The organism is Agromyces aerolatus, from assembly GCF_031432255.1.
In the GTDB taxonomy this organism is placed as follows: domain Bacteria; phylum Actinomycetota; class Actinomycetes; order Actinomycetales; family Microbacteriaceae; genus Agromyces.
Map to the genome: position 1 here is coordinate 1 of NZ_JAVKGQ010000010.1, position 57,671 is coordinate 57,671.

A 57,671-nucleotide genomic window follows, 5' to 3' on the forward strand; every position below is an offset into this window, starting at 1 on the left:
ACGCGCCGCCGGTCGCGGCTTCGATCAACCGGACCGGGCTGGCATGCCCGTGCTGTTTCGCCAACCCGCCCGCACCGAACTCCGGCACCGACCGCCGAGCCACCTCGGCACTGGCATGCGCGAGGAACGCATCCACCATCCGCTTGACCTGCCCCGCCCGCTCGATCACCCGCACCAACCCCGGACCACTCAACTCCTCGAACCCCAGACCCCCACCACTCCCACCCGCGCCGGCCACACCAACGGCGTCAACGCGCACACCACCGACCGCCGCACCACCAGCTGCCGCATCGAACGCGGGCAGCGCCGCCGCCCACTCGGCGGCGAGCTCAGCCACCTTGGCATGAAGCCGGTCGAGCGGGGAGGTCGTCATGCGCACCAGTATCCACGCACCCACCGACATCGCGTCGTTCGCGCCCGCGGTGCCGGCGGGATCGATGAAGCCCGGCTACTACGACGTCCGCCCCACGGTCACGTTCGAGGCGGCCTACCGGTTCGACGGCTCCGGCTGGACCACCGTGGGCGAGCTCGACGTCGCCGCCGCCCCGACCCGGGTCCGCGTCGTCACCGTCGAGACCCGCCTCACCCGCGGCTCATGCCTCGACTACCCCGACGACCCCGGCTGCCGTTGACCCGACCATCGACGAACCGACCATCGACGAACCGACCACCGACAAACCGATCATCGAGAGAGTTCCGGCACCCGATGTCCGCGCGCTACTTCTTCGCGTCCTTCTTCTCGACGTCGCCCGAGAGCGCCGCGATGAACGCCTCCTGGGGCACCTCGACGCGGCCGACCATCTTCATGCGCTTCTTGCCCTCTTTCTGCTTCTCGAGGAGCTTGCGCTTGCGGGTGATGTCGCCGCCGTAGCACTTCGCGAGCACGTCCTTGCGGATCGCGCGGATCGACTCGCGCGCGATGATGCGCGCGCCGATCGCGGCCTGGATCGGCACCTCGAACTGCTGGCGCGGGATGAGCTCGCGGAGCCGGCCGGTCATGAGCACGCCGTAGGCGTAGGCCTTGTCGCGGTGCACGATGGCGCTGAACGCGTCGACCTGCTCGCCCTGAAGCAGGATGTCGACCTTCACGAGGTCGGCGGCCTGGTCGCCGACGGGCTCGTAGTCGAGCGACGCATACCCCGCCGTCTTCGACTTCAGCTGGTCGAAGAAGTCGAACACGATCTCGCCGAGCGGGATCTGGTACCGGATCTCGACCCGGTCCTCACCGAGGTAGTCCATGCCCATGAGGCTGCCGCGGCGTGACTGGCAGAGCTCCATGATGGTGCCCACGTAGTCCTTCGGCGCGAGGATCGCGGCCTTCACCATGGGCTCGCGCACCTCGGCGATCTTCGCGCCCGTCGGGAACTCGCTCGGGTTGGTCACCGTCACGGTCTTCTTGTCTTCGGTCGTGACCTCGTAGACGACGGACGGCGCGGTCGCGATGATGTCGAGCCCGAACTCGCGGCGCAGCCGCTCGGTCACGATCTCGAGGTGCAGCAGCCCGAGGAATCCGGCCCGGAAGCCGAAGCCGAGCGCGACCGAGGTCTCAGGCTCGTAGACGAGCGCCGCGTCGGAGAGCTTCAGCTTGTCGAGCGCCTCGCGGAGGATCGGGTAGTCGCTGCCGTCGATCGGGTACAGGCCCGAGAACACCATCGGCAGCGGCTCGGTGTAGCCGGCCAGCGGTTCCGTCGCCGACTTCACCGCGGTGGTCACGGTGTCGCCGACCTTCGACTGGCGCACATCCTTCACGCCCGTGATGAGGTAGCCGACCTCGCCGACGCCGAGCCCCTTCGTGGGCGTCGGCTCGGGCGCGCTCACACCGATCTCGAGGATCTCGTGCGTCGCCTTCGTCGACATCATCTGGATCCGCTCGCGCGGGTTCAGCTGCCCGTCGACCATGCGGACGTATGTCACCACGCCGCGGTAGCTGTCGTACACGGAGTCGAAGATCATGGCCCGCGCCGGAGCATCCGCATCGCCCACCGGAGCCGGGATGCGCTCGACGACGCGATCAAGCAGGTCCTCGACGCCGAGCCCCGTCTTGCCCGAGACCTTCAGCACGTCGTCGGGCGACCCGCCGATGAGGTCGGCGAGCTCGCGCGCGTACTTGTCGGGGTCCGCGGCCGGCAGGTCGATCTTGTTCAGCACGGGGATGATCTCGAGGTCGTTCTCGAGCGCGAGATACAGGTTCGCGAGCGTCTGCGCCTCGATGCCCTGCGCCGCGTCGACGAGCAGGATCGCGCCCTCGCACGCCGCGAGGGAGCGCGACACCTCGTAGCTGAAGTCCACGTGGCCCGGCGTGTCGATCATGTTCAGCGCGAACGACCGGTCGCCCGCCTGCCACGGCATGCGCACCGCCTGGCTCTTGATCGTGATGCCGCGCTCACGCTCGATATCCATGCGATCGAGGTACTGGGCGCGCATGTCGCGGTCGGCGACCACGCCTGTGATCTGCAGCATGCGGTCGGCGAGCGTCGACTTGCCGTGGTCGATGTGCGCGATGATGCAGAAGTTGCGGATCAGCGCGGGATCGGTGGCGGCGGGCACCGGCGGGTTGGCGGCTCTCGGAGACATCCTGACGATTCTCCCATGATCGGGCGCACCCGCCCGACTGGTCGCGCGGGTCGCGCGAGCCGCGCGACGGCGTGACGCGAACGGATGCCTCCGCGCCCGCGCGATTCCGCCGTTCGATGGATGCCCCGGTCAGGGGCCGGGGCTACGCTGTGGAGCACCATGACCGTGCTCGAGGCCCCGGCCGGTGCCGTCGCACCCTCCGCACTGCGGCCGGTGTTCACCGCCCTCCGTGCCGGCCTCCACCTGCTCGTCGTCGGGCTCGCGCTGTTCGTCGTGGTGCGGGCGCTCCTCGCCGACGGACCGGTCGAGGTGCCGGTCACCGTGCTGACCCTCCTCTTCCTGGTCTGGTACGGCGCCGGGATCGCGGCCTCGCACCGGCACTTCCCCACCTGGCCGCGCGTGCTCTGGCTCGTCGGCCTGCTCGTGCTCTGGATCGCGCTCAGCGCGCTCACCCCGGACGCGGCGTTCCTCGCCTTCCCGCTGTTCTTCCTCGAGCTGCACATCCTGCCGCCCGCGATCGCGGTGCCGCTCGTCGTGATCACGTTCGGCCTGTCGGTGTGGGGAACGACCGTGCACCTCGGATTCGAGGTCGGCAGCGTGCTCGGGCCGCTCATCGCCGCCGGGGTCGCGATCGTGATCGGGCTCGGCTACCACCAGATGGCGCGCGAGACACGGGAACGGCAGGCGCTGATCCTCGACCTGCTGACGACGCGCGAGGAGCTCGCCGCGGCGAGCCGCGAGGCCGGATCGCTCGCCGAGCGCGAGCGGCTCGCGCGAGAGATCCACGACACCGTCGCGCAGGGGCTGTCGAGCATCCAGATGCTTCTGCACGCCGCCGAACGCGAGGTCGACGACGCCCGCACCCGCGACCGGCTCCAGTTGGCCCGCGAGACCGCGGCCGAGAACCTCGCCGAGGCCCGGCGGTTCATCCGGGAGCTCACGCCGCCCGCGCTCGAGGACCGCACGCTCGCCGCCGCGCTCAGCCGGCTCGCGGCGGCGACGTCCGAGCAGGCCGCGCAGTCCGGCCGGGCGACCGACGTGCACTTCACCGTGAGCGGCGAGGCCACCTCACTGCCCATGGCGCTCGAATCGACACTGTTGCGCGTCGCGCAGGCCTCGCTCGCCAACGTCGTCCAGCATGCGGATGCGTCACGGGCCGACCTCACGCTCACCTACCTCGGCGACGAGGTCGCGCTCGACGTGGTCGACGACGGTCGCGGGTACACGCCTGGGCCCGGAACCGGTTTCGGGTTGACGGCGATCCGGCAGCGCGTCGAGCGGCTCGGCGGGCGTGCGATCGTCGAGTCGACGCCCGGCGACGGCACGGCGGTCTCGGTTCGACTTCCCACGGAAGGGCTCGCATGATGCGCGGGATGCTGACATGATCCGGGTCCTCCTCGCCGACGACCATCCCGTCGTCCGCGCCGGCATCCGGGCCCTGCTCGACGCCGAACCCGACCTGCTCGTCGCCGAGGAGGCCGGCACCGCGGCCGAGGCCGTGGAGCTCGCCGTCACGCGCGACGTCGACCTCGTGCTCATGGATCTGCAGTTCCCCGGCGAGCTGCAGGGCGCCGAGGCCACACGCCGCATCCGGGCGAGCGTGGGCGCGCCGCAGGTGCTCGTGCTCACGAACTACGACACCGACGCCGACATCCTGGGCGCGATCGAGGCCGGCGCGAGCGGGTACCTGCTGAAGGATGCCCCGCCCACCGAGCTCGTCGCCGCCGTGCGCGCCGCGGCCGCCGGTGAGACCGCGCTCGCGCCGACGGTCTCGTCCCGGCTGAGCGCCGCGCGAAGCGCGGACCACCAACTCACCGTGCGTGAGGCCGAGGTGCTCACCCTGGTCGCCGCGGGCCGTTCGAATCGGGACATCGGCCGCAGCCTGTTCCTCAGCGAGGCCACGGTGAAGTCGCATCTCGTGCACATCTTCGCGAAGCTCCGCGTGGGCTCGCGGACCGCTGCGGTCGCGAGGGCCCGCGAGCTCGGCCAGATCCGAGGAGCGTGAGCATGCCCAGGGCCCGCGTCGTACTGCTGCACGGCATCCGCACATCGGCCACGATGTGGCGGAACCAGTTGCTGCCGCTCGCCGCACACGACGTCGAGGTGCACGCGGTCGACCTGCCGGCGCACGGCGCCCGCATCGGCGAGCCGTTCTCGCTCGAAGCGACGTTCGACGCGATCGAGTCGGCGCTCAACCCCGGCGGCGGGTCGCCCGAGGACCCGCCCCGGCTGCTGGTCGGGTTGAGCCTCGGCGGCTACCTCGCGATCGAATACGCCGCGCGGCGCCCGCAGAGCCTCGACGGCCTCGTGGCGGCGTCGTGCAGCACGCGCCCGCGGGGCGTGGCGCTTCGTGGGTACCAGCGGCTCGCGGCCGCGATCGCGCATCTCCCCGACCGCGGCCGGGGCCTGAACGACACGATGGCGAGATGGTTCCTCTCCGCCAGCGCGGTGGAGGATGTCATCGCGGGCGGCGTCGCACTCGATGTCATGGCGCCCGCGGTCGGGGCGGTCGGCGAGCTCGACATCGAGGCGGCCCTGGGCCGCATCGAGTGCCCGGTCTGGCTCGTCAACGGGCGGTTCGACCACTTCAGGCTCGAAGAGCGACGGATGCTCCGGGCCGCCCGCGACGCGCGACTGATCGTGATCCCGGGCGCCACGCACCTGGTCAGCCTGTCGCAGCCCGAGGCGTTCACCGCGGCCGTGCTCGGCGCCGTCGCCGAGCTCGACCACCGCCGCGCCGTCAGGCGGCGCGAGCTCCGCCGTGCCTGACCACGGTTCGCCGCCGGCCCGCCGCCCCGCCCGCTCGCGCATTGGAACCGACCTCGCGAAACTGGTATCGTTCTTTGTTGGCTTGCGCGCGGGTCCCACCCCGCGCGATCGTCGGCCACGAGCCCCTCTACTCGTGACGGCATTCACTCACCCGCACCGAAACGAAAGAACACCACGTGGCAAACATCAAGTCGCAGATCAAGCGCATCCGCACCAACCGCAAGGCCGAGGAGCGCAACAAGGCCGTCAAGAGCGAGCTGAAGACCGTCGTCCGCGCCGCCCGCGAGGCGATCGCCGCCGGCGACAAGGACAAGGCCACCGCCGCCGTGCGGGTCGCGTCGCGCAAGCTCGACAAGGCCGTCTCCAAGGGCGTCATCCACCAGAACCAGGCCGCGAACCGCAAGTCGGCCATCGCGAAGCAGGCCGCCGCGCTCTGACGCACGGCACCGCCTGAACGGCCCCGGAACCCGCCCAGCGGGTCCGGGGCCGTTCTGCATTCCCGGGCGCGACCGCGCGCCTGGGCGTTCGCGCCCCCGGTGTGCCGGTGTGCGGCTGAGGACCGTGTGCGTGAGGGGCGACCCCTGGTGAGCCGCGACCGTGCTGCAGGCCACTGGTGTGTTGGAGGTCGATTTGTGTGTTGGAGGTCGGTTCTTCCCGCACTCCAACACACAAATGGACCTCCAACGCGAGAAACAGCAGCGCGGCAGCGCGGGAGCGGCAGCGCGGCGGCGCGCGGGCGAGCGGCGGGTCAGCGCGAGAGCACGGCGGCGCGCGGGTGAGCCGCGAGGGGACGAGAGACGACCGACGCGCGGGCGACCCCTGAGTGTGTTGGAGGTCGGTTTGTGTGTTGGAGGTCGGTTCTTCCCGCACTCCAACACACAAATGGACCTCCAACGCGAAGGCGCGGCGGGTAGGAGGGGCGCGGGAGCGCGGGGTACTGCAGGGCGCCCGGGGCGGGCGGTGCGGAGCGGGCGGTGCAGGGCGCGGCGTCGTCGGCGGCGGGGGTCCTCAGCGACCGCGGTCGGCGATGAGCACGACGAGGCGTTCGAGCGCGAAGACCGGGTCGCGCTCGGCGCCCTTGACGGCGGCGTCGGTCGCGGCGAGGGCCTCGATCACCCTGGCGAGGCCGGCGTCCTCCCAGCCGGCGAGGTCGCGGCGCGCGCGGTCCACCTGCCAGGGCGCGAGGCCGAGGCTCGAGGCGAGCTGGCCCGACGAGCCGCGGGCGCCGGAGACCTTCGCCATCGTGCGGATCTTCACCGCGAACGCGCCCACCATGGGAACGGGGTCGGCGCCCGACTCGAGCGCCTGCCGGAGGGCGATCAGTGCTTCGCCCTGACGGCCGGCGATCGCCGCGTCGGCGACCGCGAACGCGGTGGTCTCGACGCGCCCCCCGTAGTACTTCGCGACCGTGCGCTCGTCGATGTCGCCCGGCGCGTCGGCGATCAGCTGGCGGCACGCGGCCGAGAGCTCGGCGAGGTCGTCGCTGAACGCGGCGACGAGCGCGCGAAGTGCGGCGGGCGCGATGCGCCGGCCGGCCGCGCGGAACTCGGCGGCTGCGAAGTCCTGCTTCTCGGAGTCCTTCTTCAGCTCGGCGCAGACGATCTCGATGGCGTCTCCCCCGCCGGCGCGGATCGCCTCGAGCAGCTTCTTGCCGCGCACACCGCCACGATGGCGCAGCACGAGCGTGGTCGACTCGGCGGTGGCCTCCAGATAGTCCAGCGCGTCGAGCAGGAAGTCATCACTGGACTTCTCGACCGCCGAGACCCTGATGAGCCGGGGCTCGCCGAACAGCGAGGGGCTCGCGAGCGTGAGCAGCTCGCCCCGGCGGTACCCGTCGGCTTCGAGGTCGCTCACCTCGAGCGCGGGGTCTTCGGAGCGAAGGAAGTCACGGAGCATCGTGATCGCGCGCTCCGCCAGCACCTGCTCGGGCCCGGACACGAGCACGACGGGCGCAGGCCGCACCTGGTTCCAGCCGAGCTGCGGGATCGCCGCCTTGCGCTTCGCCGTCGCGCCGCCCCCGCGTGCTGCCACTGCTGCCTCCGTTCGCCGAGGCTCAAGTCTACGGTCGACCCCTGACGTGCCATCGCGCCCGCGCGGGCTATCCGCGGCCCGTCGCGGTGTCAAGGGCCCCCGGCCGATTCGAGACGCCCCGCACGCGCCGGATAGGACTGAAGAGCACCACCGCACGACGGGCCGTGAGGCCAGGAACGGAGCCACCATGACGACGAGTGCCGACACGATCAACGTGACCACGATCCCGCAGGTGCCCGACCTCGGTGCGTGGGATCACCCGAGCCTCGGCCGCGCCCGCGGGGCGACCATCGAGGCGGTCCGCGCCGACACCTACCGGATCACGCTCGGCGACTCGGTCATGGGCTACGTGCGACACACGAGCGAGGGGTGGGCGCGCGCGACCGAACCCGGCCGGGGGCCGTCGCGCGACACCGCTTCGGGCTCCAGGTCCGGAACCCACGCAGCGCGCAGCTTCGCCGGAGTCGTGCGCGACCTCGTCGCCGATCGCGAGACTCGGCGCACGGCCGCCTGACCGCGGGCCCGCGCGGGGAGCGCACGGACGGCGCTCCGAGCGCCCGCGCCTCCGGCGGAGCCGCTCCCGCCCCCGCGCCTCCGGCGGAGCCCGCTCCGTCCAGACCCGGAACCCGGCGTCCTCGACCGGGGCACGATCGACCGGCCCCTCGTCCAACGGGGCCTCCTCCACCGAGAGCACGGCCGTGCCCGAGTCATCCGTGCGCACCACCGCCGTGTGCTGCGCCGCGAGCATGTCGAGCAGGGAGCCGGTCGGATGCCCGTAGCCGTTGCCCGCCCCGACGCCGATGATGCCGACGGTCGCGCCGAGCTCCGCGTAGAGCGCGGCGCTCTGATCCGCAGACCCGTGGTGGGCGACCTTCACAAGGTCGACCCGCCCCGGGCGGGCATCGGCCAGCACGTGAGCCTGCGCGGCTTCGCCGAGGTCTCCGAGAAACACGCCACGGAACTCGGCTGCCTGAAGGTCGAGCACGACGCTCGCGTCGTTGCCGGGAGCCTGACCGGCGGGCGGCCACATCACGTCCCATTCCGCTTCGCCGAGCCGCCCACGCACCCCCTCGACCACCTCGTGCGCCACCGCACCGCCGTCGGCGAGGAGCCGCAGCGGGCCCGCTGAGCGGTCGCCGTCGAGCGGTCCGTGGATGACCGTGGCGACCCGACCGGCCACCGCGGCCACCGCGGCCACGTGATCGGCATCCCAGTGCGTGAGCACGAGGAGGTCGATGTGCTCGACCCCCACGAGTCCGAGGCAGCGCTCGAGCGCGGCCTCGTCGGGCCCCGTGTCGATGAGCGCCACCGCATCACCGTCGCGCACGAGCACCGCATCGCCCTGACCGACGTCGCACGCGACCACGATCCAGTCGCCCGGGAGCCCGGCACGGCGGAGCGCAGGCCCGCCGACGGATAGGCCCAGGGGCACCGCGATCGACACCACCAGGGCGCCGGCCACACCGCGGACGATCCAACGCGGACGCCGCCGTGCGAGGACCAGCCACACGCCCGCCGCCGTGCCCGCCGCGAGCAGCAGCGCGCCGCTCGCACCGGCGAGCCACGGGAGTCGCGCCGCAGGCAGTGCGGCGACGCCGTGCGCGACGAGCGCGATCCAGGTGGCCGGCACCGCCGCGAGCTGAACCGCGGCCGCGCCGACCGACGGCAGCAGCGGGAGCAGCAGGCAGCCCGCGAGTCCGACCATGGTCGCGACCGGCGCGGCCGGTCCGGCGAGCAGGTTCGCCACGACCCCGTAGGTCGCGATCGCCGGATCGAGCAGGATCAGCACGGGCTGGCACGCCAGCTGCGCGGCCGACGGCACCGCGATCGCGAGCGCGAGCCACCGGGGCATGATGCGCGCGAGCCGCGCACCGATGGGCGCCGCGAGCAGCAGCAGCCCGGCCGTCGCACACACCGAGAGCGCGAACCCGTAGTCCCGCGCGTACCAGGGATCGATGGTCAGGAGCACGATGACGGCGAGCGAGAGGGCCGCGACTCCCCGGCACGCACGACGCTCGATTCGGGCGTGACGAGCAGTACGAACCCGCCGAGCGCCGCGAGCGCGGCGAGCACGCGGACGGTCCGCGGCGCGCCGCACGCCGCGGCGAGGGCGAAGGCGAGCGCGGTCACGATGGCGCAGTTGGCGCCGGACACCGCCGTGAGGTGCGTGAGCGACGCGATCTTCAGGTCGGCGTCCAGCTGGGCGCCGACCGCGCTGGTGTCGCCGATCGCGAGCCCGGGCACGAGCGCACCGCCGTCGCCGCCGAGGCGGGCCGCAGCGGTCGCGAATCCCGCGCGAAGGTCCGCGGCCCACGCGAACGGACCGGCGGGCGGGGTCACCGTGACCTCACCCGCGGGGCGGAGCCGGTACGCCGCGGCCTCAGCGGCGGGTGCCGCATCGACGCGGGCCGAGAACGCCGCACTCGCGCCGAACACGAGTCCGGGATGCGCAGGGCCCACCACGCTCACGGGAACCCTCGTCGCGTGCTCGCCGTCCACCCCGACGAGGCTCGCGCGGTACCTGACGAGCGGCCGGCCGGCTGCCGCCCAGTGTGCGGCCGCGTTCGCGGCGAGTTCGCGTGGCGCACTCGTCAGCTCGACGACCACGTCGGCCTCACGCGCGGATGCAGCCGCTGCACGCAGCGGTGAGGCCGCACGTGCGTCGGCGGCCACCGCAGCCGACTGCGCCACGAGCGCGGCGGCCGCAGCGGCGAGCAGCGCGGCGGCGACGAGCTCGCGCCCGAGCGGCCACCGCGCATCCCAGTGTGCACCCCGCTGGGCACCCCACCGATCACCCCGCCGCGCACTCGAGTGTGCACCCCGCCCGAGCGACACGACCGCCACGAGCGCCACCGCGAGTCCGGCCGCGACCGCCCACGCGACCAGCGCCGGAACCCACGCCGGGATCCCGATGTCGGGTGCGGCCACCGCCGTCCACGCGGCGACCCACGTGATGCACGCGGGCGCGAGCAGCCGCAGGTCTTTCACCCGCGTCATCCGACGATCACCCGGCCGGCGAGCCCGGCGAACGTGGCGTCACCGATGCCCGCGCCCTCGCACAGCTGGGCAACGCACGCGGGCGCGCGCAGCCGCACGTCCTTCGCCCGCGTCATCCGACGGTCACCAGATCGGCGAGCCCGGCGAACGCGGCGTCGCCCATGCCCGCGACCTCGCGCAGCTGGTCGACGCACGCAGGCGCGCGCAGCCGCACGTCCTTCGCCCGCGTCATCCGACCGTCACCCGATCGGCGAGCCCGGCGAACGCGGCGTCGCCCATGCCCGCGACCTCGCGCAACTGGGCAACGCACGCGGGCGCGCGCAGCCGCAGGTCTTTCGCCCGCGTCATCCGACGGTCACCAGATCGGCGAGCCCGGCGAACGTAGCGTCGCCGATGCCCGCGACCTCGCGCAGCTGGTCGACGCTCGTGAACGGGCCGTTCGCCTCACGCCAGTCGAGAATCCGCTGGGCGAGCGCGGGACCGATGCGCGGCAGCGTGTCGAGGTCCTCGAGCGTCGCCGCGTTCAGGCGTATGAGTCCGTCGGCGGCCGCTCCCCCTCCACCGCCGGTCGCGCCCGCGCCCGCGCCGTCGGGCGCGGCCGGCGCCTCGCCCACAGCCGGGACCGTGAGCTGTTCACCGTCGGCGACCGTCCGTGCCAGGTTCACACCCGAGGGATTGGCGCCTGCGGCGAGCCCGCCGGCCGCTGCGATCGCGTCGACGACCCGCGCCCCCTCGGACAACTCGACGAGGCCTGGTTTCGCGACGGCGCCGAGCACGTGGACGAGCAGGCCGCCGCGCGAGGCATCCGGACCTGTCGTGGCGCCGGGCGAGCCCGGCTCGGCCCGGGCCGACGGAGCGCCGATCAGCCGGCCCTGCTCGCCGCCCGTGGAGGAGAGCACCGCCGCGACCGCGACGGCGATCAGGAAGCACACGATCGCCGCGCCGACCGCGACCCGTGTGCCGCGCGGCGCCCGACGCGCCGCCGGGCTCAGCTGCTCCAGCGGATCGGTCTCGTCATCGTGCATGCCGGGACCGTAGCCCCGGCGCGGGCCGGCCCGAGCACGTCGCGGTCGTCCTGTGGATCGATCACGGCACGGCTCCGCCTGTCGAGGGCGAGTGGCCGCGCCGCAGCCGGGCCCCCAGTCCCCCGATCAGGCGCCCGGGGACGGCGCCGGCGTGCAGAATGGCATCGTGAATATCGAGGTGCCATGATCGCCATCCCGGGCGGGATCCTGCGCATCGGATCCGACGAGTACTACCCCGAGGAGGGACCCGTCACCGAGCGCATGATCGACGCGTTCGAGCTCGACGAGCGACCCGTGACCAACACCGACTTCGCGCGGTTCGTCGAGGCGACCGGCTATCTGACCGTGGCCGAGCGCCCACTCGGTCCGGCCGACTATCCCGGCCTCGACGCGACGCTCCTCGCCCCCGGCGGGCTCGTGTTCACGCCGACCGCCGGCCCGGTCGACCTGCGTGAGTGGCGGCAGTGGTGGCGGTGGCAGCCCGGAGCCTCCTGGCGGACGCCGTTCGGACCGGGCTCGACGATCGAGGACCGCCCGGAGCATCCGGTCGTCCAGGTCGCGTTCGAGGATGCGACCGCCTACGCCGCATGGGCCGGGAAACGGCTGCCGACCGAGGCGGAATGGGAGTGGGCCGCGCGCGGCGGGCTCGTCGGCGCGCGCTACGCCTGGGGCGACGAGCTGCATCCCGACGGCCGCCTGATGGCGAACACCTGGCAGGGCGCGTTCCCCTATCGCAACGACGGCGCCGAGGGCTGGGCGGGCACGAGCCCGGTCGGCTCATTCCCGCCGAACGGGTACGGGCTGTCCGACATGATCGGCAACGTCTGGGAGTGGACGTCCGACCTCTGGACCCCTCGGCACACGACCGGACCGGGGCTCGACGCCGGAGCCCGCCCGAACCTCCTCACACCCGCGCAGGCCTCACCCGCGACCGCACGGCGAACCACGAAGGGCGGATCGCACCTGTGCGCGCCCGAGTACTGCGTGCGCTATCGCCCGGCCGCGCGCAGCTCGCAGACCGAGGACTCGGCGACCACGCACCTCGGCTTCCGCTGCGCGCGCTGACCGGCACCGCTCAGCCCCGCACAGCGCGCACCGCTCAGCGCCGCGCACCGCTCAGCCCCGCACAGCGCGCACCGCCCAGCCCCGCGCAACCGCTCAGCCCCGCGTGGCGATGTTCACGAGCTTCGGCGCACGCACGATCACGTTCACGATCTCGCGCTCGCCCACCGCGCGCGCGACGCCCGCCGACGCCCGCGCCAGCTGCTCGAGCTCGTCGGTGCCGATCTTCGGCGACACCACGAGCCGGTCGCGCACCTTGCCGTCGACCTGCACGATCGCCGTGACCTGCTCCTCGACGAGGAGCGCACGGTCGGCCTTCCGCCAGGGCACGAGCGCCACGGTCGGCTCGTACCCGAGCCGCTGCCACATGTCCTCGGCGGTGTACGGCGCGAACAGGTCGAGGATGACCGCGGTCACCTCTGCGGCCTCGCGCACCGCCGCGTCGCCGGCACCCGGGCCGGAGTCGATCGCCTTGCGCGTCGCGTTCACGAGCTCCATGAGGCGCGCGACCACGACATTGAACTTGTAGGACTCGACCAGCCCCGGGGCATCCGCCAGCAGCCGGTGCGTGACGCGCCGGAGCGCCTGATCGCCCGTCTTCCACTCGACGTCGGGCGAGGACGTCACCTCACCCGAGATGCGCCAGGCACGCGCCAGGAACTTCGCGGCGCCGACCGGCGAGACATCCGCCCAGTCGATGTCGTCTTCGGGCGGGCCCGCGAAGGCCATGGTGACCCGGAGCGCGTCGGCGCCGTGCGCCGTCAGCTCGCTCGCGAACTCGACCAGGTTGCCCTTGGACTTCGACATCTTCGCGCCGTCCATGATGACCATGCCCTGGTTCAGCAGCGACGTGAACGGCTCGGTGAAGCTCAGGTAGCCGAGGTCGAACAGCACCTTCGTCACGAACCGGGCGTACAGCAGGTGCAGGATCGCGTGCTCGACGCCGCCGACGTACTGGTCGACGGGCATCCACTTCTCGGCTTCGGCGACGTCGAACGGCTTGTCGTCGTCGGTCGGGTTCAGGAACCGCAGCGGGTACCACGAGCTGTCGACGAACGTGTCCATGGTGTCGGAGTCGCGCTTGGCCGCGCCGCCGCAGTTCGGGCAGGCGACGTTCACCCAGTCCTCGGCCGCACCCAGCGGGCTCGCGCCCTTCGGCTTGAGGTCGAGGCCGGCCGCGTCGGGCAGCCGCACGGGCAGCTCCGACTCGGGCACGGGCACCTCGCCGCACTCGGCGCAGTGGATGATCGGGATCGGCGTGCCCCAGTAGCGCTGCCTGGAGATCAGCCAGTCGCGCAGCCGGAAATTCTTCGCCGCGCGGCCGAGCCCGCGCTCCTCGAGCACCTCGATGGCCCGGCGGATCGCGTTCGACTTCGAGAGCCCGTCGAGCGGGCCGGAGTTGATGAGGCGGCCCTCGCCGGTGAGCGCGTGCCCGGTCGAGGCGGGGTCGAGCGGCGGCAGGTCCTCCGGAAGCATGGGCTCGCCGTGCTCGTCGAGCGGGATCACGGGGATCACGCCAGTGACGGGCTGGTTGGTGTCGACGACGACGCGCACGGGCAGCCCGAACGCGCGTGCGAAGTCGAGGTCGCGCTGGTCGTGCGCGGGCACGGCCATGATCGCGCCGTGGCCGTAGTCGGCGAGCACGTAGTCGGCGGCCCAGATCGGCAGTCGCTCGCCATTGATCGGGTTGATCGCGTAGCGCTCGAGGAAGATGCCGGTCTTCGGCCGCTCGGTCGAGAGCCGGTCGATGTCGCTTTCGGCGCGCACCGACGCGAGGTAGTCCTCGAACCGTGCCTGCACCTCGGACGAGGCGCCGGCGACGAGCTCGGCAGCCAGCTCGGAGTCGGGCGCGACGACCATGAACGTCGCGCCGTAGAGCGTGTCGGGTCGCGTCGTGAACACGGGCACGGATGCCTCGCGCCCCTCGATCGCGAACTCGACGTCGGCGCCCGCTGAACGGCCGATCCAGTTGCGCTGCATGGTCACGACCTTCGTCGGCCACGCGCCCTCGAGCTGCTTGAGGTCGTCGAGCAGGCGGTCGGCGTAGTCGGTCACGCGGAAGTACCACTGCGTGAGCGCCTTCTTCGTCACGACCGCGCCGCAGCGCTCGCAGTGCCCGTCGATGACCTGCTCGTTCGCGAGCACGGTCTGGTCGACGGGGCACCAGTTCACCTGGCCGTCCTTGCGGTACGCGATGCCCTGCTCGTACATCTTCAGGAACAGCCACTGGTTCCACTTGTAGTACTCGGGGTCGCTCGTGTGCAGCTCGCGGCTCCAGTCGAAGCTCGGCGCGTACTGCCGGAACGAGCGCTTCTGCTGCTCGATGTTCGCGTAGGTCCACTCGCGCGGGTCGATGCCGCGCTTGATGGCCGCGTTCTCAGCGGGCAGGCCGAAGGAGTCCCAGCCGACGGGGTGCAGCACGTCGAAGCCCTGGTGGCGCCAGTAGCGCGCGACGGTGTCGCCGTACCCGAACGCCTCGGCGTGGCCCATGTGCAGGTCGCCCGACGGGTACGGGAACATGTCGAGGATGTACTTGCGCGGCTTCGTGTCGCCCGGCCTGCCGGCCTTGAACGGCTCGAGCTCGTCCCACACCGGAAGCCACTTCGCCTGGATGGCGGCGAAGTCGTAAGCGCCCGGGTCGGCGTGCTGCGCGGAATCCTGCTGATCGGCCACGTGACTCACAATCGTGTGTTCGCTGCTCGGCCGGGAAGGGGGCACCGGCCGTGAATCGTGGGCACGCCGAAGACGTGGGACGCACCCGAGCCCCAAGCCTATGCGATCTGGAGGGGCCGCCCGCCACTCAGGCGGGCGGGGCCAGGACCGCGAGCAGGGCGCGTGCCTTGATCCGCGTCTCTTCGATCTCGTCGTCGATGTCGGACAGCGCCGTGATCCCGCCGCCGGTCCCGACCGACGCGCCGCGCGGCGTGAGCACGATCGAGCGGATCACCATGGCGAGGTCGGCGCTGCCGTCGACCGCGAGACTGCCGAACACGCCCGAGTAGACGCCTCGCGGCCCCCGCTCCAGGTCGTGCAGGATCCGCATGGCGCTCTCCTTCGGCGCGCCGGTCATCGACCCGGCGGGGAAGGCGGCCGCCAGCGCGTCGACCGCGGTGAGGCCCGCTCGCAGTCGTGCGGCGACGGTCGACACGAGCTGGTGCACGTGCGGGTACGACTCGGTGACGAGCAGATCCGGCACGTGGACGCTGCCGAGCTCCGCGATGCGCGAGACGTCGTTGCGCATGAGGTCGACGATCATGAGGTTCTCGGCGCGCTCCTTCTCACTCGCCTCGAGCTCGCGGCGGAGGCGTTCGTCGTCCGCCGGCGTCGCGCCGCGCGGTCGGGTGCCCTTCATCGGCCGGGTCGACACCCGCCCGTCGGGCTCGACGAGCAGGAACTGCTCGGGCGACGCCGAGAGCAGCGCCGTGTCGCCGAACCGCAGATAGCCGCCGTGGTGGGTCGGGCTCGACCTGCGGAGTCGCAGGTAGGTCTCGAGCGGGTCCGGGTGCGCGCCGACATCGACCCGGTTCGTGAGGCACAGCTGGTACGCGTCGCCCCGCGCGATCGCGGCCTGGCAGGCCGCGATCATCGATGCGTACGCGTCAGGGCCGTGTCGCCATCGTGGCGCGGGCGGGTCGGCGGCGACGGATGCCTCGGCGGCAGTCGGCCCGACGGCGGATGCCTCGTCAACGGATGCCTCGGCGGCACGCGCTTCGCCGCGGATCGGGTCTCCGGATGCCTCGTCGAGTGCCTCGATCGCCGCTGCCGTCTGCACCGCCCACGCGTCGCCGTCCTGCGAGCCGAGCCACTCCAACCGGACCGTCCGTCGTGCATGATCGAACACGATCCCCCGGTCCGCGAAGAGCCAGGCCGCCTCCGGCGTGCCATCCGTGGCGACGGGCACGCCGAGCCGTCGGGCCCCGAACTCGTACCCGAACCACCCCAGCCACCCGAGCATGGTCGTGTGTGCGGCCTCGCCGGACTCGCCCCGGACGCCGTCTCCGAAATGTCGGACGTCTCGCGCGACACGCCGGTCCCCGGCCTGTTCTGACGGCGTGTCGTGCGAGGCATCCGACATTCGGGACGTGGCCGTCTCGCGGCGCAGCGCGTCGCGGAGCTCGCCGAGGACGGCGTCGGGGTCGTCGTCCGAGCCGGCGACGACGATCCGGCTCGTGTCGTGCGCGATCGCGATGACGCTCCGGCCGGACGTCGCGTCGATGCCGCCGTCGAGCCAGACGGCGGTCGTGGCCTCGGTCGCGAGCGCGATGAACACCCGCTCGGGGTCGTGCCAGCCGTCGAGCACGCGAACGGCGACGTGGCGAGGCATCCTCTCAGCGTAGAGCCCGCGCCCCGCGCCTCTCCGCTGGTCGAATAGCGAGCGAGGAACGAGCACGCGTATCGAGACCCGGTGACCCGGCCTCGAGAGCGGCTCACCAGGGTCTCGATACGCGTCGCCACTCCGTGTCGGCGCTACTCGACCAACGGGCGGCCTCGCCACCCCGTGTCGGCGCTATCCGAGCGACCGTGCGGACGTCGATGGTTCTCGCGAGACCGCCGGGAGGTCGATGACGCGGTCGATGCCGGGCGGCGGCTGCTCGGTGTGCATGATGAGCAGCACCGCGCGGTCGCCAGCGGCGGCGAGCAGGTCGTCGAGGAGGCGACCGGCGGTCGCCGGGTCGACGTTTGCGGTCGGCTCGTCGAGCACGATCACCGGGAAGTCGGCGAGCATGGCCCGCGCGAGCGCGATCCGCTGCGCCTGGCCGCCCGAGACGAGCGTGCCGCGCTCCCCGACGCGCACGTCGAGCCCGCCGCGCTCGCGCACCCACTCGGCGAGGCCGACCCGGTCGAGCACCGCGAGCAGTTCGTCGTCGGTCGCGGTGTCGCGTGCGAACAGCAGGTTCTGCCGGACGTCCTCGTCGAACAGCCATGGCCGCTGTTCGACGAGCCCGACCGCGCGACGCACGGCCGACGGGTCGAGCTCACGCACCTCCACCCCGCCGAGGCGGTACGAGCCCTCATACTCGAGGAACCGTACGAGCGCGTGCGCGAGCGTCGTCTTGCCGGACCCGGACGGCCCGCGGAGCAGCACCCGCTCCCCCGGCGCCAGGTCGAGATCCACCGGGTGCTCGAGACCGGCCGGCTCGGGCTGCCCCGGCACCACTGGCCAGTGCGCACGCACACCGCGCAATTCGATCGCGAGGCGGTCGCCGTCCGACGGCGGCGGGCCGCCCCGACCACCCGGAGCCGGTGCCGTGTCGCCCCGGCCGAGGTCGCGCGCGCCGGACGTGACTACCGGGCGGGCGCCGCGTCGCCCCTGAGCCGCCGCCGCCGTCGCATCGTCGAGACGATGCGCGGCCGACGCGGGCTGCGGCACGCCCGCGGGTGGCGTCTCGGGCACGGCGGTCGCGATGCGCTCGGCGCTCACGCGGGCGGTACGCCAGGCGCCGACGGCGACGGGCAGCGCGGCGGCGACCTCGGCGATCGCGAGCGGCACGAGGCAGAGCACGGCGAACGCCGGGCCGTCGATCGACCCGTCGGTCAGGCGCGGGAGGCCGCCGCCGATGCTCGCGAGGGCGGCCAATCCGCCGAGTGCGGCCATGATCGCCGCTGACGCGCCGGCCGCTGCGGCCTGCACCCGGGTCGCGCGCGCGAGCCGGGCGCCGAGCCGCTCGATGCGGGCCCGGCTCGCGGCGGCGGCGTCGAAGGCCACGAGCGTGTCGAGCGCGGCGACGTGTTCGACGATCGCGGCCTGCAGCTCTCCGCGGAGCGGCGCGATGAGGCGGATGCCTCGGGCCGATGCCGCACGTTCGGCGAGGACGGCCGCGGTGACGCCGACGACCAGGCACCCGAGCAGGGCGAAGCCCGACCCCGGTGCGAGCCACATGACGCCGGCGACGGCCGCGATCAGCACGAGCACGGCACTGACCGCGGGCTGCACGGCCCTGAGCGTCACGAACTGCAGATCGTCGACGTCGCCCACGAAGCGCGACAGCAGATCGCCGCGCCGCAGCACGCCGAGTCCGTCGGGAGCCGACGGCAGCATCCGCTCGTAGATCCCCGTGCGAATCGCGCCGAGCTGCCGGAATGCGGCGTCGTGCCCCGTGAGCCGTTCGAGATACCGGAACGTCGCACGGCTGAGCGCGAACGCGCGAACGCCGACGACCGCCATCGACAGGAACAGGATCGGCGGCTGCTCGGCCGCGCGCGTGATGAGCCACGCCGAGGCCGCGAGCAGCGCGACGCTCGAGCCGGCCGAACCGATGCCCAGCAGGATCGCCGGCCACAGCCGTCGCACCGGCGGGATCGCCTCCCGCAGCACCCGCCGCGTCTGCCCGGCTGCCGGGCGCGGCTCGGGGCCAACCGAGCGGCGCTCGCCGACCCCGCGGCCGGGATCGCCGGGAGTGTCGGCCCGCGCGGCGCTTCGGTGGTCAGACATCGACCGTCACCTCCGCCCCGATCGGGACGACGCGGTCGGCGGCGCTCACGAACGCCGGACGGTGGGTGGCGACGAGCACGGCACGGCCGGCGTCGGCGAGCTCGCGAAGCCCTTCGGCGAGCTCTGCCTCGCGGCCGGCGTCGAGCGCCGAGCTCGGTTCATCGAGCACGAGCAGGGTGAGGTCGCGCGCGAGCACGCGGTGGATGGCTCGGGCGACGGCGACGCGCTGGGTCTGGCCACCCGACAGGCCGCTCCCTCCCGCGCCGAGCGCCGTGCCGGGGTCGACGTCGAGGGCGGCGAGCCGCAGGGCCTCGGTGAGCAGGCCCGCGGGCGCGTGCTCGTCACCCAGCCGCACGTTCTCGGCGACCGTTCCGGCCACGAGCGCCGGCGACTGCGCCGACCAGCCGAGCGCGCGGTGCCCGGCACGATCCACGCCGTCGAGCTCGATGCTCCCGGTGGCCTCGGCGAATCCGAGGAGTGCCGCGAACACGGTCGACTTCCCCGCTCCGCTCGGCCCCACGAGCGCAATGACCTCACCCGGTTCGACCCGGAACGACAGCCCGTCGACGACCGGTCGATCGCCGCGCCGGACCGAGAGCCCGTCGACGACGAGCCCCGTCCGCGGACGTGCGGCCACGCCCGAGGCATCCGCCCGCCCGTCGCCACGCGACCCGCCCGAGACATCCGCCCGCCCATCGCCGCGCGACCCGCCCGAGACATCCGCCTGCCCATCGCCGCGCCATCTCTCGCGACCGCCCCCGGTCGCGGCCAGCAGATCGAGCGCGTCGCCCGACGCGGTCACACCGCCGGCCGCCGAGTGGAACGCGGCGCCTACATTGCGCAGCGGCACGAAGACCTCGGGCGCGAGAATGAGCACGAACAGGCCGATCGCGAGCGTGAGCCCGCCCTCGACGAGCCTGAGCCCGATCGACACCGCCACGAGCGCGACCGACAGGCTCGCCGCGAGCTCGAGCGCGAAGCCCGACAGGAACGTCACGCGCAGCACCTTCATGGTCTGCCGCCGGTAGTCGTCGGTCACGGCGCGGATGCGCGCGGACTGCCGCCGCTCCCGTCCGAACACCATGAGCGTCGAGAGCCCGCCGAGCAGTTCGAGGAACGCCTTCGAGAGCGCCGTGAGGCTGTTCCATTGCCGGCGCTGCACGGCCTGGGTCGCGAGCCCGATGAGGATCATGAAGATCGGGATCAGCGGCAGCACGATGACGAACGTGATGCCCGACAGCCAGTCGGCGCGCCACGCCGCGAAGATCAGCAGCGGCGTCGCGATGCCCGTGAGCACGAGCTGCGGCAGGTACCGGCCGAAGTACTCGTCGAGCGCGTCGAGCCCAGGGCCGAGCAGGGTCGCGATGCGCGCCGACGGGAAGCCGGCCACCCCGCCCGGCCGGCGCTCGAGGGCGGCGAGCAGATCCGCGCGGAACTCGTGCTTCACGCGCTGCGCCCCGGCCGAGGACGCGGCGTCCCACGCCCACGCCGCGGCGCCGCGTACGACCACGGCCGCGGCGACGAGCCCCGCGTTCGCGGCCGCCGTCGACACCTCGCCCGCGACGAGCCCGGCGACCAGCGACGCGAGCCCCCACGCGAACGCGATCGTTGCGAGCGACTGCACGAGCGCGAGCGCCGCGCCGATGCCGAGGAACATCCGGGCGCCGCTGGAGCGCCGGACGAGCCTCGGATCGAGCGGTTTCACTTCACGACACCCACGTCAGTGGGCCGCGGCTTCGATCGAACGGCGCGTCACACGCTTGCGGAACACCCAGTACGTCCATCCCTGATAGGCCAGCACGAGCGGCAGGAAGATGAGCGCGGTCCAGCTCATCACCGTCAGCGTATAGGCCGAGCTCGACGCGTTGGCGATGGTGAGGCTGTTGGCGGGGTCGTTCGAGGCCGGCATGACCTCGGGGAAGAGCGCCGTGAACAGCGCGAGCACGGTGGTCGCGATCGTCACCGCGAGCAGGCTGAATGCGATGCCCTCGCGGCCGCGGGTGTTCGCGAGCCAGCCGCCGATGAGCGCGACCGCCGCGACCGCGGCGAGCGCCCAGAACCAGACGGTGCCGTTCGCGAGACCGGTCCAGACCAGGAACAGCGCGGCGACGACGATCGTGATCGCGCCAGCCTTGGTCGCGAGCCGTCGCGCACGCTCGCGCAGGTCGCCCTCGGTCTTGAGCGAGACGAACACCACCCCGTGCGTGAAGAACACGAGCAGTGTCGTAAGGCCGCCGAGCAGCGCGTACGGGTTCAGCAGGTCGAACAGCGTGCCCGTGTAGTTGTGCCCCTCGTCGAGCGGCACGCCCTGCACGATGTTCGCGAACGCGACGCCCCAGAGGAACGCGGGCACCGCGGAGCCGACGACGATCATGCGGTCGAACCGGCGCTTCCACTCGGTCTCGGGCCGCTGATGCCGGTACTCGAACGAGACGCCGCGCGCGATGAGCGCGAGCAGGATGAGCAGCAGCGCGAGGTAGAAGCCCGAGAACAGCGTCGCGTACCACTCGGGGAACGCCGCGAACAGCGCCGCGCCCGCGACGATCACCCAGGTCTCGTTGAGGTCCCACACGGGGCCGATGGTGTTGATCAGGACGCGCCGGTCGGTGTCGTCCTTGCCGAGGAACGGCAGCGACATGCCGACGCCGAAGTCGAAGCCGTCGAGCACGAAGTAGCCGACGAACAGTGCTGCGACGATCCAGAACCAGAGTGTGGCGAGATCCATGGCCGGGCCCTCCTAGTAGACCGTCGTGGCCGGCTCGACGCGGCCGGTTTCCGGATCGGGCTCGCCCACCTCGGGCGGGCCCTTCTTGATGGCACGGACGACGAGCTTGAGCTCGACGACCGCGAGCGCGCCGTACACGAGCGTGAAGGCGACGAGCGAGATGAGCACGTCGAGGCCCGTGATGTTGGGCGACACGGCCGACTCGGTGGGCAGCAGGCTGAACACGATCCACGGCTGCCGGCCCATCTCGGTGAACACCCAGCCGACGATCATCGCCATGAGCGAGAGCGGGAAGCTCCAGACGGCGATCTTCCAGATCCACCGCTGGCGGGGCATCCGGCCCTTGCGCGTGAGCCACAGGCCCGCGACCGCGACGAGCACGTGCGCCATGCCGAGGCCGATCATCCAGCGGAACGACCAGTAGGTGACCCAGATGATGGGCGTGTAGTCGCCGGGGCCGTAGAGCTCCTGGTACTCGGCCTGCAGGTCGTTGATGCCCTCGACGCAGCCGTCGAACGAGTGGGTCGAGAGGAACGAGAGCAGATACGGGATGCGGATCGAGAACAGCTCGCTCGACCCGTCGGGCGTGCCGAGGGTGAAGACCGAGAACGAGGCGGCGGCACCGCAGACGGTGTCGTAGGTCGCCTCCGCCGCGGCCATCTTCATGGGCTGCGTGGCGACCATGGCGAGGCTCAGCTGGTCGCCCGACAGCACCGTGGCCGCTCCCGCCACGACCATGGTCCAGAGGCCGAACTTCAGCGCGGGGCGCATCGTGTCGAGGTGCTGGTTGCGGGCGAGGTGCCAGGCCGCAGCGGCGATGATGAGCCCGGCGGTGACCATGAACGCGGCGGCGATGGTGTGCGGGAACGCCGCGAGCGCGACCGGGTTGGTGAGCAGTTCCCAGATGTCGGTGAGCTCGGCGCGGCCCTTCTCCTCGTTCATCTGGAACGCGACCGGGTTCTGCATGAACGCGTTGGCCGCGATGATGAAGTACGCCGAGAGCACGCTGCCGACTGCGGTCGCCCAGATCGTGGCGAGGTGGAGCCCGCGTGGCAGCTTGTCCCAGCCGAAGATCCAGAGGCCGATGAAGGTGGCCTCGAAGAAGAACGCGAGCAGGCCCTCGAGCGCGAGCGGCGCACCGAACACGTCGCCCACGAACCGCGAGTACTCGGACCAGTTCATGCCGAACTGGAACTCCTGCACGATGCCGGTCACGACGCCCATGGCGAAGTTGATGAGGAAGATCTGGCCGAAGAACCGCGTGATCCGCAGGTACTCGGCCTTCCCCGTGCGGTACCACGCGGTCTGGAAGATCGCAGCCGTCGCGGCCAGGCCGATCGTGAGCGGGACGAAGAGGAAGTGGTAGATGGTCGTGAGACCGAACTGCCAACGAGAGAGGAGCAGCGGGTCGAGCAGCTCGTTCACGTCAGGCCCCTTTCAGCGGCGCGTGCGTTATTTCTACTCATCGTAGAACTTTGTTCTACCGGCGGTAGAAAATGCTTCGAAGTCGAGGTATCGTTGGCACATGGCCAACCTCGGGGACCTGGAGCGCTCAGTCATGGAGCAGCTGTGGGCGAGCGACACCACGCTCACCGCGAATGAGCTGCGTGATCGTCTGACCCTCGTCGGCGATGCCGGCGACCGGTCGCCCGCGACGACCACCGTGCTCACGGTGCTCGCCCGTCTCGAACGCAAGGGATTCGTCTCGCGCACGCGCGATGTGCGCCCGCACCGCTACCGCGCGCTGCTCTCCCGCGAGGAGCACACCGCCGAGCTCATGCACGAGGTGCTCGACCGTTCGAGCGACCGCGACGCCGCGCTCGCGCGCTTCGTCGGCACCGCGACCGCGCACGAGACCGCGACCCTGCGGCGCCTGCTCGACGAGCTCGCGCGACGCTGACCGTGAGCGCCGTCGCCGCGCTGCTCGGCGTGCTGGCCGTCGCGCTCGCGTGGCCGGTTCCCGTCGTGCTCTCGCGCGCGGCCTGGCCCGCGCGCGCACCGGGACTCGCGCTCGCGCTCTGGCAGGCGGTCGCGCTCGGCGGCGCGCTCTCGATGATCGGATGCCTCGTGGTGATCGGCACCGTGCCCGACGGGTCGATCACCGGGGCCGCCACCGCGCTGCTCCCCCACCTCGTCACGGGGCCGCTCCCGCCCGAGTTCAGCGTCATCGACCTCGCAGCGCTCACCCTCGCCGCGGGCCTCGCCGTGCACCTGCTGCTGAACGTGGCCGCCACCGCGGTGCGCGCCGAACGCGAACGGCGTCGTCAGCACCAGCTGATCCAGATGCTGAGCGACCCGATGCCGGGCGAGCCGGGCACCCGGGTCCTCGCGCACCCCGTGCCGCTCGCGTACTGCGTGCCCGGCCTGCGCACGGCAACCGTCCTCACCGAGGGACTCGTCGCCGCGCTCACGCCTGACGAGCTGCGAGCGGTCGTCGTGCACGAGCGCACTCACCTGGATCAGTTCCACCACCTGGTCCTGCTCTCCTTCCGCGCCTGGCACGCCGCGCTGCCCTGGTTCCCGATCGCGAACCGCGCCGAACGCTCGGTGACCGTGCTCACCGAGATGCTCGCCGACGACGGCGCCCGGCGTGCGACCGGAGCCGTGCCGCTCGCGGGCGCGCTCACCCGTCTCGGCAGCAGCGCCGAACCCGGCGCCTACGCCGACACCGGCGGCATCGCGCCCGATCGCGCCATGCTGGTCGACCGGCTCACCCGGCTCGAGTCCACCATCCGCCCGCTCGGCGGCTGGACCCGGGCCGCCATCGTCGCCGCGGCCGTCCTGCTCATCGCGGTGCCGCTCGGCTCGATGCTCACGATCCTCCGCTGAGCGCGTCCGGCTCAGCGCTGCGCGCAGCCGGGCCGCTGCTGCACGCATCCCGCCGCTCCCACCGGGTGAGCTGACGATCATCCGGGAGACCGACGTTTCGCTCAGCTGCGCGCCCTAGGCTCGACGTTGTGAACGACGTGCTGGACTGGATCCTCGACACGGTGCAATCCGTGGACCCCGTTCTGCGCACGATCCTCGCCGGCGTCGCGATCATGCTCGAGACCTCGGTCTTGATCGGGCTCATCGTGCCCGGCGATACCGTCGTCATCGTCGCGTCCACCGCGATCGGCGGACCGATCGAATGGCTCGCGCTCGCGCTCACGGTGATCGCCGGCGCGGTCGCGGGCGAGTCGATCGGCTTCATGCTCGGTCGCTGGTTCGGCCCGCGGATCGTCTCGTCACGCCTCGGACGCCGGATCGGGGAGGAGAACTGGGCACGCGCGCAGCGTTACCTCGACCGGCGCGGCGGCCCGGCCGTGTTCATCTCACGATTCCTGCCCGTGCTGCACTCGCTCGTGCCGCTGCTCGTCGGCATGAGCACCATGCGCTACCGGCGCTTCATCGCGTGGACGCTGCCCGCATGCGTCATCTGGGCGTTCGCGTATGCGACGGTCGGCTGGCTCGCCGCGGGCAGCTACCGCGAGCTCAGCCGCGAACTGCACTGGGCCGGGTACGTGTTCGTCGGGATCATCGCCGTGTTCCTGCTCGTCGTGTGGGGCATCAAGAAGCTCCTGGTCCGCCTCGAGGCACGGCACATGGCGCTCGAGGAGCCCGTCCCCGCGAGCACGACGGAGGGGCCGGATGCCGAGGCATCCGACCCCTCGATCGACGCGACCGCGCGCGACCCGCGCAACGGCCGGCCCGACGGCGCGCGCTAAGCCTGCGCCTGCACGGACCCGGCCGTGAGCACCGCGCCGGTGCCGGTGCCGGTGGGAACCGCGCCGGTCAGAACAGCGCCTGCTCGCTCAGCCAGTCGGCGGCGATGTCCTGCGCGGAGCGCTCATCGTTCACGCTCTCGGCGTTCATCGCGACGAGGTCCTGCGCCGTCAAGGCCGCGCTGACCTCATCGATGACCGCGGCGATGTCGTCGGTGACCTTCTCACTCGCGACCGGCACGACGTTCGACGCCAGGAAGAGCCCCTCGGGGTCCTCGAGCGTCACCAGGTCGTTCGTCGCGATGTTCGGGTCGGCGCTGTAGATGTTCACCATCTGCACCTGGTCGTCGACGAGCGCCTTGACCGTGAGCGCGCCACCGCTGTCCTCGATCGCGGTGAAGCCCACGTCGACGCCGTAGGCCGACTTCAGCCCCTCGGGGCCGTAGGGGCGGGTCTCGAGCTCGGCATTGCCGCCGAGGGTGATCGGCTCGGGGACGCCCGCGAGATCGGCGAGGCTCGTGACGCCGAACTCCTCGGAGAACGCCGCCGTCACGTTGTACGAGTCCTGATCGGTCGCTGGCGCCTGATCGAGCACGCGCAGCCCGTCGGGAAGCGCGCCCTCGAGCTCCGAGTAGACCTCGTCGCTCGTGCGCGCCTCGGTGTCGGGCTCGTAGTACTGCAACAGGTTGCCCGTGTACTCGGGGAACAGATCGATCTCACCGGCCTCGATCTCGGGCAGGTACACCTCCCGCTGACCGATCCGGAACTGACGGTCGACCTCGAAACCGTTCTCCTCGAGCGCCTGCGCGTAGATCTCGGCGATGATCTCGTTCGAGTAGTAGTCCTGCGAGCCGATCACGATCGGTCCACCACTCGCCGCCGTCTCGCCGCCCGAGCCCTCGTCGAGCGGATCGCCGGATGCACACCCTGCCAGGGCCACTGTCGCCCCGACCGCGACCGCCGCCAGAGCGACGAGCCGGCCTTTTCCTGCTGTGAACATGTGCGTTTCCCTTCAATTGGTGGGATCACCCCACACTCGTTCGCGGCCGGGATGGCCGGGAACGAAGCGATGCGGGCCCGCGTCCGACGCGAACCCCCTCAGGAACACCAAGGCGCTGGACCAGGGCGAACATTCCATCGAGGACCAGCGCGAGCGCGATGATGAGGATCGACGCGCCGAGCATGACCGTGTAGTCGCGGGTCTTCAAGCCCAGGAAGATGTAGGTGCCGAGCCCGCCCAGGCCGATGTACGACGCGAGCGTCGCGGTCGCGATGACCTGGAGCACCGCGGCCCTGATGCCGCCGATGATGGTCGGCAGGCCGAGCGGGAGCTCGACCCGAAGGGCGATCTGCAGCTCGGTCATGCCCATGGCGCGAGCCGCGTCGACCGTGGAGCGCGAGACCCCGCCGACGCCCGCATACGCGCCGGCGAGCACCGACGGCACCGCGAGCACCATCAGCGCGAGGTACGGCGCACCGATGACCAGGCCGAGCCAGAGCGCGAGCAGGGTGAGCAGACCGAGCGTCGGCAGCGCGCGGAGCGCACCGGAGACCACGACCGCCGGCTCGCGGCCACGGCCCGTGTGGCCGATGACGACCCCGATGGGCACGGCGATGACGATCGAGCCCGCGACGACGGCGAGGCTGAACACGACGTGGAAGACGAGCCGCGCGCCGATGCCGTCGGGGCCCTCCCAGTTGGCCGGGTCGGTGAGCCACGCGAACGCGTCGAGGAAGAGGTTCACGCCGCCACCTCCGGCTGCGCGCCGCCTGGGCGGCGTCGCATGCGGCGGGGGCCGCGGGCGCGCAGGTTCCACGGCAGGAGCCAGCGGCCCAGGAGGACGACGACCCAATCGAGCGCGATCGCGAGCAGCATCGTGGCGATGACGCCCGCCCAGATCTCACCGGCGATGCCGCGCTGGAAGCCGTCGGTGAACAGGCTGCCGAGGCTCTGCACGCCGATGAGCGCGCTGATCGTCGCGAGGCTCATGGTGCTGACGATGACGACCCGGAGCCCCGCGAGGAGCCCCGGCCCGGCCAACGGCAGCTCGACCCCCGCGAAACGCCGCCACGGCGAATACCCGATCGCGGTGGCCGACAGCCGGATGTCGGCGTCGACGTCGGCGAACGCGTCGGCGGCCGTGCGCACCATGAGCGCCATGCCGTAGAGCGTGAGCGCGACCACGAGGTTCACGGGCGAGCGGAGGGACACCCCGATCAGGCCCGGCAAGGCGATCAGCAGCGGCAGCGACGGGATCGCGTAGAGGATGCCGCACAGGCTGAGCAGCACCCCGCGCGACCACCTGAACCGCCACGCGAGCCAGCCGATGGGCACCGAGAGCACGAAGCTCAGCGTGATCGCCGGAACCGACAGTGCGAGATGGACGAGCACGAGCTCGCCGATCCGATCGAGGTTCGACCAGATCCAGTTCACGACGCGAGAACCCCCGCCGGACGACCGTCGTCGTCCACGACGATGCGACGTCCGTCCACCTCGGCGACGCGCAGCAGACGCCGGCCGCGGTCGGCCCCGATGAACCCGGCCACGAACTCGTCGGCGGGACTCGCGAGGATCTCGGCCGGTGCGCCCTGCTGCACGACGTGTCCGCCCTCACGAAGGATGACCACGTGATCGCCGAGCCGGAACGCCTCGTCGATGTCGTGTGTGACGAACACGATGGTCTTGCCGAGCTCGCGCTGCAGCCTGAGCAGCTCGTCTTGCAGCTCGGTCCGCACGAGCGGGTCGACCGCGCCGAACGGCTCGTCCATCAGCAGGATGTTCGGGTCGACCGCGAGCCCGCGCGCGACGCCGACGCGCTGTTGCTGGCCGCCGGACAACTGCGCCGGGTATTTGTCGGCGAGCGAGCGGTCGAGCCCGACCGTGTCCATGAGCTCGAGCGCCCGCGCGCGGGCCGCACGCTTCGACTCGCCGCGCAGCACGGGCACCGTCGCGATGTTGTCGATCACCGTGCGGTGCGGCAGCAGCCCGCTGTTCTGCATGACGTAGCCGATCGAGCGGCGCAGCCGCACGGGATCGACCGTCGCGACGTCGGCACCGTCGATGAGCACCGCACCGTCCGACGGGTCCACCATGCGATTGATCATGCGGAGCAGGGTGGTCTTGCCCGAACCCGATGAGCCGACCAGGACCGTCGTACGGTGCGGCCGCATCTGCAGATCGACCCGTTCGACCGCGACGGTGCCGTCGGGGAACTGCTTGCGCACACCACGGAACTCGATCATGCCGTCCACCCTCCGCGGGTGGGGATGCCCGCAGGACAAGCCAAACACGCACCGCCGACACGTTCAATGCTCGCGTCGGCGTGGCCCGGATGTGCTAGGCCGCGGAGTGCCCGTCGAGCGTTGCACCGGCCGCGATCGCGGGATCGAGATGCTCTTCGAGGTACCGGCGGACGACGACCTTGGCCTCGTCGATGTACCGCGAGTCGCCCTGCGGGTCGCGTGAGTGGGCGCGGTACACCAGCGCTTCCACGAGCTCCATGGCCACGCCGAAGCGGAAGCGCAGCTCGGCGGTGTCGGCGATGCCGCGGAACTCGGCTGCGAGCACGCGCACCATCCGGCTGGCGAACTCGGGCTCTTCGCCGTCGTCGGAGAGCTCGCGGTCGGCCGCGTGGACGACCGTGAAGCCCGGCTCCTCGCGGTAGAGCGCGTCGAGCGCGTCGACGGCGGTCTCGACGAGCTCCCACCAGGTCGTCAGATCGGCCGCGGCGAGCCGTTCGGCCACACGCGCCCGGTAGCGGTCGATCGACCGCTCACGAAGTCCGTGGAGGACGGCGACCCGGTCGGGGAAGTACCGGTAGACCGTGCCGATCGAGGCACCCGCGCGCTCGGCGACCATCTGCGTCGTGAGCCGTTCGAAGCCCACCTCGTCGACGAGCTCGGCCGCGGCGTCGAGGAGCGCGTCGAGCCGTTGGGTGCTGCGTCGCTGGGTCGGCTCGGTTCGCACCGTGCTGATGCGACCATGATCGGCCCCCAGGATCAGGTCGATGTTGGACACGGAACCTCCAGTCGATAACGCCGACTATATTACCGGGCATATAGCTGGCCGCCGTACCGGCCCCGCCGCGCGCGGCCCGGTCCGGCCCGGCCCGCGGGCACGTGCAGCCCGGCGGACATGACAGACTGGAGGGATGCCGGAGACCTCCCCCTCCCCGGTCGGATCCCGTGAGCGCACGACTCGGCACGGCGCTGCGCGGTTCGAAGACTGGCTGCACGACGTCCGCGAACGGTTCGCGAGACGTCGTGGGCATGTGCCCACCGTGGTGCCCTACACGGGCTACGGCTCGACCGAGTGGGTCAGGGTGCTGTGCCGGGTGCTGTTGTCGAAGCCCGTCACGGGCGGCTCCGGCACCAAACGCGGCCGGACCCGTGAGCAGAGCATCCGCGGCTGGCGCAGCTTCACGAGCGTGCCCGTCGGGGACATCCCCGTGATCATCGAGGTCGGCGGCCAGCGGCTCGAGGTGCTGGCCGATCGCGGCGGCGTCGTCGACACCAAGGTCCCCGTCCGGCTCGAACCCGGCTGGCACCGCGCGCGGTTGTACACCGAAGGCTCCGAACCCGTGTCCGCGCCCGTGCACGTCATCGACCCCGGGGCGCGGTTCGGCCTCATCTCCGACGTGGACGACACGGTCATGGTGACCGCGCTGCCCCGCCCGCTGGTCGCCGCCTGGAACACGTTCGTGCTCGACGAGCACGCGCGCATCCCGACCCCCGGCATGGCCGTGCTGTTCGAGCGACTGGTCAGAGAGCACCCCGGCGCGCCGGTCATCTATCTGTCGACCGGCGCCTGGAACGTCGCACCGACGCTGACCCGCTTCCTCGACCGCAATCTCTACCCCGCCGGCCCGCTGCTGCTCACCGACTGGGGCCCCACGCACGACCGGTGGTTCCGCAGCGGGCGCGCGCACAAGGAGGAGAACCTCAGGCGGCTCGCCGAGGAGTTCCCCGATGTGCGGTGGCTGCTCGTGGGCGACGACGGCCAGCACGACGAGGAGCTCTACGCGCGCTTCGCAGCCGACCACCCCGGCCGGGTCGCCGCGGTCGCGATCCGGCGGCTCTCCACCGGCGAGGCGGTGCTCGCCGGTGGTCGCACCAAGGTGGACGAGCACACCGACCAGGTGCCGTGGGTCTCGGCGGGCGACGGATCCACCCTGGCCGACCGCCTGGCCGAGGCGGGGGTCATGCAGCCCGGGCCCGACCAGCCCGAGCCGCCGCTCGCCTGACGTCCGGCGCGCCCGATCGCAACGCCCGGTTCTCACCTCGAACGGTCGCGGATGGTGGGTGTCTCCGCGCCGCACCCACCATCTGCGACCGTTCGAGTCCGAGGTCGGGCTCGGTCGGGCGTCGGTGCGTCGGTGCGTCGGTGAGTCGGTGCGTGAGCGGATGCCTCGGGCGCCCGCTCAGGGCACGGGCACCGCAGCGCGGGCGCGCGCGAAGCGCGCCAGCCCCCGGTTGATCTCGCGCGCCCAGAGCGGGCCGCGGAAGATGAACCCGGAATAGCCCTGCACGAGCGTCGCACCCGCGTCGAGCCGGTCCTGCACGTCGGCCGCGGTCTCGACGCCGCCGACCGAGATCACGCATAGCTCGGCGGGCACGTGGTCGCGCACGAGCCGCAGCACCTCGAGCGCGCGCGCGGCGAGCGGCGCTCCCGAGAGCCCGCCCGCCCCGATCCGCTCGACCTCGGCCGCGCTCGTGCGGAGCCCGTCACGCGACACCGTCGTGTTGGTCGCGATGATCCCGTCGAGCCCGAGCCGGACCACGAGCTCGCAGATGCGGCGGACCTCGTCGTCGGCGAGGTCGGGCGCGATCTTGACGAGCAGCGGCGTCGAACCCGACGCGCCCCGAACCGCTTCGAGCAGCGGCGCGAGCGCGTCGAGCTCCTGCAGCCCGCGCAGGCCCGGCGTGTTCGGCGAGCTCACGTTCACGACGAGATAGTCGGCGAACGGCGCGAGCACGCGGGCGCTCCGCTCGTAGTCCGCCACGGCTTCCTCGACGGGGGTCGCCCGGCTCTTGCCGATGTTCACGCCGAGCACGGGCCGGTCACGACGGCGAGCCAGACGCGAGAGACGCCCCGCCGCGGCATCCGCCCCGCCGTTGTTGAACCCCATGCGGTTGACCAGCGCGCGGTCCTTCACCAGCCGGAACATGCGCGGCCGCTCATTGCCCGGCTGCGCGATCGCCGTGAGCGTGCCCACCTCCACGTGCCCGAAGCCGAGCTGGCCGAGGCCGCGCACCGCGAGGCCGTCTTTGTCGAAGCCGGCCGCGACGCCGAACGGCGACGGGAAGCGCAACCCCAGTGCCATCACCTCGAGCTCGGGCGCGGGGCGCGTGAACCGTTCCACGAGCCGGCCCACCCCGAACGCGGGAAGCGATCGGATGACCCGGAACGCGAGATGGTGGGCCCGCTCGGGGTCGAGGTGGGTGAGGACCTGGGAGAAGAGAAGTCGATACATGCCGCGGTTCAGAGTAGCCGAATCGAGCTGCTCAGCGACGCACTACTCGACCGGGCGAGCGGGCAACCGCCCGTGCTCGGCGCGCAGCGCCTCGATCGCCGACTCGAAGTCGTCGAGCGATTCGAACGCCTGATACACGCTCGCGAAGCGCAGATAGGCGACCTCGTCGAGCTCGCGCAGGGGTGGCAGGATCGCGAGGCCGATGTCGTTCGCCTCGATCTGCGAGGCGCCCGTCGACCGGATGGTCTCCTCCACCCGCTGGGCGAGGACCGCGAGGTCGGCGTCGGTCACGGGTCTGCCCTGGCACGCCTTCCGCACGCCGAGCACGACCTTCTCACGACTGAACGGCTCGACCACGCCGCTGCGCTTAATCACCGAGAGACTCGCGGTCTCGGTCGTCGAGAAGCGGCCACCGCACTCGGGGCACTGGCGGCGCCGCCGGATCGAGAGGCCGTCGTCGCTCGTGCGGGAGTCGATCACACGGGAATCGGGATGACGGCAGAAGGGGCAGTACATGGTGGCCCCAGCCTACCGGCGCGAGCCTACCGGCGCGCCGAAGCCACCGACCCGGCCTCCGCCGACCCGGCGTGCGCGGGCGCGAAGCGCGCCGTCACGGCCTCGCCGTGTGCGGGCAGGTCCTCCTCCGCCGAGAGCGCGGCGATCACCGGCGCGACCTCGCGAAGCGCCGCCTCGTCGTACCGGACGACCTGCTGAGGCCGCAGGAAGGTCGCGGCGGAGAGGCCGGAGACGTACCGTGCCGTGCCGCCCGTGGGCAACACGTGATTGGAGCCGGCCGCGTAGTCGCCGAGGCTCACGGGCGAGTGCGGCCCGACGAAGATCGCGCCGGCGTTCTCGATGCGCGCGAGCACGGCGTCGGCGTCGGCCACCTGGATCTCGAGGTGCTCGGGCCCGAAGGCGTTCGCGAAGTCGGCGGCTCGGTCGAGGTCGTCGACGAGGACGACGGCGGACTGCTGGCCCTCGATCGCCTGGCGGACCCGGGCGGCGTGCCGCGTCGACTCGACCCGCACGGCGAGGCGCTCCTGCACGGCCGCGGCGAGCTCGACCGAGTCCGTGACGAGCACGGACGCCGCGAGCTCGTCGTGCTCCGCCTGGCTCACGAGGTCGGCCGCGACGAAGTCCGAGTCGGCCGTGGCGTCGGCGATCACGAGGATGTCGGTCGGCCCCGCCTCGGCGTCGATGCCGGTGACGCCGGCCACGAGGCGCTTCGCCGCAGCGACGAAGACGTTGCCGGGGCCCGTGACCCGCTGCACCGGCTCGAGCCCGAGGCCCGGCACGCCGTAGGCGAACGCGCCGATCGCACCCGCGCCGCCCATGGCGTAGACCTCGTCGATGCCGAGCAGCGCGGCCACGCCCGCGACGGTCGGGTGGACCCGGCCGTCGTGGTCGGCCTGCGGCGGGGACGCGAGCGCGATCGAGCGCACCCCGGCCACCTGTGCGGGCACGACGTTCATCACGACGCTCGACGGGTACACGGCCTTCCCACCTGGCACGTAGAGCCCGACGCGTGCGACCGGCTGCCACCGCTGTTCGACGATCGCGCCGGGGGCCAGCACGGTCGTCTCGGGGGCCGGGACCTGCGCGGCGCTCGCGGCGCGCACACGCTCGATGGTCGACTCGATCGCCGAACGGACGTCGGGGTCGAGCGACGTGAGGGCTGCGGCGAGCTCGGCGGCCGGCACCCGTACCGCCGCCGGACGCACCCGGTCGAACCGCTCGGCCTGCTCGATGAGCGCGTGCTCACCTCGAGCGCGGACGTCGTCGATGAGCTCGCGTGCGGGGTCGAGGGCCGCGCCCACGTCGGTCGCCGCTCGCGGAACGAGTTCGAGGAGCTCGGTGGGGGTCGGCCGGGACCCGCGGAGGTCGATGGTGCGCAGCATGATGCGTCAAGCGTACCGAGCGTTCACCGCACGCCGCCTGTGCCGGCCGCAACAGCCCGGTTCAGAGCAGGCAGCCCGGGCCCAGCAGGCTCTTCAGCTCGCCGTAGAAGTCGGCCGTGACGCGGACCGGGTAGGGAACCTCGAAGACGCGACCCACGCGACCCTTCATGAGCGTCAGCCGCACCTCGGTGTCGCCCCGGTGCCTCGAGAAGACCTCGCCGAGCGCCGAGATCGTCTCATGCGTCGCCCGCTGATCGGGGATGGTGATGCGGACCGGCCCGTTGTCGTCGCTCTGCCCGAACTCGGGCGTCATCACACTGTAGGCGTGCAGGTTCATGCCGTCGTCGCGCAGGCTCACCCGGCCCCGGACCACCGCGATCGAGTCCGCCACGAGGCCGGGGGCGAACTCCTGGTAGGCCTTGCCCATGAACATGACGGTGATCGAGCCCGAGAAGTCTTCGACCTCGATCATGCCGTACTGGTTGCCGGACTGTCTCGCGACCCGGTGCTGCACGCTCGTGACGAGGCCGGCAACGGTCACCGTGTCGCCGTCCTGCGTGGAGTCGGAGGAGGTGAGGTCGAGGATCGTGGTCGACGCGTGCTTGGCCAGCGGCGCCTCGAGGCCGTCGAGCGGGTGCTCCGACACGTAGAGCCCGAGCATCTCGCGCTCGAACGCGAGCTTCTGCTTCTTCGCCCACTCCGGCCGCTCGGGCACCATCGAGGGCGCGGCCTCGCGCTCGTGGTCCTCGAACAGGCTGTCGAAGTCGAACCCGATGTCGCCGTTCTCGGCCGCGCGCTTGTCTTTCACGGCGGACTCCACCGCGCCCTCGTGGATCTCGACGAGCGAGCGCCGCGTGTGGCCGAGCGAGTCGAATGCGCCGGCCTTGACCAGCGACTCGACGGTGCGCTTGTTGGCGACCTGGATCGGGACCTTCTTGAGGAAGTCGTGGAACGTCTCGAAGCGCCCCTCCGTGTCGCGCGCGGCACGGATGGCGTCGACCACGTTGAAGCCGACGTTGCGGACGGCGCCGAGCCCGAACCGGATGTCGTCGCCGACGGCCGCGAAGAAGCCGATCGACTCGTTCACGTCGGGCGGCAGCACCTTGATGCCCATGCGCCGGCACTCGTTGAGGTAGAGCGCGAGCTTGTCGCGCGCATCGCCGACGCTCGTGAGCAGCGCGGCCATGTACTCGGCCGGGTAGTGCGCCTTGAGGTATGCCGTCCAGTAGCTCAGCACGCCGTACGCGGCCGAGTGCGCCTTGTTGAAGGCGTAGTCGGAGAAGGGCAGCAGGATGTCCCAGAGGGTCTTGATCGCGGCCTCGGAGTACCCGTTGGCGATCATGCCGCCCGAGAAGCCCTCGTACTGCTTGTCGAGCTCGGACTTCTTCTTCTTGCCCATCGCTCGCCGCAGGATGTCGGCCTGACCGAGCGAGAAGCCGGCGACCTTCTGCGCGATCGCCATGACCTGCTCCTGATAGATGATCAGGCCGTAGCTCGTGTCGAGGATGTCTTTCAGGGGTTCGGCCAGCTCAGGGTGGATCGGCGTGATCTCTTGCAGGCCGTTCTTGCGGAGCGCGTAGTTGATGTGCGAGTTCGCACCCATGGGCCCCGGCCGGTAGAGCGCGATGACGGCCGAGATGTCTTCGAAGTTGTCGGGCTTCATCTGCCGCAGCAGCGAGCGCATGGGCCCGCCGTCGAGCTGGAACACGCCGAGCGTGTCACCGCGGGAGAGCAGGTCGTACGCGTCGCGGTCGTCGAGGGCGAGGTCTTCGAGCACGGGCCGGAACCCGCGGTTGGCCTCGATGTTGTCGAGCGCGTCGTCGATGATCGTGAGGTTGCGGAGCCCGAGGAAGTCCATCTTGATCAGGCCGAGCGACTCGCACGCCGGATAGTCGAACTGGGTGACGATCTGGCCGTCTTGCTCCCGCTTCATGATCGGGATGATGTCGATCAGCGGATCGCTCGACATGATGACGCCAGCGGCGTGCACACCCCACTGGCGCTTCAGGTTCTCGAGCCCGAGGGCGGTCTCGAAGACGGTCTTCGCCTCGGCGTCGGTCTCGATGAGCGCCCGGATGTCGCCGGCCTCTTTGTAGCGCGGGTGATCTCTGTCGAGGATGCCCGAGAGCGGGATGTCTTTGCCCATCACCGCGGGCGGCATGGCCTTCGTGAGCTTCTCGCCCATGCCGAACGGGAACCCCAGCACGCGGCTGGAGTCCTTCAGTGCCTGCTTGGCCTTGATCGTGCCGTAGGTGACGATCTGCGCGACGCGCTCCTCGCCGTACTTCTCGGTGACGTACTTGATGACCTCGCCGCGACGACGCTCGTCGAAGTCCACGTCGAAGTCGGGCATGGACACGCGGTCGGGGTTCAGGAACCGCTCGAAGATGAGCCCGTGCTGCAGCGGGTCGAGGTCGGTGATCTTCATGGCGTACGCGGCCATCGAGCCGGCGCCCGAGCCTCGGCCGGGGCCGACCCGGATGCCGTGCTCCTTCGACCAGTTGATGAAGTCGGCGACGACGAGGAAGTAGCCGGGGAAGCCCATCTGGCTGATCACGCCGGTCTCGTAGTCGGCCTGCTTGCGCACGTCGTCGGGGATGCCGTTGGGGTAGCGCTGGTGCAGGCCGCGCTCGACCTCCTTGATGAACCAGCTCTCCTCGTTCTCGCCCTCGGGCACGGGGAAGCGCGGCATGTAGTTCGCGCTGGTGTTGAACTGCACGTCGCACCGTTCGGCGATCGCGAGCGTGTTGTCGCAGGCCTCGGGGTGGTCGCGCCACACCTGACGCATCTCGGCTGCGCTCTTGAGGTAGAACTCGTCGGCGTCGAACTTGAACCGGTTGGGGTCGTCGAGCGTGGACCCCGACTGCACGCAGAGCAGCGCCGCGTGACTCTTGGCGTCGTGCGCGTGCGTGTAGTGCAGGTCGTTGGTCGCGACGAGCGGGAGGCCGAGGTCTTTGGCGAGGCGCAGCAGGTCGTCCATGATGCGCTTCTCGATGCCGAGCCCGTGGTCCATGACCTCGGCGAAGAAGTTCTCTCTGCCGAAGATGTCGCGGAACTCGGCCGCCGCCTTGACGGCCTCGTCGTACTGGCCGAGCCGCAGCCTCGTCTGCACCTCGCCCGACGGGCAGCCGGTCGTCGCGATGAGGCCCTTCGCGTACGTCTGCAGGAGCTCGCGGTCCATGCGCGGCTTGAAGTAGTAGCCCTCGATCGACGCGCGGCTGTTGAGCCGGAACAGGTTGTGCATGCCCTCGGTCGTCTCCGAGAGCAGGGTCATGTGCGTGTACGCGCCCGAGCCCGACACGTCGTCGCCGCCGCCGTTGCCCCAGCGGATGCGGGTCTTGTCGCTGCGGTGCGTGCCCGGCGTGAGGTACGCCTCGGTGCCGATGATGGGTTTGATGCCGGCGTCGGTCGCCTGCTTCCAGAAGTCGTAGGCGCCGAAGACGTTGCCGTGGTCGGTCATCGCGACTGCGGGCATGCCCTCGGCCACGGCGGCCTTCATGAGCTCGCCCACCCTGGCCGCGCCGTCGAGCATCGAGTACTCGGAATGGACGTGCAGATGGACGAACGAATCGGCGGCCACGGGGCTCCTCCGGGGGTGGTGCGGGGGCGGATCTTGAGGGCGTGTGAGCGAGTCTACGGTGCCCCGCCGACATCGACGGATGCCTCGGCGGCGCGCCTGCCTCAGTCCTCCCGCAGCACGTCGAGCGCGTGCGCGAGGTCCGCCGGATACTCCGACGTGTAGACGGCCCACTCCCCCGTGCCGGGGTGCACGAACCCGAGCTCGCGCGCGTGCAGCCACTGACGGCTGAGCCCGAGCCGTGCGCTCAGGGTCGGGTCGGCCCCGTACATCGCGTCGCCCGCGCACGGGTGCCGCTGCGCGGCCATGTGCACGCGGATCTGGTGCGTGCGGCCGGTCTCGAGATGGATCTCGAGCAGCGAGGCGTAGGGGAACGCCTCGATCGTCTCGTAGTGGGTCACGGCGTGCTTGCCGTCGGCGGTCACCGCGAACTTCCAGTCCGATCGGGGATGCCGGCCCACCGGGGCGTCGATCGTGCCGGCCAGCGGGTCGGGGTGCCCCTGCACGATCGTGTGGTAGATCTTCTCGACCTCCCGATCGTGGAATGCCCGCTTGAGCGCGGTGTAGGCGCGTTCGGACTTCGCCACGACCATGAGCCCGCTCGTGCCGGCGTCGAGCCGGTGCACGACGCCCTGCCGCTCGGGCGCGCCCGACGTGGAGATCCGGTAGCCGGCCGCCGCGAGCGCGCCGACCACGGTCGGCCCGTTCCAGCCGATCGAGGGGTGCGCTGCGACGCCCGCGGGCTTGTCGACCACGACCAGGTCGGCGTCATCGTGCACGATGCCGAGATCGGGCACGGCGATGGCCTCGACCTCGAGCGGGCGCGGCGGGGTCCAGCTCACCTCGAGCCAGGCCCCGGCATGCAACCGGTCGGACTTGTCCACGACGCGCCCGTCGACGACCACGCCGCCCGCGGTTGCGACGTCGGCGGCCTGCGTGCGGCTGAACCCGAGCAGCTTGGCGAGCCCGGCGTCGACACGAGCGCCCTCGAGACCATCGGGAACGGGAAGCGCGCGATGCTCCATCAGCCTCGCCCCGTCACGACTCGGCGGCCGGTCGCGCGGTGGGCGCCTCGTCGGCCGGCGAGGGCTTCGAGACGGCCCGCGAGCCGTCGAGTCCGATGCCGCGGATCGTCAGGATCATGAAGAGCACCATGCTCGACACGATCGCGATGTCCGCGAAGTTGTAGATCGCCGGCAGCAGCCACGGCGTCCAGATGAAGTCGATGACGTGCCCGAGCCCGAAGCTCGGCTCGCGCACGAGCCGGTCGGTGAGGTTGCCCAGCACGCCGCCGAGCAGCAGGCCGAACACCAGCGCCCACGCGACCGAGCGGATCCGGCGCGCGAACCACACGATGAACGTGATGACCGCGGCCGCGAGGATCGTGAAGATCCAGGTCATGCCGCTCGCGATCGAGAAGGCCGCGCCCGGGTTCCTCACGAACTGCCACTGCAGCACGGTGCCGAGCACCGGGACCGCCTCGCCTTCGGTGAGGTTGGCGACGACGAGCGCCTTGCTCAGCTGGTCGAGCCCGTACGCCGCGATGGCCGCCCCGAACAGGACGGCCAACGCGATCACGGTACTCGCGGAGCGAGCGCTTCGGTCAGCCGCCAAAGCCCTGGAACGTCGGCGCCTGCGCGGCCTCGCCCTGACGGTTCGCACCCGACCCGGAGAAGCCCTGGTTGCCCGAGACCTGCACCGGCGACGCGGTGTCGAGCTCGCGCAGCTGGCCCTCGATGTAGCTCTTGAGCTTCTGGCGGTAGTCGCGCTCGAAGACCCGGAGCTCGTCGACCCGCTTCTCGAGCGCGACGCGCTCCTGGTCGAGGATGTTCATCTGCGCACGGGACTTCGCCTCGGCCTCGGCGACGACGCGCGCCGCGGTGGCGTGGCCCTCGGCGATGAGGGCGTCGCGCTTCTCGACGCCCTCGCGGACGTGCTCCTCGTGCAGGCGGCGCGCGAGCTGGAGCAGGTTCGTGGTGCTGGTCTGCTCGTCGATCTCGGACTGCGGCGTGGCCTGCTGCGTCGGGACGGCCACCGTGGGCGGCGGCGCGGCCGGCTCAGCGTACGCGGTGGCCGGCGCCGGGGCCGGTGCGGCCGGGGCGGCGGCGGGAGCGGGGCGCGACGAGTCGGCGCCGCGGGCCTCTGCCGCGGCGAGGCGCTGGCGCAGCTCCTCGTTCTCCTGGTTCAGGCGGCGCAGCTCGACGACCACCTCGTCGAGGAAGTCGTCGACCTCGTCCTGGTCGTAGCCCTCGCGGAACTTCGTCGCCTGGAAGCGCTTGTTGACCACATCTTCCGGAGTTAGCGCCATGGCTGCAACCCTCACATCTGTCGATAACGGTTCGGAACGGATTTGCTCACGATATCAGGGTCGCCCGGTGGGTCGCAGTGCGTGCGGGTGCCGGGCGTCACGCTCGCAGCAGATCGTCAGGCGACCCCTCGCGTCGCGTCAGAGCGCCGCGACCGCGGTGGCCGCCGAGAGCCCGGAGACGATGGTCATCAGCACGATGACCACGAGCATCGCGAGGCTCCAGCCGAGGTCGAGCGCGATCTGACCGATGCGGATCGGCGGGACGAGCCTGCGGAAGAACCGCACGGGCGGATCGGTCACGGTGTAGACCAGCTCGACCACGACGAGCCAGAATCCCCGTGGCCGCCAGCTGCGATTGAAGGTGCGCACCAGGTCGAGCACGAATCGCGCCCACATGATGAAGAAATAGATGAGGAGGAGCGTCGAGAGGATGCTCCAGACGACCGAAAGTGCTCCCACGACGGGAGAGTCTACGCGTGCGCGAAGAACGTCGCGTCCGCGTCGCCCTCGCCGTTGCCGGTATCGCCCGAGACCACGACGTGCGCGGGCGACAGCAGGAACACCTTGCTCGTCACGCGCTCGATCTTGCCGTGCAGGCCCTGGGAGAGCCCGCTCGCGAAGTCGATGAGGCGCCGGGCGTCGTTGTCGGACATCTGCGACAGGTTGATGATCACCGGCACGCCCTCGCGGAACGACTCGGCGATGACCTGCGCGTCACGGTACTGACGCGGGTGCACGGTGAGGATCTCGTTCATATCCGCCTGCGAAATCGTGGGGACGGGCTGGGGCTGTGCCTTGCGGAGCGGCGTCACCGCGGCCCCGCCCTTCGGCGCCGGCGGCGCGGCCTGGACGACCGGCGCGGGGGCGGGCTGGCTCGCGGCGGGCGTGTGCGCCTGCGGCGACTCGGCCTCGAGCTCCTCGTCGGCGAGGCCGAGGTAGACCATGGTCTTCTTCAGCGGGTTCGACATCGCTGCCTCCTCAGTGCGTAAAGTCTGCTTCGAGGCTAACCTCAGGCCGGCCGATTGCCCGTGATTGCCGTGCCGATCCGAAGGTGTGTCGCGCCTTCGAGGATCGCGTCGCGGAAGTCGTGGCTCATGCCCATGGAGAGCGCGTCCGCCTCGGGGGCCTGGCGCTGGATCCGTGCTGAGAGCTCGCGCACGCGCGCGAACTCCGGCCGGGCGGGGACGCCGAGCGGCGCGACCGCCATGAGGCCCCTGAGCCGCAGCCCCGGCGTGCCGAGCACGCGCTCGACGAGCGCGTCGAGCGCGTCCGGCGCGACGCCGCCGCGCCCCGGGTCGTCGGTGAGGTTCACCTGGACGAACACGTCGACGGATGCCTCGTCGGAGCGCAGCGCGTCCACGACCGACGCACGGTCGATCGAGTGGATCGCGCTCGCGTACGCGCGAACCTGCCTGGCCTTCTTGCTCTGCAGCTGTCCGACGAAGTGCCAACGCAGCTCGGGAAGGGTCGGCGCGAGCTCGGCGGCCTTCGCCTGCGCCTCCTGGTGCCGGTTCTCGCCCACGTCACGGACGCCGAGCGCGGCGAGCTCGGCGATGAGCGACACCGGATGGAACTTGGTCACGACGATCGTCGTGAGCTCGTCGGCGCTCCGGCCGGCCGCTGCCGCGGCATCCGCCACCTCGCCGCGCACCCGCGCGAGCCGCTCGGCGAGACCGGCGGCCCCGCCGGGGCCGCCGACGCCACCGGCCGCGCCCTCGCGGGCGGGCCCGTTCGTCGGCGGCTCGGCGGTCACTTCAGGAAGTCGGGGATGTCGAGGTCGTCGCCGTCGTCGTCGAACGCCGGGTCGGTGACGATCTGATCGCCGGCGGGCGGGTCGATCTCACCCCAGTTGGCGGTCTCGACCAGCTCCTCGATGTCGATCTCGGCGACGGGCTCGCCGTGCTCGGAGACCGAGCCGCCCAGCAGCCCGGCACCGCCGACGGCCGCGCCGACCGCGGCGGGGACCGCGGCCGAGCGACGTGCCTCGGACTGGTCGAGCGTGTGCTCCTTCACCTGGTCCTTCGGCTGCGGCTCACCGCCGTCGAAGCCTGCGGCGATGACGGTGACGCGCACCTCGTCGCCGAGCGTGTCGTCGATGACGGCACCGAAGATGATGTTCGCCTCGGGGTGCACGGCCTCCTGCACGAGCCTCGCCGCGTCGTTGATCTCGAAGATGCCGAGGTTCGAGCCGCCCTGGATGGACAGCAGCACGCCGTGCGCGCCGTCGATGGAGGCCTCGAGCAGCGGGCTCGCGACCGCGAGCTCGGCGGCCTTGATCGACCGGTCGGCGCCGCGTGACGAGCCGATGCCCATGAGCGCGGACCCCGCACCCTGCATGACCGACTTGACGTCGGCGAAGTCGAGGTTGATGAGGCCGGGCGTGGTGATCAGGTCGGTGATGCCCTGCACACCGGCGAGCAGCACCTGGTCGGCGGTCGAGAACGCCTCGAGCATCGAGATGCCGCGGTCGCTGATCTCGAGCAGCCGGTCGTTCGGCACCACGATGAGGGTGTCGACCTCTTCCTTCAGCCGGCCGACGCCCTGCTCGGCCTGGGTCTGCCGGCGCTTGCCCTCGAAGCTGAACGGCTTGGTCACGACACCGATCGTGAGCGCGCCGATCGACTTGGCGATGCGCGCGACCACGGGCGCGCCGCCCGTGCCGGTGCCGCCGCCCTCGCCCGCGGTCACGAAGACCATGTCGGCGCCCGCGAGCGCCTCCTCGATCTCTTCGGCGTGGTCTTCGGCGGCGCGACGGCCGACCTCGGGGTCGGCGCCCGCCCCGAGTCCGCGCGTGAGGTCGCGTCCGACGTCGAGCTTGACGTCGGCGTCGGACATCAGCAGCGCCTGCGCATCGGTGTTGATCGCGATGAACTCGACCCCGCGCAGGCCGAGTTCGATCATGCGGTTCACCGCGTTCACACCGCCGCCGCCGATGCCGACGACTTTGATGACGGCGAGGTAGTTCTGGTTAGTCGACATGTCCGGCCCTCCGTGCGAACTCTGAACCTTAAACCTTCACCTGAAGGTTAAAGTTTTGCCGAGTATGCAATTCCTGCGACGACGGTACGTGGTGCGCCGTCGTCCACTCCGCAAGGGGCACCCGCGTGTCGCGAACCCCGGTGCGAATCCGGCACCACCGACACCCCGCCCGGCGCGTCACCCGACCAGCCCCGGGCTCATCGGCGCCGAGACGTCGTAGGTCACGACGGTCTCGGGCGGCGCCGAGCGCATGAGCTGTGCGAGCACCGTCGCCTTGAGCGGCGATTGCTCGGCACTGCCCCACACCACCGTCGCGTCGCCCGCGAGCACGAGCCTGACGTCGTCCGCCGTCGCCGCGGTGGCCTGCACGACCTGCGCGCGCACCTCTGGGGGCAGACTGCGGATCACCGCGGCCGCGGCCCGGAAGCCCTCGCTCGTGACCGAACCCGCGCTGATCACCGGCTGCCCCTCGGGCCGTTCGGTCATCCGCTCGATGACGACGCCCGCCGCGTCGACGAGCTCGAGCCCGTCCGCGGTCTCGAGGACGCCGACGGGCGTCCGCTCGACGATGCGGACGACCAGGGTGCCCGGCGGCAACGTCTCGGTCGAGTACGTCTCGATCAGAGGAAAGCCGCCGAGGGCGTCCTGCACGTCGCCCGACGTGATCAACGGCAGCGGTGTGCCGAGGTCCTCGGCGAACGCCCCCTGGATCTCGGCGACCTGGATCCGCTGGGCCCCCTCGATGCGCACCTCGCGCAACGCCATCAGCGGCGAGTACGCGATGGCGACCATGCCGACCGACACCAGCAGCACCGATCCGCCGCCGATCAGCCAGGCACGACGGCGACGACGGGAACGTTCGGTGAACCGCCGCACCTCCTGCCGCTCGTACCGCTTGCGCGCGGCGCGCGCGCGAGCCAGGTCTCGCTTCGCCGCGCGCACATCGGCCCCCGCCGAACGCGCCCTGGGCTCGGCCGGGCCGCGCAGCGGCTCGATCGGCTGCGTCGCATCGGGGTCGGCTCCGGCACCGCCGCGCAACGGCTCGATCGGCTGCGTCGCGTCGGCGCTCCGTGCGCCAACCCGCCCGAACGGCTCGATCGGCTGCGTCGCGTCGGCCTCGACGGGGGCGGACCGACCGGGCGGCGGGACGGGTCGCGTCTCGTCGGCGGGCGAGGCGACCGCGGCCCGGCCGGGTTCCCGCTGCCGCGGCGGGCCGTCGAACCCCTGCGGCCGCCTCACCCGAGCACCGCCGTCACTCGCGGGTCCGCTCGAGCGAGCCGAGCAGCTGCGGGACGATGCGGTAGACGTCACCGCAGCCGAGCGTGATCACGAAGTCGCCGTCGCGCGCGATGCGCGCCGTGTGGTCGGCGGCCTCCTGCCAGTCGGGAATGAACGCGACATGCGACGCATCCGCGAACCGCTCGCTCACGAGCGCTCCGGTCACCCCGGGGACCGGGTCTTCTCGCGCGCCGTACACGTCGAGCACGACCGTCTCGTCGGCGAACCGCTCGAGCACCTCGGCGAACTCGGTCGCGAACGCCCGCGTGCGGCTGTAGGTGTGCGGCTGGTGCACCGCGATGATCCGCCCCTCGCCCACGACCGTGCGCGCGGCCGCGAGCGCGGCGGCCACCTCGGTCGGATGGTGCGCGTAGTCGTCGTACACGCTCACGCCGCCGACCGTGCCGTGCAGCTCGAACCGGCGGCCCGTGCCGCCGAACCGTTCGATGCCCGCGAGCGCCGCGGCCGGGTCGTGGCCGAGGCCGACGAGCACGGCGAAGGCGCCCGCGGCGTTGATCGCGTTGTGCCGCCCCGGCACACGCAGCCGCGCGCGGTACGTCGCCCCCGCGTAGTCGATGGCGAACGCCACGGGACCGTCGGTCTCGACGGAGTGCACCCGCACCGTGGCATCCGCCGCCTCGCCGAACGTGACGATCGCGCCGTGCGCGAGCCGCTCGCGCACGCGGGTCGCGCCGGCGTCGTCCGACGAGATGACGACGAGCTCGCGAGCCCGGTCGGCGAAGTCGACGAACGCCTGCTCGAACGCCTCGCGGGAGCCGTAGTGGTCGAGGTGGTCGGGGTCGACGTTCGTGATGAGCGCGACCGAGGTGTCGTAGAGCAGGAACGAGCCGTCGGACTCGTCGGCCTCGACGACGAAGAGCTCGTCGTCGCCCGCGGCCGAGCTCGTCCCGAGATCCGCGATGACGCCGCCGTTGACGAAGCTCGGGTCGGCGCCGAGCCCCAGCAGGCCGGTCACGATCATGCCCGTCGACGTCGTCTTGCCGTGCGCGCCCGCGACCGAGACGAGGCGGCGGCCACCGATCAGCGCGGCGAGCGCCTGCGAGCGGTGCAGCACGGGCAGCCCGCGCTCGAGCGCGAGCCGGTACTCGGGGTTGTCCTGCCACAGCGCACCGGTGACGACGACCGTGTCCGCGTCAGCCGGCAGGTGCTCGGCGCGGTGCCCGAGGTGGATGACCGCCCCGAGCTCGCGGAGCGCCGCGATGTTCGCCGAGTCGCGCACGTCGGACCCCGTCACGCGGTGGCCGTCGGCGAGCATGAGCCGTGCGATCCCGCTCATGCCGGAACCGCCGATGCCCACGAAATGCACGTTGCCGAGCTCGGCGGGGATGCTCACGGAGAGGTCGGGCTTGATGGTCACGTCGCTTCGGGCCTTTCGCGGTCGCGTCCGGCGGTCGATGCGCCGGTGGATGCCCCGGCGGGACATCTCGCTCCTTCAACGTTACGCGGGATCGTGCGGACGCCGGGCTCCCCCGCCGAGTGCACGATCGACGAGCGCGACCATGCGGTCGGTGCCGTCGCGGAATCCGGCCGCGGCCGCAGCGCGCGCCATCGCCTCGATGCCGGGCCGGTCCTCGAGCAGGGGCGCGAGCGTCGCGGCCACCCACGCGGGCGTGAAGTCCTGATCGTTCACGAGGATGCCGCCGCCTCCGGCGACCACGGGAGCCGCATTGAACCGCTGTTCGCCGTTGCCGACCGGGTACGGGACGTAGACCGCCGGGATGCCGAGCGCCGCGAGCTCGCACACCGTGCCCGCGCCCGCGCGTGAGACGGCGGCGTCGGCCAGCGCGAGCGCGAGGTCCATGCGGTCGGCATACTCGACCATCCGGTACCCCGCGAGGCCCGGATCGGTCACCTCGCTCTTCGCACCGGTCAGGTGCAGCACCTGCCAGCCTGTCTCGAGCAGACGTGCGGCCGAACCGACCGCCGTCGCGTTGATCCGGCGCGCACCGAGCGATCCGCCCGTGACGAGCAGCACCGGGCGATCGGCGTCCAACCCGAACGCAGCCGCCGCCTCGGCGCGCGACGCCGCCCGGTCGAGACGTTCGATCTCACGCCGGAGCGGCATGCCCACGACCTCGGCGCGCGGCAGCGGCGTGCCCGCGAACGCGACGCCGGTCGCGGCCGCGAACCGCGCGCCCAGACGATTCGCGAGCCCGGGCCGCGCGTTCGCCTCGTGGATCGCCACGGGGACCCGCGCACCGCGCGCGGCGAGGTACGCGGGCGTCGAGACGTAGCCGCCGAACCCGACGACGACGTCGACGCGGTGCTCGCGGATCAGGGTGCGCACGTCGTCGACCGATCGCCGGAAACGCCCGGGGAACGCCACCGCCTGACGGTTCGGCCGCCGCGGGAACGGCACCTTCGCGATCGTCAGCAGCTCGTACCCGCGAGCCGGGACGAGCCGCGACTCGAGGCCCTCGGCGGTGCCGAGCACGAGCACCTGGGCGCTCGAGTCGCGCTCGCGGAGCCGGTCGGCGACCGCGAGCAGCGGGTTCACGTGGCCGGCGGTGCCGCCGCCGGCGAGCAGATAGGTGGTCACGTGCTGGTGCTCCTGGCGCGTCGGGACACGAACGGCAGCGAGAAGGGCGCCGTCCCCTCGGGATCGCGCGCGACCGACAGGACCACGCCGATCGCGAAGAGCGTCGTGAGCAATGCGGTCCCGCCCGCCGAAACCAGCGGCAGCGGCACCCCCAGCACGGGGAACACCTTCAGCACGACGCCGATGTTGACGAGGGCCTGTCCGATCACCCACACCGCGACCGCTGCGGTCGCGGCCCGGCCGAACGGCGTCTGCGCGCTGCGCAGCACGCGCGCGAGCGCGACGCCGAGCAGCGCGAAGAGACCGATCACGACGATCGCGCCGACCAGGCCGAGCTCCTCGCCGATGATCGCGAAGATGAAGTCGTTGTCGGCCGCGGGAAGCCACGACCACTTCGCCGCCGAGTTGCCGAGCCCGACCCCGAAGATGCCGCCGTTCGCGAGGGCGAACATGCCGTGCTGGATCTGCCAGCAGTCCGCCTGGTCGATCGTCGTGCAGTTCTCCTGCAGGAATGACGTGATGCGGCGGAGCCGGCTGTCGCTCGAGACGGCGACGAGCCCGAACAGCACCGCACCGATGACGAGCGGGATGAGCAGCAGGCGGAGCTTCACGCCGATCAGGAACAGCGCGCCGAGAAGCATGGCGGCCATGACCATGACCGTGCCGAGGTCCCCGCCGAGCAGCACGAGCCCGATCGCGCCGCCGCCGACCAGCAGGATCGGGAGCAGCCCGTGCACGAAGTCGTCGAGCTTGTCCTGTTTCTTCGTCACGATCGTGCCGAGCCACAGCACGAGCGCGACCTTGATCGCCTCGGAGGGCTGGAACGAGAACGATCCGAGTGCGAGCCAGTTGGTGTTGCCGCCGACCTCGATGCCGAGCGGCGTCGCCACGACGAGCACCTGCATGGCGCACGCGATCCCGAGCACGGGCCACGAGATCGCCATCCAGAACCGCTGGGGCATGCGACTCGCGAAGAGCATGATCGGCACGCCGAACAGCGCCCAGAGTCCCTGCCGGCTCGCCTGGCCGAGGAAGTCCCCCTCGTCGAGCTTCGACTGCACGAGCGACGACGACAGCACCATGACGAGCCCCAGCACGACGAGGAAGATCGTCGTCCCGAGCAGCAGGAAGTAGTCGCCGGACTCCGCGCGCAGGACCCGGCCGAGCCGGATGCGTGCCGCGTGGACGCCCGAGGTCTCAGGCGTCTTCGCGGGGCGCGAGGCCCTGGGTGGTGTCGTCACCAGCCTCACCTCCGAGCATCGCCTGCACCGCGTGATGGAATCGCCGGCCGCGATCGCCGTAGTCGGCGAACTGGTCCATCGACGCGGCCGCCGGAGCGAGGAGCACGGTGTCCCCCTCCTCCGCGACGGCCGCCGCGAGCGCGACCGCTTCGGGCATCACCTGCTCAGTGTCGTCTGCGGTCACCTCGAACAGCGGCAGCCCGGGCGCGTGTCGGCCGAACGCGGCCACGAGCTCCGCGCGGTCGCGGCCGATCACGACGACGGCGCGCAGCCGTGCGACGTGGGCCGCGACGAGCGCGTCGGCGTCGACCCCTTTGAGGAGGCCGCCGACGATCCAGACCACGCGACCGAACGCGGTGAGCGACGCCTGTGCGGCATGCGGGTTGGTCGCCTTCGAGTCGTCGATCCAGCGGATGCCCCGGGCGTGCGCCACGGTCTCGATGCGATGCGCGTCCAGCCGGAAGTCGAGCAGCGCGTCGTGGATCACGCCGACCGGCACACCGTAGGAGCGGGCGAGCGCCGACGCGGCGAGGATGTTCTGCACGATGTGCGGTGCCGCGAGGCCGCGCGGCTCGAGCTCGCCGAGCGTCGTGATCTCGAGCGCGGCCGTGTGCCGCTCCTCGAGGAACGCGCGGTCGCACAGGATGCCCTCGACGACGCCGAAGTCGCTCGGCCCCGGGGTGTCGAGGCCGAAGCCGATGGCGCGCGCGCCCTCCTCGACCTCGGCGTCCTCGACCATGACCCGGGTGGCCTCGTCGGCCCGGTTGTAGACGCACGCCACGCGCGTGTTCGCGTACACCTTGCCCTTCGCCGCCCGGTACGCCTCGAACGAGCCGTGCCAGTCGAGGTGGTCGTCCGCCACGTTGAGGCAGACGCTCGCCCACGGATGGATCGCGCCAGGCCCCTCGGTCGGCAGGTGATGCAGCTGATAGCTGGAGAGCTCCACGACGAACACGTCGAACCCGCCGGGGTCGCGCACGGCGTCGAGCACGGGCACGCCGATATTGCCGCACGGCGCCGCGCGCAGGCCGTTCGCCGCGAGCAGCGTCGCGGTCAGCTGCACCGTGGTGGTCTTGCCGTTCGTGCCGGTCACCACGATCCAGTCGGCCGAGCCGACCTTGTCGCGCACACGCCAGGCGAGCTCGATGTCGCCCCACACGGGGATGCCGGTCGCGGCCGCCCACTCGAGCACCGCGTGGTCGGGGTGGAAGCCCGGCGACGCGATCACGAGCTCGGGGGCGAAGTCGACGAGCGCGGGCGGCGGCGTCTCGAGCGGGTCGACGACGAAGCCGGCGCCGATCACGTCGAGGATCCGCGCGCGCTCGTCGTCGGGCTTCGAGGCGAGCACGAGCACGTCGGCGCCCAGCTCGGTGAGCGTGTCGGCGACCGCGAACCCGGTGACGCCGAGCCCGAGCACCGCGACACGGAGGCCCTTCCAGTCGGCGTGCCAGCTCGTGAGCGCGTCGAGGCGAGCGGACGAGGCATCCGTCACTGTTGCAGCCATTCGAAGTAGAAGCTGCCGACACCGGCGGCCACGAAGAGCCCGGCGATGATCCAGAAGCGCACGACGATCGTGACCTCGGCCCACCCCTTCAGCTCGAAGTGATGGTGGATCGGGCTCATCAGGAAGATGCGTTTGCCGCGTGTGAGCTTGAAGTAGGCCCGCTGCACGATGACCGATCCGGTCTCGATCACGAACAGGCCGCCGACGAGCAGGAGCAGCAGCTCGGTGCGGCTGAGGATCGCGAGCGCCGCGAGCGCGCCGCCGAGCGCGAGCGACCCCGTGTCGCCCATGTAGATGTGCGCCGGGTTCGTGTTCCACCAGAGGAAGCCGATCAGCCCGCCGATGATCGCGGTCGCGACGATCGCGAGGTCGAGCGGGTCGCGCACGTCATAGCAGCGGTAGGCGTCCGCCGGATCGAGGCTGTCGCTGAAGCACGACTGGTTGAACTGCCAGAACCCGATGACCACGAACGAGCCGATCGCGAGGATCGACGCACCGCCCGCGAGTCCGTCGAGCCCGTCGGTCACGTTCACCGCGTTGGACGTGGCCGCCGTGAGCAGGCAGATCCAGATCACGTAGAGCACGATGCCGACGACCGTGCCGAAGACCATGAAGTCGAGCGGCAGATCGCGGATGAACGAGATCTTCGTCGTGGCCGGAGTGGCGTTCTGCGCGTTCGGGAACTGCAGCGCGAGCAGCGCGAACGCACCGGCCACGATCACCTGGCCGCCCACCTTCGCCCAGCCGCCGAGCCCGAGGCTCTGCTTCTTCCGCGTCTTCAGGAAGTCGTCGATGAAGCCCACGATCCCGAGGCCGACCATCATGAACAGCACGAGCAGGCCCGACGGTGTCGGCGGCTCGTTGCTCACCAGCAGCGTCGCCACGAAATAGCCGAAGAGCGATCCCAGGATGAAGATGATGCCGCCCATCGTGGGCGTGCCCCGCTTCACGTGGTGCGACTGCGGTCCGTCGTCGCGGATGAACTGGCCCCACCCGATTCGCCGGAACAGCCGGATGAACAGCGGCGTCAAGAAGAGCGTGAAGGCGAGCGACAACGCCCCAGCGGTCAGCAGTGCCCTCATGCGAACCATTCTCCCAGTCGATCGCCGAGGTGGCGGAGGCCGGCCGAGTTCGACGACTTGACGAGCACGGTATCACCGGGGCCTACCGAGGCGCGGACGAGCTCGTACGCCTCGTCGGCGGTCTCGACGAACGCCGACTCGCCGTCCCAGGACCCCTCGTTGATCGCGGTGATGTGCAGGCGCCTGGCGTTCTGCCCCACGACGATGAGCTGCGAGACGCCGAGCCTGACGGCCAGCAGGCCGATCCGGTCGTGCTCCTCGCCCGAGAACTCGCCGAGCTCGCTCATCTCGCCGAGCACGGCGATCGTGCGGGCGCCGGGGCGCTGCACCTGCACGAGCGTCTTCAGCGCCGCGGCCATCGAGTCGGGACTCGCGTTGTACGCGTCGTTGATGACCGTGATGTCGTCGCGACCGCCCATGAGCTGCATGCGCCAGCGTTCGGCGAGGGTCACGCGCTCGAGCGCCGCAGCGATGTCCGCGAGCGGCATGCCGAGCTCGACGGCCGCGGCCGTCGCCGCGAGCGCGTTCATCACATGGTGCTCGCCGAGGACGCCGAAGCGGACGCGTGCCGACTCGCCGCCCGGGACGGTGACCGTGAACTCGGTGCCGCGCGCGTGCGTCACGAGCTCGGTGGCCCGCACGTCGGCCGACTCGCCGAGTCCGAACCAGACCACCCGCGCCCTGGTGAGCCCGGCCATGGGGACCACCCGCGGGTCGTCGGCGTTCAGCACGGCCACGCCGGTCTCGAGCAGGTCGGTCACCATCTCGGACTTCGCGCGCACGGTCTGCTCGATGCCGCCGAACTCGCCCGCGTGGGCGAGCCCGACCTTCAGCACGATCCCCACGTCGGGGCGGGCCATGCGGACGAGACGTGCGATCTCACCCACCGCGGACGCACCCATCTCGGCGACGAGGAACTCGGTGTCGTCGGTGAGCTCGAGCATGGTCACGGGGCCGCCGACCTCGTTGTTGAACGACTTGCGCGACGCGACGGTCGATCCCGCACCCTCGAGCACGGTGCGGAGGAGGTTCTTCGTCGTCGTCTTGCCGTTGGACCCCGTCACGCCGACGACGCGAAGCCGGCCCAGCGCGCGCACACGCCGCACGACCTCGGTCGCGAGCGCGCCGAGCGCGTCGACCGAGTCGGTCACGACCACCTGCGGAACGGCCACCTCGAGCGGATGCTCCACGACGAGCAGCGCGGCGCCACCCTCGGCGGCTGCCGGGCCGAACCGGTGGCCGTCGTCGAACTCGCCGCGCTTGGCGACGAACACGCCACCGGGCTCGACCTCACGCGAGTCGGTCGTCACGGCACCCGAGACGACCGTCTCGGCCGAGGCATCCGTACCCGCCAGGTGGAGACGGCCATCGACCGCCGCGGCGATCTCGGCGAGCGTGAGGGCGATCATGCCGGCCACCCCGCCTCGCGCAGCGCCTGCCGGGCATCGTCACGTGCCGAGTATGGGATCTTCTCGCCGTTCACTTCGTGGTAGTCCTCGTGTCCGGGTCCGGCGTACAGGATGACGTCGCCTTCGGAGGCGAGCGCGAGCGCGGCTCGGAAGGCCGCACGCGGGTCGGCGATCTCGTGGATCTCACGATCGGGCACCGCCGCGCGTGCCCCCGCGATCAGCGCCGCCCGGATCGCGGCCGGGTCCTCGGTCCGCGGGTGGAAGTCGGTCACGACGACCACGTCGGACCCGCGGGCCGCGATCGCGCCCATCTCGGCGCGCTTGGTCGTGTCCCGGTCGCCGTCGGCGCCGAACAGCATGATGACCCGGCCCTCGGCGAACCGGCGGATCGCCGACAGGGTCTGCAGGAACGCGTCGGGGCTGTGCCCGTAGTCGACGTACACCACCGGGCCGCGCTCACCCGACACGCGCTCGGCACGGCCGGGGATGTACGCGCGGATGCCGCCGTCACGGCTCAGGGCGTCGGCGATCCGGCCGAAGTCGATGCCGGCCTCGACGAGCAGGGCGATCGCGAGCGCCGCGTTCGCGGCCATGTACCGGCCGAGCAACGGCACCCGGGTCGCGAGGCGGCGACCGTCGCGCGCCTCGAGCGTGAAGTCGGTGTGGGTCGCGGTCTCCGCCCCGAACGCGACGCGCCAATCGGCGTCGACCTCGGGCACGGTCGCGAGCGTCGTGATCGGGATGCCCGCCTCGGCCGCGAGCCGGCGACCCCATTCGGAGTCGACGATGACGACGCCCCGCCGCGCGCGGTCGGGCTGGAAGAGCTCGAGCTTGGCCCGGAAGTACTCGTCCATCGACGCGTAGTCGTCGAGGTGGTCGTGCGTGAGGTTCGTGAAGCCGGCGACGTCGAAGACCAAGCCGTCGACGCGGTGACGGGACAACGCCTGCGCCGAGACCTCGACGCCCACCGCGCGCGCGCCGAGCTCACGACCCCTCGCGAGCAGCGCGTGCAGCTCGCTCGCCTCCGGCGTCGTCAGCGCGCTCGTGACGGCCTCGTCGCCGATGCGGCGCTCGGCGGTCGAGGTGAGTCCCGCGACCTCGCCGAGCTGTTGCAGGATGCCGAACAGGAGGTAGACGACGCTCGTCTTGCCATTGGTGCCCGTGACGGCCACGAGCGTCGCACGGTTCTCGTCCGAGCCGTGGATCCAGGCCGCGATGCCGCCGAGCGCCGCGCGCGGGTCGTCGGTGACCAGCACGGGCAGCTCCGGGACGGCCGCCGCGGCGCGCACGGCGCCTGACGCGTCCGTGAGCACGGCGACCGCGCCGCGTTCGGCCGCAGCGGCCGCGAAGTCCGCGCCGTGGGCGTGCCGGCCTGGCATCCCGACGTAGAGGTCGCCGGGCTCGACGGCACCCGAGGCGAGACTCACCCCGGTCACCTCACGTGCGCCGAGGTCGCCGCGCACCTCGAGCGCGAAGGCGTCGGCGAGGCCGCGGAGCGATCGCGGACGCGGATGCTGCGGCCGGAGGGCAGCCGAAGACGATCCGGTCACGAACCCAACTTTCTCACCAGGTAGCTGGCAGCTCGGGCGCCGGGGCGCCGGATGGAACAGTCCGATATTTCTTCAGCACCTGGCTCATCACGTCTCGGAAGACGGGGGCGGAGGCGGCGGACGAATTCATCTTAACGGGATTCATGATGCTCACCGAAACGACGAACTGCGGGTCGTCCGCGGGCGCGAAACCGGACACCGACACGAGATATCCAGCCTGGTAGCCGCCCTCGCCGTCGGGCACCTGAGCCGTCCCGGTCTTCGCCGCGACCCGGTATCCGGGGATCTCCCACTGCTTGGCGAGCCAGCCCTCGGCGTACACGCGCTCGAGCATCTGGGAGGTCTGCTGCGCCGCCTGCTCGGAGATCACGGCCTTTCCTTCGGTGGACGGCTTCCCGGTCACCGAGCCATCCGGTGCCGCGCACCCGTCGACGAGCGTGACCGGCATCCGCACGCCGCCGTTCGCGATCGTCTGATAGGCGCTCGCGATCTGGATCGCGGTCGTCGTGAGGCCCTGGCCGAACATCGTCGCGTACTTCGTCTGGTCGTCCTCGGCCCACGCCGCAGGTCCGCCGTGCAGATCGCCGGCGGCCTCGGCCGGGAACCCGACCTCCGTCTGGGTGCCGAGCCCGAAGTCGAGCATGTCCTGGTAGCGCTGCTCGTCGCTCACGCGCTCCCCGAAGAGCGACATGCCGGTGTTCGACGACTCGATCATGACGCCAGTGAGCGTGAGCCGGTCGTCGCCGTGCAGGTAGGAGTCGTTGATGTCGGCGTTGCCCGGCGTGATGCGATACGGGGCCACGATCTGACTCGTCGGGTCGCCCTGCCCGGCGTCGATGACGGACGCCGCGGTGAGCGCCTTGAACGTCGAACCCGGTTCGAACGGGGCGGTGAACGCGCGGGACCCGCGGTTCTCGCCGTCGATGGCCGAGGGCGTGTTCGGGTCGACCGTCGGCACGTCGGCGACCGCGAGCAGCCGCCCGGTCTTCGCCTCCATGACGGTCACCGTCGCCCAGTCGGCCCCCGTCGCCTCGACCTGAGCCTCCGCGGTGCGCTGCACCGAGTACTGCAGGTCGGAGTCGATCGTGAGCTGCAGCGTCCCGCCCTCGCGGGCCTCCTTCACGACATGCTCGCTGCCCGGGATCGTCACCCAGTCGCGCAGACTGCGCAGGTGCGTCGTCTCGCCGTCCTCGCCCGCGAGGCAGGCGTCCTGCGCGAGCTCGAGCCCGGCGACGGGATTGCCGTCGGGGTCGACGAAGCCGACGAGGTTGCCCGCGACGGCGCCGTTCGGGTAGCGCCGGCTCGGGTTCTCCTTCGGGTAGACCCACGGGATACCGAGCGCGCGCACCTTCTCGTAGGTCTCGGTGTCGACGAGCTTGGACACGTACGCGAAGTCCGAGTCGGGATCGGCGGCGAGGTACTCGTCGATGATGCCGAGCACATGATCGCCCGCGAGACCGAGCGCGGCGCCGAGCTCGGTCGCGGCCTGCTCGGTCGTGACCTCGGTCTCGACCGTCTCGGCCGGGTCGTCGGGGTCGGGAACGTCGCGCTCGAAGCTGCCGCCGGCACGCGCCTGCTTCGGCGAGATCGCGATGTCGTACCGCATCACGGTGTCGGCCAGCACGACCCCGTTCGCGTCGACGAGGTCACCGCGCGGGCCGTAGACCGTCTCGGAGCTCGAACGCACGTCCTGTGCGGCCTCGTTGTACTCGTCGGCGCGCACGACCTGGATGTCGACGAGCCGCGTCACGAACACGCCGACCACGACGACCAGCACCACCCCGGAGGCGATGATGCGCCGCATGGGGTGCCTGCTCGTCCGTCGCATCCTGTCGTCCCTCGCTCAGCTCGCCGTGCCCATCGTGCCCTCAGTGCGTGGCCGGCGTGGGCAACCCGCCGCTCGGCGCGACGGGAGCCGGTGCGACGGGCGTCGACGCTGCGGGGGCCGCCTCGGCGGATCCCGCAGCGGCCTCGGCGCCCGCCGCGGCCACTGCACCGCCAGTCTCCCCCGCCTGCTGCTCAGTCACGAGCGGCACGTCGGTGATCAGCGAATTCGCCACCGAACCGGCAGCGCCGACCGCGCCGCCGGCCGCGGCCGTCGGCTGGCCGAGGACCGCGCCGTCGGAGAGCCGGAGGTAGACGGGCGCGGCGTTCGGCACCATGCCGAGCGCCTCGGCGTTGGCCGCGAGGAACTGCGGCGACTCGAGCGCGTCGATCTGTTCCCGGAGCACCTGCGTCTCGCGGTCCAGTTTGATCTGCGCGACCTTGTAGCCCTCGATCTCATAGGCGCCCTCCGTCATCGCGACCGAGAAGAGCAGCTGCGCGATGACGATCGCACCGATCCCCGCGAGCGCGGTGATGGCGTAGACGAGCCGCGGCCGCCGACGACCGTCGGGGACGGGGCGCAGCTGCGGCCGCTCGCGTTCGGGGCGCGCGGGCCGGAACTCGGGAAGGGACATGGCCGGCACGGCACTCATGACCGACTCCTCACTCGTTCGGCGGCGCGCAGTCGCACCGGTTTCGCACGCGGGTTCTCCGCCTGCTCGGTCTCGCTCGCGAGCTCGGCGCCCCGGACGAGGAGCCGGAACTGCGGGCGGTGCTCGGGAAGCTCCATGGGCAGGCCGGCGGGTGCGGTGGAGCTCGAGGCCGCCTGCAGCGCGCGCTTCACGATGCGGTCTTCGAGCGACTGGTACGCGAGCACGACCGTGCGCCCCCCGATCGCCAGGACGTCGAGCGCGGCCGGGACGGCGCGCTCGAGCACCGACAGCTCTTCGTTGACCTCGATGCGGAGCGCCTGGAAGACGCGCTTCGCCGGGTGCCCGGCGCGCTTGACGGCCGCGGGCGTCGCGTCGTCGAGGATCTCCACGAGCTCGGACGACCGCGTGATCGGCCGCTCCGCGCGCGCACGCACGATCGCCCGGGCGTAGCGGGGCGCGAGCTTCTCCTCGCCGTAGTCGAAGAAGATGCGCCGCAGCTCGGACTCGTCGGACTCGGCGATGACCTCGGCCGCCGTGCGGCCACGGGTCGCGTCCATGCGCATGTCGAGCGGAGCGTCCTTCGCGTACGCGAACCCGCGCTCGGCCCGATCGAGCTGCAGCGACGAGACGCCGAGATCGAACAGCACGCCCTGCACCTCGCCGAACCCCTCGCCACGCACCGCCTCGCCGATGCCGTCGTAGACGGTGTGCACGAGCCTCGCTCGCGACCCGAACGGCTTCAGCCGCTCGGCCGCGATCGCGAGCGCGTCGGTGTCGCGGTCGAGGCCGATCACCGTGAGCTTCGGGAAGCGCTCGAGCAGGGCCCGGCTGTGCCCGCCCATCCCGAGGGTCGCGTCGACGAGGACCGCGCCCTCCTCGCCGATGGCGGGGGCGAGGAGCTCGACGGTGCGTTCGAGCATGACCGGGGTGTGGATGCGTTCGATGTCCATGATTCCTTCGGGACCGGTGGTCCCGGGCTCCGATCCCCACCCGTTCGTCCTGACGCGGGGAAGTGCGCCAGGCTCGTACGGCTGGGAGTCGCAACCCGGGCTAGAACAGCCCGGGGATCACCTCCTCCGCGGTCTCTGCGAACGCCGCTTCCTGCTCGGCGAGGTAGGTCTGCCATGCGGCCGCGTCCCAGATCTCGACCCGGCTGCCGGCGCCGATGACCGTGAGATCGCGGTCGAGCCCGGCGTAGGTGCGGAGGTTCGTCGGAATGGTGAGCCGGTGCTGCTTGTCGGGCGTCTCGGCGGATGCCCCGGACAGGAACACGCGCATGTAGTCGCGGGCCTGCTTGCTCGTCACCGGGGCCTGCCGGATCTTCTCGCTCATCGCCTCGAACTCCCGCGCGCTGAAGACGTAGATGCAGCGCTCCTGACCGCGCGTGAGGACGAGCCCGCTCGAGAGCTCTTCACGGAACTTGGCGGGCAGGATGATTCGGCCTTTCTCGTCGAGCTTGGGCTCGTAGGTCCCGAGAAACACCGCGTCACCCCCTTCGCTCCCGCCAGGTTCCAGGTAGCACCACTTTACTCCACTTTCATCCACTCCACCACGGAAACGGCGCACATTTGTGGAACTCCACCGTTGACCGCCCCTGAAAACACGGGCGTAGCGGGGAGTGGAGGATGGTGGAGGAAGAATGCCCACGATGGGCCGTCGCCTCGGCAGCGCGGCGTCGCGGGGTCGTCCAGGCGCGCCGGAACCCGGCCTGTGCTCCCCCGCTCCCCCTGCACAGTCCGCGCGGGCACACGAAAAACGGGCCGATCATTCGATCGGCCCGTTCGGGGTGGTGCGAAGTGGAGGGGCTAGCCGTTGCCGTCCTGACGACGGTCCCAGCGCTCGTTCAACCGGTCCATGAACCCGGCATTGGAGCGGCCTGCGGACGACGGACGCGGGGTCTGACCCGAGGGGGGCGAGGTCGCGCCGCGTTTCGTGGGGGTGATGGCGAGCAGGACGCCCGCGAACATGACCGCGAAACCGATGATCCCGACGATGAGCAGCTGCAGCGCGACGCC

Annotated in this window: 49 protein-coding genes and 2 pseudogenes (1 of these 51 running past the window's edge); 10 read left to right on the forward strand and 41 right to left on the reverse strand. The window is 71.7% G+C overall.

The features are described 5' to 3' along the window. Positions 1 to 373 (reverse strand): annotated as a pseudogene (locus tag RH864_RS12875) (hypothetical protein); the annotation flags it as partial. Here RH864_RS12875 and RH864_RS12880 point away from each other — a divergent pair. Continuing rightward, a complete protein-coding gene (locus RH864_RS12880; protein ID WP_310517961.1) occupies positions 372 to 632 on the forward strand; it encodes a hypothetical protein in 261 nt (86 codons plus the stop codon). The pseudogene RH864_RS12875 and the gene RH864_RS12880 sit on opposite strands and share 2 nt — an antisense overlap. 85 nt (positions 633 to 717) lie before the next feature. Here the strand turns inward: RH864_RS12880 and lepA are convergent, their stop codons facing one another. Next, the gene (lepA, locus tag RH864_RS12885; protein WP_310517962.1) at positions 718 to 2,574 is read right to left on the reverse strand and encodes a translation elongation factor 4; all 1,857 of its coding nucleotides are present in this window, start codon (positions 2,572 to 2,574) and stop codon (positions 718 to 720) included. A gap of 159 nt (positions 2,575 to 2,733) precedes the next feature. Here lepA and RH864_RS12890 point away from each other — a divergent pair, with 159 nt between their 5' ends. The 4 genes from RH864_RS12890 (at position 2,734) to rpsT (ending at position 5,780) form a co-directional block, all read left to right on the forward strand. Then, complete coding sequence (locus RH864_RS12890) at positions 2,734 to 3,939, forward strand: sensor histidine kinase (RefSeq protein ID WP_310517963.1); 1,206 nt, start codon at positions 2,734 to 2,736, stop codon at positions 3,937 to 3,939. Between the two features lie 16 nt (positions 3,940 to 3,955). Next, positions 3,956 to 4,579 (forward strand): response regulator transcription factor, encoded by a 624-nt coding sequence (locus RH864_RS12895; RefSeq protein ID WP_310517964.1) that lies wholly within the window; start codon positions 3,956 to 3,958, stop codon positions 4,577 to 4,579. Positions 4,580 to 4,581: 2 nt separating this feature from the next. Then, positions 4,582 to 5,343 (forward strand): alpha/beta fold hydrolase, encoded by a 762-nt coding sequence (locus RH864_RS12900; RefSeq protein WP_310517965.1) that lies wholly within the window; start codon positions 4,582 to 4,584, stop codon positions 5,341 to 5,343. 176 nt (positions 5,344 to 5,519) lie between these two features. Further along, positions 5,520 to 5,780 carry a 30S ribosomal protein S20 gene (gene rpsT, locus RH864_RS12905; protein WP_310517966.1) on the forward strand — a complete coding sequence of 87 codons (261 nt, stop codon included), beginning with the start codon at positions 5,520 to 5,522 and terminating at the stop codon, positions 5,778 to 5,780. Between the two features lie 571 nt (positions 5,781 to 6,351). On the opposite strand, the gene holA is transcribed toward rpsT, so the two are convergent. From holA to RH864_RS12925, 4 genes and pseudogenes are all read right to left on the reverse strand, one after another. Continuing rightward, positions 6,352 to 7,374, reverse strand: a complete 1,023-nt coding sequence (gene holA / locus RH864_RS12910; RefSeq protein WP_310517967.1) for a DNA polymerase III subunit delta — start codon at positions 7,372 to 7,374, stop codon at positions 6,352 to 6,354. Between the two features lie 67 nt (positions 7,375 to 7,441). Continuing rightward, the gene (locus tag RH864_RS12915) at positions 7,442 to 8,884 is read right to left on the reverse strand and encodes a ComEC/Rec2 family competence protein (RefSeq protein WP_310518066.1); all 1,443 of its coding nucleotides are present in this window, start codon (positions 8,882 to 8,884) and stop codon (positions 7,442 to 7,444) included. Positions 8,885 to 8,923: 39 nt separating this feature from the next. Beyond that, a pseudogene (locus tag RH864_RS12920) lies at positions 8,924 to 10,371 on the reverse strand (ComEC/Rec2 family competence protein); the annotation flags it as partial. A gap of 344 nt (positions 10,372 to 10,715) precedes the next feature. Beyond that, positions 10,716 to 11,396: a ComEA family DNA-binding protein gene (locus RH864_RS12925; RefSeq protein ID WP_310517968.1), complete on the reverse strand. Its 681-nt coding sequence runs from the start codon at positions 11,394 to 11,396 to the stop codon at positions 10,716 to 10,718. A gap of 183 nt (positions 11,397 to 11,579) precedes the next feature. On the opposite strand from RH864_RS12925, the gene RH864_RS12930 reads away from it, so the two are divergent. After that, entirely contained in the window at positions 11,580 to 12,461 is an 882-nt protein-coding gene (locus tag RH864_RS12930; RefSeq protein WP_310517969.1) for a formylglycine-generating enzyme family protein, read from the forward strand. 93 nt (positions 12,462 to 12,554) lie between these two features. On the opposite strand, the gene leuS is transcribed toward RH864_RS12930, so the two are convergent. From leuS to RH864_RS12960, 6 genes are all read right to left on the reverse strand, one after another. Beyond that, the gene (leuS, locus tag RH864_RS12935; protein ID WP_310517970.1) at positions 12,555 to 15,131 is read right to left on the reverse strand and encodes a leucine--tRNA ligase; all 2,577 of its coding nucleotides are present in this window, start codon (positions 15,129 to 15,131) and stop codon (positions 12,555 to 12,557) included. Between the two features lie 127 nt (positions 15,132 to 15,258). Then, positions 15,259 to 16,782 (reverse strand): anthranilate synthase component I family protein, encoded by a 1,524-nt coding sequence (locus RH864_RS12940; protein ID WP_310517971.1) that lies wholly within the window; start codon positions 16,780 to 16,782, stop codon positions 15,259 to 15,261. 183 nt (positions 16,783 to 16,965) lie between these two features. Beyond that, entirely contained in the window at positions 16,966 to 18,891 is a 1,926-nt protein-coding gene (gene cydC, locus RH864_RS12945; RefSeq protein WP_310517972.1) for a thiol reductant ABC exporter subunit CydC, read from the reverse strand. Next, positions 18,884 to 20,596: a thiol reductant ABC exporter subunit CydD gene (cydD, locus tag RH864_RS12950; protein WP_310517973.1), complete on the reverse strand. Its 1,713-nt coding sequence runs from the start codon at positions 20,594 to 20,596 to the stop codon at positions 18,884 to 18,886. Before cydD ends, cydC begins: the two co-directional genes overlap by 8 nt. 15 nt (positions 20,597 to 20,611) lie before the next feature. Beyond that, a complete protein-coding gene (cydB, locus tag RH864_RS12955) occupies positions 20,612 to 21,616 on the reverse strand; it encodes a cytochrome d ubiquinol oxidase subunit II (RefSeq protein ID WP_310517974.1) in 1,005 nt (334 codons plus the stop codon). Positions 21,617 to 21,628: 12 nt separating this feature from the next. Further along, complete coding sequence (locus tag RH864_RS12960) at positions 21,629 to 23,041, reverse strand: cytochrome ubiquinol oxidase subunit I (RefSeq protein WP_310517975.1); 1,413 nt, start codon at positions 23,039 to 23,041, stop codon at positions 21,629 to 21,631. Between the two features lie 100 nt (positions 23,042 to 23,141). On the opposite strand from RH864_RS12960, the gene RH864_RS12965 reads away from it, so the two are divergent. From RH864_RS12965 to RH864_RS12975, 3 genes are all read left to right on the forward strand, one after another. Next, positions 23,142 to 23,516: a BlaI/MecI/CopY family transcriptional regulator gene (locus RH864_RS12965; protein ID WP_310517976.1), complete on the forward strand. Its 375-nt coding sequence runs from the start codon at positions 23,142 to 23,144 to the stop codon at positions 23,514 to 23,516. A 2-nt stretch (positions 23,517 to 23,518) separates the two neighbouring features. Continuing rightward, a complete protein-coding gene (locus RH864_RS12970) occupies positions 23,519 to 24,445 on the forward strand; it encodes a M56 family metallopeptidase (protein WP_310517977.1) in 927 nt (308 codons plus the stop codon). Between the two features lie 128 nt (positions 24,446 to 24,573). Further along, the gene (locus RH864_RS12975; protein WP_310517978.1) at positions 24,574 to 25,323 is read left to right on the forward strand and encodes a DedA family protein; all 750 of its coding nucleotides are present in this window, start codon (positions 24,574 to 24,576) and stop codon (positions 25,321 to 25,323) included. A gap of 67 nt (positions 25,324 to 25,390) precedes the next feature. Here RH864_RS12975 and RH864_RS12980 read toward each other — a convergent pair whose 3' ends face one another. The 5 genes from RH864_RS12980 to RH864_RS13000 all read right to left on the reverse strand — a co-directional run bounded on the left by RH864_RS12980 (position 25,391) and on the right by RH864_RS13000 (position 29,338). Then, positions 25,391 to 26,320 (reverse strand): ABC transporter substrate-binding protein, encoded by a 930-nt coding sequence (locus RH864_RS12980; protein ID WP_310517979.1) that lies wholly within the window; start codon positions 26,318 to 26,320, stop codon positions 25,391 to 25,393. Between the two features lie 25 nt (positions 26,321 to 26,345). Beyond that, complete coding sequence (locus RH864_RS12985) at positions 26,346 to 27,065, reverse strand: ABC transporter permease (protein WP_310517980.1); 720 nt, start codon at positions 27,063 to 27,065, stop codon at positions 26,346 to 26,348. Then, a complete protein-coding gene (locus RH864_RS12990; protein WP_310517981.1) occupies positions 27,062 to 27,754 on the reverse strand; it encodes an ABC transporter permease in 693 nt (230 codons plus the stop codon). Before RH864_RS12990 ends, RH864_RS12985 begins: the two co-directional genes overlap by 4 nt. Beyond that, positions 27,751 to 28,563: an ABC transporter ATP-binding protein gene (locus RH864_RS12995; RefSeq protein ID WP_310517982.1), complete on the reverse strand. Its 813-nt coding sequence runs from the start codon at positions 28,561 to 28,563 to the stop codon at positions 27,751 to 27,753. The genes RH864_RS12990 and RH864_RS12995 overlap by 4 nt, the downstream gene beginning before the upstream one ends. A 94-nt stretch (positions 28,564 to 28,657) precedes the next feature. Continuing rightward, positions 28,658 to 29,338, reverse strand: coding sequence for a TetR/AcrR family transcriptional regulator (locus RH864_RS13000; RefSeq protein ID WP_310517983.1), 681 nt, complete (start codon positions 29,336 to 29,338; stop codon positions 28,658 to 28,660). Positions 29,339 to 29,471: 133 nt separating this feature from the next. Here RH864_RS13000 and RH864_RS13005 point away from each other — a divergent pair, with 133 nt between their 5' ends. Next, positions 29,472 to 30,563, forward strand: a complete 1,092-nt coding sequence (locus RH864_RS13005) for an App1 family protein (RefSeq protein WP_310517984.1) — start codon at positions 29,472 to 29,474, stop codon at positions 30,561 to 30,563. Between the two features lie 177 nt (positions 30,564 to 30,740). Here RH864_RS13005 and RH864_RS13010 read toward each other — a convergent pair whose 3' ends face one another. From RH864_RS13010 to RH864_RS13125, 24 genes are all read right to left on the reverse strand, one after another. Next, positions 30,741 to 31,793, reverse strand: a complete 1,053-nt coding sequence (locus tag RH864_RS13010; protein ID WP_310517985.1) for a quinone-dependent dihydroorotate dehydrogenase — start codon at positions 31,791 to 31,793, stop codon at positions 30,741 to 30,743. A gap of 42 nt (positions 31,794 to 31,835) precedes the next feature. Then, positions 31,836 to 32,309 (reverse strand): transcriptional regulator NrdR, encoded by a 474-nt coding sequence (nrdR, locus tag RH864_RS13015; protein ID WP_308796478.1) that lies wholly within the window; start codon positions 32,307 to 32,309, stop codon positions 31,836 to 31,838. Between the two features lie 26 nt (positions 32,310 to 32,335). Continuing rightward, positions 32,336 to 33,691 carry a histidinol dehydrogenase gene (gene hisD / locus RH864_RS13020; RefSeq protein WP_310517986.1) on the reverse strand — a complete coding sequence of 452 codons (1,356 nt, stop codon included), beginning with the start codon at positions 33,689 to 33,691 and terminating at the stop codon, positions 32,336 to 32,338. 61 nt (positions 33,692 to 33,752) lie between these two features. Next, positions 33,753 to 37,223 (reverse strand): DNA polymerase III subunit alpha, encoded by a 3,471-nt coding sequence (gene dnaE, locus RH864_RS13025; RefSeq protein ID WP_396129976.1) that lies wholly within the window; start codon positions 37,221 to 37,223, stop codon positions 33,753 to 33,755. 149 nt (positions 37,224 to 37,372) lie between these two features. Continuing rightward, positions 37,373 to 38,293 carry an RluA family pseudouridine synthase gene (locus RH864_RS13030; protein WP_310517988.1) on the reverse strand — a complete coding sequence of 307 codons (921 nt, stop codon included), beginning with the start codon at positions 38,291 to 38,293 and terminating at the stop codon, positions 37,373 to 37,375. A gap of 13 nt (positions 38,294 to 38,306) precedes the next feature. After that, positions 38,307 to 38,846, reverse strand: a complete 540-nt coding sequence (gene lspA / locus RH864_RS13035; protein ID WP_310517989.1) for a signal peptidase II — start codon at positions 38,844 to 38,846, stop codon at positions 38,307 to 38,309. 25 nt (positions 38,847 to 38,871) lie between these two features. Further along, on the reverse strand, positions 38,872 to 39,576 hold the full coding sequence (locus RH864_RS13040) for a DivIVA domain-containing protein (RefSeq protein ID WP_310517990.1): 705 nt from the start codon (positions 39,574 to 39,576) through the stop codon (positions 38,872 to 38,874). Positions 39,577 to 39,714: 138 nt separating this feature from the next. Then, positions 39,715 to 40,035, reverse strand: a complete 321-nt coding sequence (locus tag RH864_RS13045) for a YggT family protein (protein WP_310517991.1) — start codon at positions 40,033 to 40,035, stop codon at positions 39,715 to 39,717. Positions 40,036 to 40,046: 11 nt separating this feature from the next. Further along, the gene (locus RH864_RS13050; RefSeq protein ID WP_310517992.1) at positions 40,047 to 40,544 is read right to left on the reverse strand and encodes a cell division protein SepF; all 498 of its coding nucleotides are present in this window, start codon (positions 40,542 to 40,544) and stop codon (positions 40,047 to 40,049) included. Positions 40,545 to 40,585: 41 nt separating this feature from the next. Then, the gene (locus tag RH864_RS13055) at positions 40,586 to 41,227 is read right to left on the reverse strand and encodes a YggS family pyridoxal phosphate-dependent enzyme (protein ID WP_310518067.1); all 642 of its coding nucleotides are present in this window, start codon (positions 41,225 to 41,227) and stop codon (positions 40,586 to 40,588) included. Between the two features lie 98 nt (positions 41,228 to 41,325). After that, a complete protein-coding gene (ftsZ, locus tag RH864_RS13060; protein WP_310517993.1) occupies positions 41,326 to 42,555 on the reverse strand; it encodes a cell division protein FtsZ in 1,230 nt (409 codons plus the stop codon). 177 nt (positions 42,556 to 42,732) lie between these two features. Next, on the reverse strand, positions 42,733 to 43,794 hold the full coding sequence (locus tag RH864_RS13065; RefSeq protein WP_310517994.1) for an FtsQ-type POTRA domain-containing protein: 1,062 nt from the start codon (positions 43,792 to 43,794) through the stop codon (positions 42,733 to 42,735). A gap of 13 nt (positions 43,795 to 43,807) precedes the next feature. Further along, the gene (gene murC, locus RH864_RS13070) at positions 43,808 to 45,211 is read right to left on the reverse strand and encodes a UDP-N-acetylmuramate--L-alanine ligase (protein ID WP_310517995.1); all 1,404 of its coding nucleotides are present in this window, start codon (positions 45,209 to 45,211) and stop codon (positions 43,808 to 43,810) included. A gap of 81 nt (positions 45,212 to 45,292) precedes the next feature. Further along, positions 45,293 to 46,393 (reverse strand): undecaprenyldiphospho-muramoylpentapeptide beta-N-acetylglucosaminyltransferase, encoded by a 1,101-nt coding sequence (murG, locus tag RH864_RS13075; protein ID WP_310517996.1) that lies wholly within the window; start codon positions 46,391 to 46,393, stop codon positions 45,293 to 45,295. Further along, a complete protein-coding gene (gene ftsW, locus RH864_RS13080) occupies positions 46,390 to 47,634 on the reverse strand; it encodes a putative lipid II flippase FtsW (protein WP_310517997.1) in 1,245 nt (414 codons plus the stop codon). Before ftsW ends, murG begins: the two co-directional genes overlap by 4 nt. Continuing rightward, positions 47,591 to 49,138: a UDP-N-acetylmuramoyl-L-alanine--D-glutamate ligase gene (gene murD, locus RH864_RS13085; protein WP_310517998.1), complete on the reverse strand. Its 1,548-nt coding sequence runs from the start codon at positions 49,136 to 49,138 to the stop codon at positions 47,591 to 47,593. The genes ftsW and murD overlap by 44 nt, the downstream gene beginning before the upstream one ends. Next, complete coding sequence (gene mraY, locus RH864_RS13090) at positions 49,123 to 50,220, reverse strand: phospho-N-acetylmuramoyl-pentapeptide-transferase (protein WP_310517999.1); 1,098 nt, start codon at positions 50,218 to 50,220, stop codon at positions 49,123 to 49,125. The genes murD and mraY overlap by 16 nt, the downstream gene beginning before the upstream one ends. After that, the gene (locus tag RH864_RS13095) at positions 50,217 to 51,629 is read right to left on the reverse strand and encodes a UDP-N-acetylmuramoyl-tripeptide--D-alanyl-D-alanine ligase (RefSeq protein WP_310518000.1); all 1,413 of its coding nucleotides are present in this window, start codon (positions 51,627 to 51,629) and stop codon (positions 50,217 to 50,219) included. Before RH864_RS13095 ends, mraY begins: the two co-directional genes overlap by 4 nt. Further along, complete coding sequence (locus RH864_RS13100; RefSeq protein WP_310518001.1) at positions 51,626 to 53,179, reverse strand: Mur ligase family protein; 1,554 nt, start codon at positions 53,177 to 53,179, stop codon at positions 51,626 to 51,628. The genes RH864_RS13095 and RH864_RS13100 overlap by 4 nt, the downstream gene beginning before the upstream one ends. 13 nt (positions 53,180 to 53,192) lie before the next feature. Next, positions 53,193 to 54,983: a peptidoglycan D,D-transpeptidase FtsI family protein gene (locus RH864_RS13105; RefSeq protein ID WP_310518002.1), complete on the reverse strand. Its 1,791-nt coding sequence runs from the start codon at positions 54,981 to 54,983 to the stop codon at positions 53,193 to 53,195. 64 nt (positions 54,984 to 55,047) lie between these two features. Continuing rightward, the gene (locus RH864_RS13110) at positions 55,048 to 55,656 is read right to left on the reverse strand and encodes a hypothetical protein (protein ID WP_310518003.1); all 609 of its coding nucleotides are present in this window, start codon (positions 55,654 to 55,656) and stop codon (positions 55,048 to 55,050) included. Continuing rightward, entirely contained in the window at positions 55,653 to 56,606 is a 954-nt protein-coding gene (gene rsmH, locus RH864_RS13115; protein WP_310518004.1) for a 16S rRNA (cytosine(1402)-N(4))-methyltransferase RsmH, read from the reverse strand. The genes RH864_RS13110 and rsmH overlap by 4 nt, the downstream gene beginning before the upstream one ends. A 100-nt stretch (positions 56,607 to 56,706) precedes the next feature. Then, a complete protein-coding gene (gene mraZ, locus RH864_RS13120) occupies positions 56,707 to 57,138 on the reverse strand; it encodes a division/cell wall cluster transcriptional repressor MraZ (protein ID WP_310518005.1) in 432 nt (143 codons plus the stop codon). Between the two features lie 323 nt (positions 57,139 to 57,461). Continuing rightward, on the reverse strand, positions 57,462 to 57,671 hold the 3' portion of the coding sequence (locus RH864_RS13125) for a DUF3040 domain-containing protein (protein ID WP_310518006.1). 168 nt of this gene lie beyond the right edge of the window; the window shows 210 of its 378 coding nt (coding positions 169-378); its start codon lies off the right edge, out of view — the gene reads right to left on this strand; its stop codon occupies positions 57,462 to 57,464.

Excerpts from the sequence above, each read along its gene's own strand:
- RH864_RS12880 (WP_310517961.1), top strand. The coding sequence starts at position 372 with ATGCGCACCAGTATCCACGCACCCACCGACATCGCGTCGTTCGCGCCC.
- lepA (WP_310517962.1), bottom strand. The coding sequence starts at position 2,574 with ATGTCTCCGAGAGCCGCCAACCCGCCGGTGCCCGCCGCCACCGATCCC.
- RH864_RS12890 (WP_310517963.1), top strand. The coding sequence starts at position 2,734 with ATGACCGTGCTCGAGGCCCCGGCCGGTGCCGTCGCACCCTCCGCACTG.
- RH864_RS12895 (WP_310517964.1), top strand. The coding sequence starts at position 3,956 with ATGATCCGGGTCCTCCTCGCCGACGACCATCCCGTCGTCCGCGCCGGC.
- RH864_RS12900 (WP_310517965.1), top strand. The coding sequence starts at position 4,582 with ATGCCCAGGGCCCGCGTCGTACTGCTGCACGGCATCCGCACATCGGCC.
- RH864_RS12925 (WP_310517968.1), bottom strand. The coding sequence starts at position 11,396 with ATGCACGATGACGAGACCGATCCGCTGGAGCAGCTGAGCCCGGCGGCG.
- RH864_RS12930 (WP_310517969.1), top strand. The coding sequence starts at position 11,580 with ATGATCGCCATCCCGGGCGGGATCCTGCGCATCGGATCCGACGAGTAC.
- RH864_RS12940 (WP_310517971.1), bottom strand. The coding sequence starts at position 16,782 with ATGCCTCGCCACGTCGCCGTTCGCGTGCTCGACGGCTGGCACGACCCC.
- cydC (WP_310517972.1), bottom strand. The coding sequence starts at position 18,891 with ATGTCTGACCACCGAAGCGCCGCGCGGGCCGACACTCCCGGCGATCCC.
- cydB (WP_310517974.1), bottom strand. The coding sequence starts at position 21,616 with ATGGATCTCGCCACACTCTGGTTCTGGATCGTCGCAGCACTGTTCGTC.
- RH864_RS12965 (WP_310517976.1), top strand. The coding sequence starts at position 23,142 with ATGGCCAACCTCGGGGACCTGGAGCGCTCAGTCATGGAGCAGCTGTGG.
- RH864_RS12980 (WP_310517979.1), bottom strand. The coding sequence starts at position 26,320 with ATGTTCACAGCAGGAAAAGGCCGGCTCGTCGCTCTGGCGGCGGTCGCG.
- RH864_RS12995 (WP_310517982.1), bottom strand. The coding sequence starts at position 28,563 with ATGATCGAGTTCCGTGGTGTGCGCAAGCAGTTCCCCGACGGCACCGTC.
- RH864_RS13005 (WP_310517984.1), top strand. The coding sequence starts at position 29,472 with ATGCCGGAGACCTCCCCCTCCCCGGTCGGATCCCGTGAGCGCACGACT.
- RH864_RS13010 (WP_310517985.1), bottom strand. The coding sequence starts at position 31,793 with ATGTATCGACTTCTCTTCTCCCAGGTCCTCACCCACCTCGACCCCGAG.
- nrdR (WP_308796478.1), bottom strand. The coding sequence starts at position 32,309 with ATGTACTGCCCCTTCTGCCGTCATCCCGATTCCCGTGTGATCGACTCC.
- hisD (WP_310517986.1), bottom strand. The coding sequence starts at position 33,691 with ATGCTGCGCACCATCGACCTCCGCGGGTCCCGGCCGACCCCCACCGAG.
- dnaE (WP_396129976.1), bottom strand. The coding sequence starts at position 37,223 with ATGCTCGACGGCGCGGCCAGGGTGGGCGAGCTCATGAAGGCCGCCGTG.
- RH864_RS13030 (WP_310517988.1), bottom strand. The coding sequence starts at position 38,293 with ATGGAGCATCGCGCGCTTCCCGTTCCCGATGGTCTCGAGGGCGCTCGT.
- RH864_RS13040 (WP_310517990.1), bottom strand. The coding sequence starts at position 39,576 with ATGGCGCTAACTCCGGAAGATGTGGTCAACAAGCGCTTCCAGGCGACG.
- RH864_RS13050 (WP_310517992.1), bottom strand. The coding sequence starts at position 40,544 with ATGTCGAACCCGCTGAAGAAGACCATGGTCTACCTCGGCCTCGCCGAC.
- ftsZ (WP_310517993.1), bottom strand. The coding sequence starts at position 42,555 with ATGTCGACTAACCAGAACTACCTCGCCGTCATCAAAGTCGTCGGCATC.
- murD (WP_310517998.1), bottom strand. The coding sequence starts at position 49,138 with ATGGCTGCAACAGTGACGGATGCCTCGTCCGCTCGCCTCGACGCGCTC.
- mraY (WP_310517999.1), bottom strand. The coding sequence starts at position 50,220 with ATGAGGGCACTGCTGACCGCTGGGGCGTTGTCGCTCGCCTTCACGCTC.
- RH864_RS13095 (WP_310518000.1), bottom strand. The coding sequence starts at position 51,629 with ATGATCGCCCTCACGCTCGCCGAGATCGCCGCGGCGGTCGATGGCCGT.
- RH864_RS13105 (WP_310518002.1), bottom strand. The coding sequence starts at position 54,983 with ATGCGGCGCATCATCGCCTCCGGGGTGGTGCTGGTCGTCGTGGTCGGC.
- RH864_RS13110 (WP_310518003.1), bottom strand. The coding sequence starts at position 55,656 with ATGAGTGCCGTGCCGGCCATGTCCCTTCCCGAGTTCCGGCCCGCGCGC.
- rsmH (WP_310518004.1), bottom strand. The coding sequence starts at position 56,606 with ATGGACATCGAACGCATCCACACCCCGGTCATGCTCGAACGCACCGTC.